The sequence below is a fragment of the Streptomyces glaucosporus genome (genome assembly GCF_039533345.1).
Taxonomy (GTDB): Bacteria; Actinomycetota; Actinomycetes; order Streptomycetales; family Streptomycetaceae; genus Streptomyces; species Streptomyces glaucosporus.
Genome location: NZ_BAAATJ010000002.1, coordinates 393,011 through 434,800, shown reverse-complemented (window position 1 = coordinate 434,800; position 41,790 = coordinate 393,011). Strand labels below are relative to the sequence as shown.

The following is a 41,790-nucleotide window of genomic DNA, read 5'->3' as shown; positions in this document are numbered from 1 at the left end:
GTAAGGCTCCCGGGAGACGACCGGGTTGATAGGCCAGAGATGGAAGCACGGCAACGTGTGGAGTTGACTGGTACTAATAGGCCGAGGGCTTGTCCATAGCTGCTTGCGTCCACTGTGCGGGTTCTGAGACCGCGACCCCGCTCCCCTTGTGAGGGGTGTCGGTGGGTTGACAGGTTGATAGTGTTTCGGTGGTCATGGCGGAGAGGGAACGCCCGGTTACATTCCGAACCCGGAAGCTAAGCTCTCCAGCGCCGATGGTACTGCACGGGGGACCGTGTGGGAGAGTAGGTCGCCGCCGAACAATTCGTGATGAAAGCCCCGTCGGGTTACCCGACGGGGCTTTCATGCGTTTGAATGCACTTGAATCACCGCCTGGGGGAACGATGGCCGGACGATGGTATTTGGCGGGCGGGGGCGGAGCTGAGGACTCCCGTCTGCTGGACGAGGCTTTCGCGACAGAGATCGATGCCGGGCCGTTGTGGTACTGGCCCGTCGCCATGGATCCGGCCGAACGCGACTACGCCGGCTGTCTGGACTGGCTGAACGGGGTGTTCGCGCCTCTGGGCGTCACCGGGATCGAGGTGTGGGACGGCACCGACGGCGACGGGAACCCGCCTTCGCGCTTCGCCGGCTTCCGCGGTGTGTACATCGGCGGCGGCAACACGTACCGCCTGCTGTCGGCCGTCCGGAGGCACGGCCTGGAGGAGCCGCTGCGGCGCTTCGTGGCGGACGGCGGGGCCGTGTACGGCGGCAGCGCGGGGGCCGCGCTTCTCGGAGCCGACATCGACACGGTCTCGCACCTGGACGAGGACCCATACGGTACGGATGACACCGGAGGGCTCGACGTGGCCTGCGGCCACGGGGTGTTCGTCCACCATGAGCAGCGCGAGACACCCCGGGTCCAGGACTGGGCCCGGAGGAACGGGCGGCCCGTGGTGGCCCTGCACGAGCGGTCCGGTGTGATCGTCGAGGAGGGACGGGCCACCGTGGTGGGTTTCGAGCCGGTATGGCTCGTCGATGAGACCGGAAGCGGCGTGCGGACCCTGGAACCCGGCCGGACCGTCCCCCTGGGACCGGAGAGCTGAAGGGAACGTCAGGCCGGCTGGAAGCGGCGGACGAAGCGGCGCTGCCAGGGCGTCTCGACGGCCCGCCGCGCATAGTGCTCCCGGACGTAGGCGACCGCCTCCGGGCCCGGCACACCGTCCAGTACGGCGAGGCAGGCCAGCGCCGTGCCCGTCCGTCCGTATCCGCCGCCGCAGGCGACCTCGACGCGTTCGGTGCCGGCACGCTCCCACGCCTCGCGCAGGGCCTCGGCGGCCGCCGTACGGTCGGACGGCAGCCTGAAGTCGGGCCATCGGACCCACCGCGACTCCCACTCGACGGCCGGAGGCTCCTCGCCCAGCAGGTACAGCGCGAAGGAGGGCCGCGGCCCGTCCGGAAGGGGGCGCTTCAGCCCGCGGCCGCGGACGAGCCGGCCCGAGGGCAGGCGCAGCACGCCCGCCGCGGTGGGAGCCCAGGTGTCGTTCGCAGCGTTCCGGTCGCTCATGTCAGGGCCTCGAAGCTGTCGGTCCGGCCTCGGTGAGCCGGGGCCACCACACGCGTGCCTGGTCCTCGGAACGGAGCAGCGCCAGGGTGGGCATGCCCATCGCCTCGCCGGTCGCCAGCAGTTCCGGAAGCAGGGGGATGGGGGCCACTGCCGCGGCGTTGTCCAGGATCAGAGTGAGTGGTGGGTCGAGCCGACCGTCGGATGACCCTGCGGCCATGCGGCGGCCGTGCTCGACCACGCTTGCGGTGAGGGCGGTGAGGAGCGGCATCGTGCCGGGGGCACGGCGCGGATCCTCGACAGTCTCGCCCACCACATAGAGCGTTCCCCCGTCCGCCGCAAAGGATTCCAGAGCGGCCGAATCCGTCCGCGACGGCATACAAGCGTTGCGGACGTGGAGCTGGGAGAGGCAGGAGAGAGCGGCACGGACGAGCCGCGTCGCGGCGTCCCTGCGCTCCGGATGGGCGATGAGGGTGGCCTCCAGCTCCCCCGCGGCGCCGGACGCGGCCCCGGGATGCGTCCGCAGGATGCGGACCGCCTCGGTCGGGGAGCCCGCCGCGGCGCTGGCCCAGCGGTGGACCTGGCGGAACGGCTCGCCGGCGACGGCGGCGGCGTGGAGCCAGCAGCCCAGGAGGACCTCCGCGGCGCCGTTGACGGCCGCGTCCGCGCGTGCGGGACTCCGTACGGGGGCGAGCAGCGCGGCGGCGCGGGCGGCGGCGGTACGGCGGTCCTCGCAGCCCTGGTGGGGCGACCAGCGCAGCCGGGCGGGTGCGTCGGTGAGCCGGGCCGGATCGTAGAGGAGGACGGGACCCAGCTTGGCGCGGGCTCCCACGGTGCCGGCCCACAGGGCCGGATCGGCGGTGACGACGAGGGCCGGGCCGGGAGCGGCGAGCAGCGCGTCGGCCGCGAGGCCGGCGTGGTCGCGGCCGTACACCGCGCCCGTGGGGGGCCCGGCGAGCACCTCGGGCACGGGGCGGGCCCGTACGGGAGGCGCGGTTGCCGGGGCCACCTCGTGGGAGCGGTGCGGGAGCGGCTCGGGCGCCGTCGGCTCGGTGCGGGGGGCGGGCGCGGTCGCCGTGCCGTGGGCCGGTTCCGTCACCGGGCCGCGCCGGGCGCCCGAGCGCCGGGCCGCGCGTACCGCCCGCCAGCGGGAGACGGTTCCGACGGCGAAGACCCCCAGGACCGCCAGAACCATCAGCTCGCCGATGAGGACGCCCCAGAACAGGCCGGGCCCCGGCAGGGCGGCGGCCGGGACGTCCGGCCAGGCCGCAGCCAGGTCGGCGGGCTCGGAGAGCAGGGACCGCATGGCCAGGGGGGTGTGGGTGAAGGAAGCGCCCGCCGGCCACGTGCCGTGGGCGAGGAGCGCCGCCAGCCCGGTGGCGCTCCAGCACACGGCGGTGATGCCCAGCAGGAAGCCCAGGAGGCCGACCAGCAGGCCGTCGGGGATGCCGCGGCCCTGCGGCCCGTCCTGCGGCGCCCGTGCTCCCTCGCGGCCGTACGGCACCGTCAGGCCACCGTTTCGTCGGCGCGCGCGAGCCGTTCCATCTCGGCGGCGCGGGACTCGGTCTCGGCGTCGAGCTCGTCGGCCAGGGTGTCCTCCAGGGGGGAGCGGGAGGAGGCGGACTCCGTCATGGCGCGGTCGGTGAACACCAGCGGGCGTTCCATCTCGGTGACCAGGTGCTTGACGACCTGGACGTTGCCGTTGACGTCCCAGACCGCGATACCGGGCGAGAGGGTGGGGATGATCTCCACGGCCCAGCGGGGCAGGCCCAGCACCTGGCCGGTGGCGCGGGCCTCGTCGGCCTTCTGCGCGTAGATCGTGCGGGTCGAGGCCATCTTGAGGATGGCCGCCGCCTCCTTGGCCGCCGCGCCGTCGACCACGTCGGACAGGTGGTGGACGACCGCCACGAACGACAGGCCCAGCCGCCGGCCGAACTTCAGCAGGCGCTGGAAGAGCTGGGCGACGAACGGGCTGTTGATGATGTGCCAGGCCTCCTCGACCAGGAAGATGCGCTTCTTCCGGTCGGGGCGGATCCAGGTGTGCTCCAGCCAGACGCCGACGATCGCCATCAGGATCGGCATGGCGATGGAGTTGCGGTCGATGTGGGAGAGGTCGAAGACGATCAGCGGCGCGTCGAGGTCGATGCCCACCGTCGTCGGACCGTCGAACATGCCGCGCAGGTCGCCGTCGACCAGCCGGTCCAGGACGAGCGCCACGTCCAGGCCCCAGGCGCGCACGTCCTCCAGGGCGACGTTCATCGCCTCGGCCGATTCCGGTTCGGGGTGGCGGAGCTGCTCGACGATGTCGGTGAGGACGGGCTGGCGGCCGGTGACGGTCTCGTTGACGTAGGAGTGGGCCACCTTCAGGGCGAAGCCCGCGCGCTCGTCGAGGCCGTGGCCCATGGCGACCTCGATGATGGTGCGCAGCAGGGCGAGCTGGCCGGTGGTGGTGATGGCCGGATCCAGCGGGTTGAGGCGGATACCGCCGTCGAGCGCGGCCATCGGGTCCAGGCGGATGGGGGTGATGCCCATCTGCTCGGCGATCAGGTTCCACTCGCCGACGCCGTCCTCGCCCTGGGCGTCCAGGACCACCACCTGGCGGTCGCGGAAGCGCAGCTGGCGCAGGACGTACGTCTTCTCCAGCGCCGACTTGCCGTTGCCGGACTCGCCGAGCACCAGCCAGTGGGGAGCCGGGAGCTGCTGGCCGTAGAGCTGGAAGGGGTCGTAGATGTAGCCCTTGCCGCTGTACACCTCGCGGCCGATGATCACGCCGGAGTCGCCCAGGCCGGGAGCGGCGGTGGGCAGGTAGACGGCCTGGGCCTGGCCGGTGGAGGTGCGCACGGGAAGCCGGGTGGTCTCGGTCTTGCCGAAGACGAGACCGGTGAAGGCGTCGGTGACGGCGGTCAGCGGATCGAACGCGGCCATGGTGGTTGCGCCTCCTCAGCGGCGGATGCCGGTCGCGAACGGCAGGGTGTTCACGAACGCACGGTGATGCTCCCGGTCGCACCATTCCAGCTTCAAGTAGCTCTTTCCGGCCGACGCCCGGATCGTCCGCTTGTCGCGGGCCAGCGCCTCGGGGGAGCGGGAGGAGACGGTGATGTAGCCGACGAGGTTGACGCCCGCGGCGCCGGAGGCCAGGTCCTCGCCGCGCTGGTCGACGCGGCTGGAGGCGGCCACGTCCCGCGGGTCCACGGTGCGGTTCATCTTCGCTGCGCGGCTGGCCTCGGCCTCGTCGTTGGTCTTCTCCGTCAGCATCCGCTCGATGGCGACCTCGGTGGGCTCCAGGTCCATGCAGACGGCGACGGTGCGGATCACGTCCGGGGTGTGCACCAGCAGCGGGGCGAGGAAGTTGACGCCCACGGGGGTCATCGGCCACTCCTTGACCCAGGCGGTGGCGTGGCACCAGGGGGCGCGGGTGGCCGACTCGCGGGTCTTGGCCTGGAGGTAGGTCGGCTCGGCCGCGTCCAGCTCGGCCGGCCAGGCGTTGCGCCGGGTCATGGCCTGGATGTGGTCGATGGGGTGGTCCGGGTCGTACATGGAGTGGATCAGCGACGCCATCCGCGCCTGGCCCAGCGGCTGCCGCACCCTGATGTCGGCCTCGGTGAGGCGGGCGCAGATGTCGGTGAGCTCGCGGGCCATGACGACGGCCAGGCCTTCGTCCCGGGTGAGGCGGCGGCCGCTGGACGCGCGGGTGGCCTTGGCGATCGCGGCGGCCTCGGCGGCCAGCTCGCGGGTGTAGTGCATACAGGCCACGAGGTAGGCGCGGTGCTGCTCGCTGGAGGTGGAGACCATCGACAGCAGCTGGTCGTAGGACTCCCGCAGCCAGGGCGCGGCCCGCTCGTCACCGCGCTGCGCGACGTCCTTGGCGTGCGCGTCGGGGTCGGCGGGGAGGGTGCGGGCGAGCATCTGGAGGCGGGTGACGAAGCCGTCGCCGTTGGCGACGTGCTTGAGCAGGGTGCCGAAGCGGTCGACGAGGGCCTCCTGGTCCTCGCTGTCGCGCAGGCCCACACCCGGCCCCTCGATCTCGATGGCGGCGGTGACGGTGCGCCGGTCGGCGTGGAGCAGCACGGCGATCTCGTCGGGCCCGAAGGGCGCGGACAGCCAGGTGATGCGGCCCACGCCCGGAGGCGGCGGGATGTCCACCTCGGTGCCGTCCAGCCGGGTGCCGGCCTCGGCGGCGGCGGAGCGGTAGGTGGTGCCGCGGCGCAGCAGGCGGCGGTAACTGCGGTTGATCTCGAACCACTTGTAGTACGTCCGGCCCCGGTACGGCACGTACACCGCGGCCAGGGCCAGCAGCGGGAAGCCGACCAGCATGGCGATGCGCAGGGACAGGACGGGGACGAGGAGGCCGCTCATCATCCCGAGGAAGGCGCCCGCGATGATCAGCGCGATCTCGCCTGTCTCCCGGTTCCTGCCGATGATGGCGTTGGGACGGGCGCGCCCGATCATGTACGTGCGGCGCGGTGCGACGGTGTGGGACGGGGACGTCACCCGCGATCACCTCCGGTGCTCTTGCTGGTCGGGCTGTCGCCCCTGCGGGGCGGGGGCGGTGCGGCGGGCGGGGAGGTCGGGTTGCCGCGCGACGCGTGGGCGGCCACGCCACCGGAGACGGGATGGGCGGGCCTGGGGGCGGCGCCGGCCTGGGAGCCGCCGCTCTCGGCGGCGCCGCCGCGGGCGCTGTGGGTGTTGATGCCCTGCCGGAGCATGGCGGCGGGGGAGGCGACGACGGCGGCGGCCGTACGGGAGGCGGGATCGGCGCTCGCGTTGCGCTGGCGGACGATCTCGTCGCCGAAGCCGGGCACGAAGCGGTAGATCATCGCACTGGCGAAGATGGCGAGCAGGATGATCGCGAGGCCGGAGACGATCGCGGAGAAGGCCCCCGGTCCCTCGTCCGAGGCCAGCGCCCCGGCGAGGCCGAGGACGATGACGATGACCGGCTTGACGAGGATCACCGCGATCATGATGCCCGCCCAGCGGCGGACGTGGCCCCACAGGTTCTTGTCGACGAGACCGGCGTAGACGACCGTCCCCAGCAGGGCGCCGACGTACAGCAGGGCGGCGCGGATGACGAGTTCGAGCCACAGGACGCCGGCGGCGAGGACGGAGACGAGGGAGACGACGATCAGCATGATCGGTCCGCCGCCGATGTCGTCGCCCTTCTTGAGGGCCTCGGAGAAGGCGCCGAAGAACTTGTCGGTGTTGGAGCCGGTGCCCGCGGCGATCGCGTCGGTGACGGCGTCGGTCGCGGTGACCAGGGTGTAGAGGACCAGCGGGGTGAACGCGGACGCGAGGACCGTCAGCCACAGGAAGCCGATGGCCTCGGTGATCGCCTCGGTGAGGGGGATGCCGCGCACGGCGCGCTTGGCGACGGCCAGCAGCCACAGGACGAGGGTGAGGATCGTGGAGGCGGCGAAGACGACGGCGTACTGGCGGAGGAAGGAGGGATTGGTGAAGTCGACGGTCGCGGTGGTGGTGACGGCGTCGGAGAGCTTGGTGACGATCCACGCGGCGGCGTCGGCGCAGCCCTGGGCGAGGGAGGAGAGCGGGTCGAGGGTGGACAGGGGGTCGGCGTCGCCGGCGTCGGTGTTGCCTCGGTCCTGCTCGCAATAGTCCCTGGCAGCGCTACTGATGTTCTCGCAGGGATCCTCGCTCGTAGATGGCGACGGCGTCGGGTCGGCGGTCGCGCGTGTGGCCAGCCAGAGGCCGGAGGCCTGTACGCCCGCGAGGATCGCGGCGAGCGACAGGACACGGCGGCGGTCAGCGGGCATAGGTGAACCCCCCGTACTCCTCGACGGCCTTGCTGATGTCCTCGGCTGTGGCGGCCCGGTCGTCCCCCGGTACGGGGGCCGGTCCGTCCTTCTGGGAGTCGTCGGCGATCTTCCAGTCCGACCCGTTCCACCGCAGTTCGAAGGTCCAGGTCTTCCAGGTGGTGGTCACGGGTGTGGTCGAGTCCTCGCCCGCCATGCCGATGAGGCTCGTGTACCAGACCTCGACGGTGGCGCTGTCGTTCCCGTACTCGGTCACCTTGGTGCCGACCGGGATGGTGCGGGAGACGAAGGTCATGCCCGCGGGGGCCTCGCCGTCCGCGGTGAGGCCCAGGCGCTTGAAGAACTCCTCCGAGTACGCCTTGTCCTGGGGGCCCTTGATGCGGGCGGCGGTCTCGGGGGTGTAGAGGGTGTCGACGAGCATGTGGCGGTGCTCGGTGTCGAACATGCCGGTTCCGCCCAGCGCCACCGCGTAGTTGGCCGCGGCGCTCTGCGCGCCCTGCTCGGTGCGGGGGAAGCCCGAGGGGACGCCGTTGGACTCGGTGGTGACGGGGCGTTCGCCGGTGGGGGCGGTGGGCCGCGCACCGTTCTTCGCGCTTTCGCCGCCGGTTCCGGAAGTCCCCTCTCCACCGCCCCTGTTGGCGAAGGCGATGGCCGCGATCAGCAGGACGACGACGCCCACCACCGTCACCATGCTGCGGCCCACGCGGACCGGCGGTCGCCGGGGCTCGCCGTAGGCGTCGACGACGTCGTCGTCGTAGCCGTCATCGCCGCCGATGCTCATCGTGCGTGTGCCCTCTCGGTCGCCCGGCTGCCGCCTGGTTGTGGTCGTGCTCCCACCATGACGGTAACCCCGTCCCGGCCGCTGCGGGGCCGGTGTGTGCGGGATCGCCTCCGCACCGTGGCAGGCGGGTCCGCGGGAGCGGTTCCGGTGCCGGTGTTCCGCTCCGCTCGGCCGGGGGAGGGGGGACGTGAGACGGTGTGAGGGACGGAACGTGGCTGGGGCATTGCCGTGGTTCTCTTCTTCGCTGGTGTGCCGGCCGTTTGGGCACGGCGGGTGCCGGCCCCCGCTGTTCGCCTGTGGACGGCGGGGGCCGGCGGATGTCATGGGACCGCCCGGCACGGGCCGGGGCGGTCGTTCCGGGCCGTGCCGGTTTCCGTGGACGGACCGTGGCGCCCGTGGTCCGCACGGAAGCCGGGAGTCGGGGTTGGGGTCGGGGGGTGGTCGCCGTGGGGAAGGGGGCGGGATGATGGTGACGTGGCGTTACACGGCCATGCCGTAGACGATGGTGAAGAGCGTGCCGAGCGATCCGATGATGAAGACGCCCGTCAGGCCCGCGACGATCAGGCCCTTGCCCTGTTCCGCGCTGAAGGTGTCGCGCAGGGCCGTGGCGCCGATGCGCTGCTTGGCGGCGCCCCAGACGGCGATGCCGAGGCACAGGAGGATGGCGACGGCCATGACGACCTCGATCATCACGCGGGCCTCGTTGCCCAGCGATCCGAACGGGCCCCAGTCAGGGGCGATTCCGCCGATGATGGTGTTGATGTCGCCCTTGTCGGCTGCCAGAAACATGGTGTATTCACCGCCCCAGTCGGGTTGTTGGAGATGCGCTTCCTTTGGATTCTGACACGTTCTCGGGCGAATCGGCAGTGAACTGTGTTCCGATGGGGGAGGGTTGAGGGGTGCGGAAGGCGTGGGTGGCGACCGGGGTCGGGTTCGGGCTCGTCATGTGCTTCATGGCGTTGCTCGTGATCGGTACGTACAGCGCCGCGTCGGGCCTCTTCGGCGGGCGCGGCGGGGCCGTCGGGCTGGCGAAGGGGGCCGTGCCGGCGGCGTACCAGCCCCTGGTGCAGAAGTGGGGCAACTACTGCCCGGCGCTCAATCCGGCGCTGCTGGCGGCCCAGCTCTACCAGGAGAGCGGCTGGAACCCGAAGGCGCAGAGCCCGGCCGCGGCGCAGGGCATCGCGCAGTTCATCCCCGGGACGTGGGCGACGCACGGCGTCGACGGGGACGGGGACGGGGACCGGGACGTGTGGGACCCGAAGGACGCGATCCCGTCGGCCGCCAAGTACGACTGCACGCTGGCGAAGCACGTGGAGGACGTACCCGGGGATCCGACGGACAACATGCTGGCCGCCTACAACGCGGGCCCGTACGCGGTGGTCAAGTACGGCGGGGTGCCCCCCTACCGTGAGACGCGGAACTACGTACAGGTCATCCGGAAGCTGGAGAAGAGCTTCGCCGCGCCGGCCGGCCGGGTGTCCCCGTCGAGGCAGGCGGCCGGGGCGATCGACTTCGCGCAGCGGAAGCTGGGGACGCCGTACCTGTGGGGCGGGGACGGGACGCCGGAGGACGGTGGGCGGTTCGACTGCTCGGGGCTGACGAAGGCGGCGTACGCGAGCGTGGGGATCGAGCTGCCGCGCGTCGCCAACGATCAGTGGAACACCGGCCCGCACCCGAAGCGGAACGAGTTGCTCCCTGGTGACCTGGTCTTCTTCGCGCACGATTTGAACGACTCGCGGTCGATCTACCACGTGGGCATCTACGTGGGGGGCGGCTATATGATCGATGCGCCGTACACGGGCGCGAAGATCCGCTTCGATCCGATCGACACCCCCGACTATTTCGGGGCGACGAGGCCGACGGCGTCGTGATCCCCGGGGCTCCCTCCGGACGTCCTGGTGGGTGGAGCGTGAGGCGTGGGCCCTGAGCCGGGGGCGGGTCACTCTCCGATAACGTCCGCGTGATCGTTCGGTGGAGGTCGGAACGTACGGCCCGGACAGGGCGTTGTCTTGTCCGGACAGGGCATTCCGCTACCACGGGGGTCGGCAGCGACGAGTGAAGGGCAGCAACACGATGGCCGAATGGGACAACCCCGACGTCGAGCTGCTCTACGACATCAACGGACTGGCCAAGGACGCCCCCGGATGGGCCGACCACCTGATGGAGTACATCGGCGAGTACGGCACCATCGCGGCTCTGGCGCTGCTGGGCGTGTGGGCCTGGTGGGTGGCACGGCGGCGGACGGACGCGGTGTCCGCGGTGGCCGGACTGGTCTGGGCACCGCTGGCGGCCGGAGTGGCGCTGCTGGTGAACGTGCCGATCCGGGGATTCGTGGAGCGGCCCAGACCTTTTCTGACCCATGAGGGGCTGGAGGTCCTGGTGGACGGGAAGAGGGACTTCTCGTTCGTCAGCGATCACGCCACGCTGGCGATGGCGCTCGCGGTGGGGATCTTCATGGTGAACCGGAAGCTGGGCCTGGTCGGCATCCTGGTGGCGGTGTTCGCGGGCTTCTGCCGGGTCTACATGGGGGTGCACTACCCCACCGACGTGATCGGCGGTCTGGCGCTGGGTACGGCCGTGGCGCTGCTGCTGGCTCCGGCCGCGCTGGCGCTGCTGACGCCGCTGCTGCGCGCGGTGGCCTCCTCGCCGGCCGGCCGGCTGGTGTCCGCGCCCCGGACGGCGGCGCGGGACGCGGAGCCGGAGCGGCGGCCGTACGACCGCGACCTGGCGGCCTGAGGCGCCGTACGGGACCGACCGGATCCCAGGGAACCCGGCCCCCTCGTGGGGCCGGGTTCCGCGTTCCGGGGGGTCTCCGCCGGGGCCGGCTCACGTCTCCCCGGGGCCGGAATGGGTCTCGGCGTCCCGGCGGGCCTGTGAGCGGGCCCGCCGGGCGGGCCCGCGCCATCCGCAGGTGCAGACCGCGCTGCAGAAGGCGCCCTTCTCCGTCGTCGAGGTGTGGTGTTCACCGGGCCGTGCCGGCCGCTCCGCGGCGTCCTCGTGCTGCACGCGACCACGGTACCGGCCGTGACGGTGGCCGGGAGCCGTCGTTAGTCGGATCGAGTTGCGAGGCTTGTTCTTGGGGGTCGGCAGACGATGGTGGTCAAGCGCGGGCGGAAGGCCGGGGTCCTCGCGGCCTGCGCCGGAGTGGTGCTGGCGACTCTGACCGCCGCCGGGTGCTCGGGGAAGGGGGCCGTCGCGGCGGACGTGAGTGCCGCCGAGGCGCGGGCGGCCGTGCGGGAGGCGGCCGGGGTGCTGGCGCGGTCGGGCACCTCCCGGGCCCGTACGGCGGTGGAGATGAACAGCGGCGGCACCCGCGTCACCATCCGGGGGTCGGGCGTCTTCGACTACGGGAGGCGGACGGGGCGGCTGGAGGTGGTGCTGCCGGGCGAGGCCACGGAGGACGGCGAGCGCCGGCCCATCGTGGAGCTGATCACGCCGGACGCGCTCTACATGAGGAACCGGGGCGCGGGTGTTCCCGACGGCAAGTGGGTGCGGGTGGACACGGCCGGTCTGCCGGACGGGAACCTGGTCACGGGCGGTGCGACGGACCCGATCAGCGCCGCCGAGCTGCTGCGCGGGGCGCGGTCGGTGTCGTTCCGGGGCGAGGAGCGGCTGCACGGGGAGAAGGTGCGGCACTACCGCGGCACCACGGACATCGTGGTGGCGGCCGGTGCGGCCGATCCGCGTTCGCGGAGGCACCTGGCCGCGGCGGCGGAGGGGCTCTCGCACCGGACCGTGCCCTTCGACGCGTATGTGGACGCACGCGGACGGCTGCGGAAGGTGCGGCACCGCTTCACCTTCCCGGCCACGGCGGGTACGTCCGGGAGGGGAAGGGGCGGGGAGGTCTCGGTGGTCTCGACGACGACGCTGTACGGGTTCGGGGTGCCGGTGGAGGTCGGGCTTCCCGAGCCGGGGGACATCTACACCGGAAGGGTCGCCGCGCCGTAGCGGCGGGGTGCTGGCGGGTCCGGCCCGTCGCCGTCGGGTGCGGGACCGGCCGGTGACGGTGGAGTGAAATGGTCCGGATGTGCCATGCGCCGCGGGTGCGCTCCTTCCTACCCTGGGATTCCGTGTGCGAGGGGGCGGCTGGAGGAGGTGGTGCGTGTGTCCGGCGAGAGCGGCGGTCCGCTGGTTCAGGACCACGTGGCCCTCGACGAGATCGAACTCTACGGCGAGCTGATGATCGCGGCCTCGACCGCGGTGGAGGACCGGCTCAGCCCCGCGCGTATCGACGAGGTGCTCCGGGTCGGGCGCGACGGGGGAGGGAAGGGCTGAGGAGCCCCGGGCCCGGTCAGGTGCGCAGCAGGCGGGCGATGGCGGCCGTGGCCTCCTCCACCTTGGCGTCGATCTCGGTGCCGCCCTCGGCCGCGGCATGGGCCACGCAGTGGCGCAGGTGCTCCTCCAGGAGCTGGAGCGCGAACGACTGCAGGGCCTTGGTGGAGGCGGAGACCTGGGTGAGTATGTCGATGCAGTAGACGTCCTCCTCGACCATGCGCTGGAGGCCGCGGATCTGCCCCTCGATGCGCCTCAGCCGCTTGAGGTGGGCGTCCTTCTCCTTGGCGTATCCGTGCGGACCGTGGACGGTCTCTGGACGGGTGTCGGCGGTCGTCATGCGGTCCTCCCGTGGTCGCCGTGAGGGTGATACCCCCACTGGGTATATCGTACCGAATGTTCCGTTCCGGCGGGCTGCTGTGCCGGGTTGTGACGCATGAGCCCCGGCACGGGGGGGCACGGTTCGATGGGTGACACTGAAGAACGCCGGTCCGCTGTGACCGGGTGATGCGCCTAGCATCATCACGACCGACAACGAGGCACCCCGAGGAATCCCAGTGCGCTTTCGTCTGACCCCCAGGGAGACGAGCTTCTATGACATGTTCGCCGCGTCCGCGGACAACATCGTCACCGGTTCGAAGCTCCTGATGGAACTGCTCGGGGCTGAAACATCGGCACGGGCCGAGATCTCGGAGCGCATGCGCGCGGCCGAGCACGCCGGTGACGATGCCACCCACGCCATCTTCCACCAGCTCAACTCCTCCTTCATCACGCCGTTCGACCGCGAGGACATCTACCGGCTCGCCTCGTCGCTCGACGACATCATGGACTTCATGGAGGAGGCCGTCGACCTGGTCGTCCTCTACCAGATCGAGGAGCTCCCCAAGGGGGTGGAGCAGCAGATCGAGGTCCTGGCCCGCGCGGCCGAGCTGACCGCCGAGGCCATGCCGAACCTGCGGACGATGGACAACCTCACCGAGTACTGGATCGAGGTCAACCGCCTCGAGAACCAGGCGGACCAGATCCACCGCAAGCTGCTCGCCCATCTGTTCAACGGCAAGTACGACGCCATCGAGGTCCTCAAGCTCAAGCAGATCGTGGACGTTCTGGAAGAGGCGGCCGACGCCTTCGAGCATGTGGCGAACACGGTGGAGACCATCGTCGTCAAGGAGTCCTGAACCACGTGGACACCTTTGCGCTCATCGTGACCGTCGGGGTCGCGCTCTTCTTCACCTACACCAACGGCTTCCACGACTCCGCGAACGCCATCGCCACGTCCGTCTCCACGCGTGCGCTCACCCCCCGGGCGGCGCTGCTGATGGCCGCGGTGATGAACCTGGCCGGCGCCTTCATGGGCAGCGGCGTCGCCAAGACCGTCAGCGAAGGGCTGATCGAGACCCCGGACGGCCAGAGCGGAATGGCGATCCTGTTCGCGGCGCTGGTCGGCGCGATCGTCTGGAACCTGATCACCTGGTACTTCGGCCTGCCGTCCTCCTCCTCGCACGCACTCTTCGGCGGCATGGTGGGCGCGGCGCTCGCGGGCGGCATCGCGGTCTACTGGTCCGGGGTGTTCGAGAAGATCGTCATCCCGATGTTCGTCTCGCCGGTGGTCGGGCTGCTGCTCGGCTACCTGGTGATGGCGGTCATCCTGTGGATCTTCCGCAGGGCCAACCCGCACAGGGCCAAGCGCGGCTTCCGTATCGCGCAGACGGTCTCGGCGGCGGGGATGGCCCTCGGGCACGGCCTGCAGGACGCGCAGAAGACCATGGGCATCGTGGTGATGGCCCTGGTGATCGCGGACGTCCAGGACCACGGCCAGATCCCGACCTGGGTTAAGGTCTCCTGCGCGCTGATGCTGTCGCTGGGCACGTACGCCGGCGGCTGGCGCATCATGCGGACGCTGGGCCGGCGGATCATCGAGCTGGACCCGCCGCAGGGCTTCGCCGCGGAGACGACGGCGGCGTCGGTGATGTACACGGCGTCGTTCATGTTCCACGCGCCGATCTCCACCACGCATGTGATCACCTCCGCGATCATGGGAGTGGGCGCCACGAAGCGGGTGAGCGCGGTGCGGTGGGGCGTCGCCAAGAACATCGTCCTCGGCTGGTTCATCACGATGCCGGCGGCCGCGCTGGTGGCGGCGGTGTCGTACTGGCTGGTCAAGTTGGTGATGGGCTGACCCGGGCATGGGGTGGCCGGGTCGGCCCAGGACGTGAGGGGCCCGCCCCCCGGGAGCCGGGGGGCGGGCTTTCGTCTTGCGGTGGCACCGCCATGCAGCACCGCAGACGGTCGTGACGGGCCGGGCGGATCAGCCGAAGCGGCCCGAGATGTAGTCCTCGGTGGCCTGCACCGAGGGGTTGGAGAAGATGCGCTCGGTGTCGTCGATCTCCACCAGCTTGCCGGGCTGGCCGACCGCGGAGAGGTTGAAGAACGCGGTGCGGTCCGAGACGCGCGCGGCCTGCTGCATGTTGTGGGTGACGATGACGATCGTGAAGCGCGACTTCAGCTCGCCGATGAGGTCCTCGATGGCGAGGGTGGAGATCGGGTCGAGTGCCGAGCACGGCTCGTCCATCAGCAGCACCTGCGGTTCGACCGCGATGGCGCGGGCGATGCACAGACGCTGCTGCTGGCCGCCGGAGAGGCCGGAGCCGGGCCGGTTCAGCCGGTCCTTCACCTCGTTCCAGAGGTTGGCGCCCTTGAGGGACTTCTCGACGATGTCGTCCAGCTCGGACTTCCTGTAGGAGCCGTTGAGCCGCAGGCCCGCCGCCACGTTGTCGTAGATCGACATGGTCGGGAACGGGTTCGGCCGCTGGAAGACCATGCCGATGGTGCGGCGCACGGAGACCGGGTCGACCCCGCTGGCGTACAGGTCCTCGTGGTCGAGCAGCACCTTGCCCTCGACGCGCCCGCCGGGGGTGACCTCGTGCATGCGGTTGAGGGTGCGCAGGAAGGTGGACTTGCCGCAGCCGGACGGGCCGATGAAGGCCGTCACGGAGCGGGGCTCGATGGACATCGAGATGTCCTCGATGGCCTTGTGGGAGCCGTAGTAGGCGGTGAGGCCGCTGACGTCGATGCGCTTGGCCATGGGAATCACTTCTCTTCCGCTTGCGTGGCCGGGTCAGCGGCCGGTCTTGGGGGCCTTCCAGCGGGCTATGCCGCGGGCCACCAGGTTCAGGATCATCACGAAGGCGATCAGGACGAGGGCCGCGGCCCAGGCGCGGTCGTAGGCCGCCTGGTTGCCGAGCTGCCACTGCTCGTAGATGTAGTACGGCAGGGACGACTGGGCCCCGTCGAAGGGGTTGGCGTTGATCTGCTGCGTACCGAACACCAGGAGCATGACCGGTGCGGTCTCGCCGGCGATGCGGGCCACGGCGAGCATCACGCCCGTGGTGATGCCGCCGATCGCGGTGGGCAGCACCACCTTGAGGATGGTGCGCCACTTGGGCACGCCCAGTGCCAGGGACGCCTCGCGCAGCTCGTTCGGAACGAGCTTGAGCATCTCCTCGGTGGAGCGCACGACGATCGGCATCATCAGGATGGCCAGCGCCATGGCTCCGGCGAAGCCCGAGTAGCCGAAGTCCAGGATGATGATCCAGAAGGAGAGGATGAACAGGCCGGCGACGATCGAGGGGATGCCCGTCATGACGTCGACGAAGAAGGTGACGGCCTTGGCGAGCCTGCCGGTCCCGTACTCGACGAGGTAGATCGCGGTCAGCAGGCCGATGGGCGCCGCTATCAGCGTGGCGAGGCCGACCTGCTCCAGGGTGCCGAGGATCGCGTGGTAGATGCCGCCGCCGGGCTCGATGGTGAGCACTCCGTTCATGGAGTGCGTGAGGAAGTACCCGTCCAGCACCTTGGTGCCGCGGGCGATCGTCTCCCAGGTCAGGGAGGCCAGCGGGACCACGGCCACGAGGAAGCTGACCCACACCAGGCTGGTGACGAGGCGGTCCACGGCCTGGCGCCGTCCCTCGACGGCCGAGGCGAGGACGTAGGTGGCCACGACGTAGACGATCGCGGCGATCAGGCCCCACTGGACGCGGCTGTCCAGCCCGGCCGCCAGGCCGATGCCGATGCCGGCGCCGGCCGAGCCCAGGGCCAGGGCGGCGGGGGCCCAGCGGGGGAGGCGGGGCTGCTTGAGCGTGCGCCCGGGCGGCGGCGTGGCGACCGAGGGCTTGTCCATGACTGTGTTGCTCATCAGGCGTTCGCCCCCGAGTACTCCTTGCGGCGGGCAATGATCATGCGGGCGGCGCCGTTCACCAGCAGGGTGATGACGAACAGGACGAGGCCGGAGGCGATCAGGGCGTCGCGGCCGAACTCGCCGGCCTCCTTGAAGGCCGCGGCGATGTTCTGCGCGAAGGTTCCGCCGCCGGGGTTGAGAAGGCTGAGGGTGATGTCGGCGCTGGGGGAGAGGACGGTGGCCACCGCCATCGTCTCGCCGAGGGCGCGGCCCAGGCCGAGCATCGAGGCGCTGATCACGCCGGACCGGCCGAACGGCAGGACGGCCATCTTGACGACCTCCCAGCGGGTGGCGCCGAGCGCGAGTGCGGCCTCCTCCTGCATCTTGGGGGCCTGCATGAAGACCTCACGGCTGACGTTGGTGACGATCGGCAGGATCATGATCGCCAGCAGGATGCCCGCGGTGAACAGCGAGCGCGGGGCGCCGTCGTCGTAGGCGAAGACGCCGGTCCAGCCGAGGTACTCGTCGAGCCAGGTGTACAGGCCGGTCAGGTGCGGCACCAGGAACAGGGCGCCCCACAGGCCGTAGATGATGCTGGGGACCGCCGCGAGCAGGTCGACGACGTACGCCAGCGGGGTGGCGAGCCTGCGCGGCGCGTAGTGGGAGATGAACAGGGCGATGCCGACGGCCACGGGGACCGCCAGCACCATCGCGATGACGGAGGTGACGAGGGTGCCGTACGCCAGGACCGCGATGCCGAAGACCGGCGGGTCGGCGTTGGCGTCCCACTCGAAGGTGGTGAGGAAGTTCCCCTCGTTCCCGGCGATGGCGAGGACGGCCCGCCAGGTGAGGAAGACCGCGATGGCGGCCATGATCACGAGCAGGGTGATGCCGGATCCCTTGGAGAGGCCGAGGAAGATCCGGTCGCCCGGCCTGTTGCTCGACTTCCCGGGTGGCGCCTCGGGCGGTGGAACGGATGCGGTGGGTGCTATGTCCATGGTGTCTCCGGTCTGATGAGGGGTGTCATCCCCTGGCGGCGGTGCACCGGATGGGTTGATCGCGTGCGGATGGGGACAGCGGGGCGGACGGCGGGGCGGCCGGCCCGCGTGGTGCGGGACCGGCCGCCCCGGGTATCAGGAGAGGGACTCGACGGTCGAGCGGACCTTGGTGATGATCTCGTCGGGGATCGGGGCGTAGCCCTGCTCGGCGAGGGCCTTCTGGCCGTCCTCGCTGGCCGTGTAGGTCAGGAAGGACTTGGTCAGGTCCAGGGACTCCTTGTTGTTGCCCTTGTCGCAGACGATCTCGTAGGTCACCAGGACGATCGGGTAGGCGCCCTCGGCCTTGGTGGCGTAGTCCAGCTCCATGGCCAGGTCGTTGCCCTCGCCGACGACCTTGCCCGCGGCGATGGCCTTGGTGGCGTTCTCGACAGTGGCCTCGACCGGCTCGCCGGCGCCGGTGTCCAGGTCCACGGTCGGGATGTCGTTGCCGGTGGCGTAGGAGAGCTCGAAGTAGCCGATGGCGCCGTCGTTGTTCTTGACGTTGGTGGCCACGCCGGCGGAGCCGTCCGCGGACTGGCCGCCCTTGCCGGCCCAGGCCTTGGCGGGCTCGTACTTCCAGACGTCGGGCGCGGCGGCGTGGAGGTACTCGGTGAAGTTGTCGGTGGTGCCGGACTCGTCGGAGCGGTGGAAGGCCTGGATCTTGGTGGAGGGCAGGTCGGTGTCCGGGTTGAGCTTCTTGATCGCCGGGTCGTCCCACTTGGTGATCTTCGAGTCGAAGATCTTGGCGAGCGTCTCGGCGTCCAGGACCAGGTTGTCCACGCCGGAGAGGTTGTAGCCGACGGCCACGGGGCCGCCGACCATCGGAAGGTTGATGCCCTGGCCGCCCTTGCAGACCTTCTTGGACTGCTCGATCTCGGTCTCGTCCAGCGCCGAGTCGGAGCCGGCGAAGCCGGTCTTGCCCTGCAGGAACTCCTGGACGCCCGCGCCGGAGCCGGTGGGCTTGTAGTTGATGCCGACGCCCTCACAGGCCGCCTGGTAGTTCCTGACCCAGATGTCCATCGCGTTCTTCTGGGCGCTGGACCCGGAGGCGAGCAGGTTGCCCTCGCCCTCGCACTTGACGTTGCTGGGGGCCTTGGAGCCGCCTTCCGCCTTGTCGCCCCCGGTGTTGTCGTCCGAGCCGCAGGCGGTCAGGACCAGGGCGCTGGAGACCGCGACAGCGCCGAAAGCGATCGCGCGAAGCCGGTGGGTGGGCTGAAGCTTCACTTCGTTCAGTTCCTTCCTGGGCCCGCCGGTGGGGTCGGCAAGCGGTGAGGTGTAACCGGGTCGTCTTCAGGATGTGGAGCGGTCCGCGTCCGCCGGCGACCGGACACGCACCCCGTACGGCCGAAATTAGGCAGCACAGGTGAAGCGCCCGACGGCCGAGAGTGAACGAGAGGTGAACCTCGGCGGACGGTGCAGTTGCGCGACCGGCCTCTGTGCAGAGGACGCGCGCCCGGTACGGGCGCTGCGCGCGGTCTGTTGCCGGGGCGCCCGGCGTGGCACTATCCCCGGCGGTGACTCGTTACGCACGAGTAGGCACAGCGGGGAAGGGAGACGCGTGGGACGTCAGGGGCAGGGCGCCCGGGGGATTCGCCGCGGGGTGCCGGCGTGGGCCGCCGCCGCGTGCGCGCTCGTGTGTGCGCAGCTGGGGCTGCTGGTGGTGCCCGTGGGGAGCGCGTACGCGGACCCGGGGCGGCCCGGGCCGGGCGGGACGCCGGAGGCCGGGGCGTCCGGCGGTCCGGAGGCCGGCGGGGAGTCCGCCGACGGGAAGGACGCCGCCCGGCTGGAGGAGATCCGCAAGGAGATCGAGAAGCTGCACGGCAGGGTGGAATCGGCCACCGAGGAGTACAACGCCGCCGACGAGCGGGCCGAGGAGCAGCGTCAGGAGATCGTGCGGCTCGCCCGGGCGATCACCCGGACCCGGGGGCACCTGGCCGATCTGACGGACCGGGCCGGGGCGATGGCCCGCGCGCAGTACCGCGGCAGCGGGCTGCCCCCCGAGGCGCGGCTGGTCCTGGAGGACGACCCGGAGGACTTCCTGCGCGACCTCGGCCTGCTCCACCGGGGCGAGCAGGCGACCAGGGGCCTGCTGGGGAAGCTGCGGAACGCCAGGAAGGACCTGGACGAGTACGCGGACGAGGCCACCGGCCGGTGGGCGAAGCTGGAGGCGGACCGCAGGAGGAAGGCGGCGGCCAAGAAGAGGATCGAGGCCGAGCTGGCCAGGGCCGAGAAGCTGGAGTCGAGGCTCGAGGCCGAGGAGCTGGAGCGTCTGAGGGAGCTGGAGGACGAGGCGGCCTGGGCGCGGCAGGCGAGGTGGCTGGACACCGGCATACTCGACGAGATCGACGGCAGGGCCTCGGCGCGGGGGAGGAAGGCCCTCGAGTACGCCATGGCCCAGATCGGCAAGGACTACGAGTGGGGCGCCGAGGGGCCCGGCACCTTCGACTGCTCGGGTCTGACGCTGCGCGCCTGGGAGGCGGCCGGGGTGCGGATCCCGCGGACCTCGCAGGAGCAGTGGAGGCGGCTGCCGAAGGTGGAGATCACCGACATGCGCCCCGGGGACCTGATCGTCTACCGGAAGGACGCCGGTCACGTCGGGATGTACGTGGGCGACGGGATGATGGTCCACGCCCCCCGGACCGGTCGGCAGATCACCCTGGCGGGGGCGGGTTCGCTGCCGATCCTGGGGGTGGTGCGGCCGGACAAGTAGGCGGGTCCGGCCGGCCGCCCAGTCGTTTGGCATATGCCACAACGCATTCCGTGCACCCCCGGGCGACCGATATGGTCGCCCGGGGCGTCTTCACCCGACGCCTGTGGGCCCCTCGGGGGGAGGGAAGAGGACTTCAGACATGCCCGTATCGATGGGCAACGAGCTGGGGGCCGCGGCGCTGCCGCGGCAGCCGGCCGAGCCGGGGACGGCCTCCGGCGGCGGCCTGACCCTGCTGGTCATCGAGGACGACCCGGCGGGTTCCCTGGCGATCCCCGAGATGCTCGACGCCTCCGGAGGGCGGATGCGGGTCCGTACCGCCCGCAACCTCACCGAGGCCGAGCGGCTCCTCACCGACGACGTCCACTGCATCCTGCTCGACCTCGCCCTGCCCGACGGCGCAGCGGCGAGGCGCGCCGAGGGGGACGGTGACGAGCTGGCCATCCTGCGCAGGGTGCTGCGGATGGCGCCCCGGCACGCTGTGCTGGCGCTCACCGCCGAGGACGACGCCGAGCGCGCGGCCGAGGCCGTACGGGTCGGGGCCCAGGACTTCCTCTTCCGCGGCGAGCTGGACGGGCGGCTGCTGAGCCGGGCCGTCCGGTACGCGGTCGAGCGCAAGCGGGCGGACCTGGCGCAGCGGCAGCTCACCGAGTCGCGGCTGCGGGCCCAGGAGAACGCCAGGCTGGAGCGCGGGCTGCTGCCGACGCCGCTGCTGGACGGCTCGGAGCTGCGGTTCGCCGCCCGGTACCGGCCGGGACGGTCCCGGGCCCTGCTGGGCGGTGACTTCTACGACACCGTGCGCACCGCCGACGGCACCGTCCACGCCATGATCGGCGACGTGTGCGGGCACGGCCCGGACGAGGCGGCGCTGGGTGTGGAGCTGCGGATCGCCTGGCGGGCGCTGACCTTCGCCGGGCTCTGCGGCGACCAGCTGCTGGGCACCCTCCAGCGGGTCCTGGAGCACGAGCGCTCCAGCGACGAGATCTTCGCCACCCTGTGCACGGTGGACATCGCCCCGGACGGGCGGCGGGCCGGGGTGTGCCTGGCCGGACATCCCGCGCCGCTGGTCGCCGGCGGCGGGCGCGGCCCGCGGCTGCTGCCGGACGAGGACTGCGGCGGGCCCGCGCTGGGGTTGCTGCCCAACGCCCGCTGGCCCCGGATGCAGGTGCAGCTGGGCGGGGCGTGGAGCCTGATGATGTACACGGACGGGCTGATCGAGGGCCGGACCGGCCGGGGCGATCAGCGGCTCGGCCAGGACGGGATGCTCGGGATCGTCGGGCAGCGGATGGCCGCGGGCCTGCGCGGCGAGGAGCTGCTGGACGCCGTGCTGGCGGAGGTGCGGGACCTCAACGGCGACGAGCTGACGGACGACGTGGCGGTGCTGCTGCTCGACCGGGGCTGAACGGGGCCCGGTCCCGCCGCCCACCGGGCGGGCGGGAGGCCGGACGGGCGTCCGCCGTCAGCGTCCGCCGTTGTAGGGGCCGTAGGGGCCGTCGCTGCTGCTGCCGCGGCGGAAGCCGCCCCGGCCGCCCCCGCCGACCCGGATGAGCGCGGGCCGCACGTCCACCATGTACACGATGTCCGCGACCAGGCCGGCGACGACCAGGAAGAACAGACCGAGCGGGAGGACGTTCACGACGGCCGTCAGACCGAGGATGATCAGCCAGAACTGCTTGGTGTTCTTGTCCGCGGCCCGGTAGGCGTCCTCGCGGCGCAGGGCCGCGTCGACGAAGCAGAAGATGCTGAGGACAAGCAGTCCCAGGTACACCAGGGACATCAGACTGCCGAAGCCTTCCAACAGCACGTTGGCCACCATCCCGTCCGCGAGCCGGTCGTCGGATCTCCACGCTACCGGCCGGGGGGCCGGACACGAAGGGTGTGCCCGGCCCCGGCCCGGTTCACGACTCCGACTTCTCCTGCTTCGGGGTCTCCTGCCCGGCGGCCTCCTGCTTCGGCGTCTGCCTGGCGGCCTTCTTCGCGGCCGTCTCCTTCTTGGCGACCGCCTTGGGCGTCGGGGCCGCGGCGGTCTTCTTCGCGGTGCCCGGGGCGCCGGCGGTGCTCTTGCGGGCGGTGGTGGTCTTCCTGGCCGTCGCCTTCTTCGCGGTGCCGGCCTGGGTGGTCCTGCTGCGGGCGGTGGTCTTCCGGGCCGCCGTGCCCTGCCGGGTGCCGCCCATCTTGGGACGCGGCTTCTCCTCCGTGTCGCCCGCCTCGACGACGACGGCCTCGCCGCGGTGACGCGAGGTCAGGGGGGCCCTGCCGGCGGCCTTCCAGCCGGTCTTCCCGCCCTCGTCCCCGCCGTTCTTCTCCCCGCGCCAGGTCTGTACCGCGCCGCGTCCGCGCTCGGCCAGCTCGCCGTACCCCTCGCGTGCCTTGACGGCGTACTCGGCGGCGAGGCCGACGCCCTGGAGGGCCAGGTGCTGGGCCTGTTCGCGCAGTTTCCTGAGGTCGGTGTCGAACCCGGACAACGCCGAGGTCAGTTTGGTCTGGGTCTGCTTCGCCTGCTGGGCGAGGCGCTCCTGTACGGCCTTGGGGTCCGCCGCCTTCTCCCGTACGGCCGCGAGGCGCTCGGGCGCCGTCTCGCGGAGCTTGTCGATCACGCCGGCGGCGAAGTACAGCGGGGTGGGGGTCAGGACCTTGCGGATGTCGTTGGTCTTGGTGGGCATTGAGGGTCCCTCCTGATCAGGGGTTCGTGGGCTTCGCTTCGGTGGAGGGGGCGTCCTCGGCCTCCGCGCTGGAAGCGTCGTCGGTGTGTCCGTTCTCCTTGCGGAACGACCCGTAGATCTGCAGCAGCACCTGTTTCTGCTGCTCGTTGATCGACGTGTCGGCCAGGATGGCGCTGCGCACCTCCAGTCCGGCCTGCTCCCTCTCGTCGAGGATTCCGGCCCGGACGTAGAGCGTCTCGGCGGATATCCGCAGCGCCTTGGCGAGCTGCTGGAGGATCTCCGCGCTGGGTTTGCGCAGTCCCCGTTCGATCTGGCTGAGGTACGGATTCGACACCCCGGCGGCGTCGGCGAGCTGCCGCAGGGAGAGCTGGGCGGTGCGCCGCTGCTCCCGCAGGAACTCACCGAGATTGCCGACATGCAGTGAAGCCATGCCTCCACGGTGCCCTGTTCCGCTAACTTTTGCAAGCAAATGCTTGCAGGAGTGGTGTGTCGCTCCGGTCCCACGGCGCGACGCGCGCCGTCGGGGGACGCGGAAGGCCGCGGTGGCGCCGGTCGTGCGCCCGTCCGGCCGGGGCCGCCGCGGCATCCGAACGGACCAGGGGAAGTTTGTCCCCCTCCGGTCGCGGAACCCATGCCTCCTGTTCCGTCGCGCCCGGGCGCGGGCCCGTGCCCGCCGCGGCACGTGGAGAGGTGCCGGCGGGACGGAACGCCACACAGGGCGACGACCGCAGGGCGGCGGACCGCGACGTGCCGGTCCCCACCGCCGGTGCGAGCAAGGAGTCGGGAAACACCATGGGCAACGGCAACGTCAAGCTGGCCGTCATCTACTACTCGGCGACCGGCACCATCCAGAAGATGGCCGACCACCTGGTCGAGTCCGGGAGGAAGGCGGGCGCCGAGGTGCGGCTGCGGCACGTCGAGGAGCTCGCCCCCCAGGCGGCCGTCTCCTCCAATCCCGCGTGGGCCGAGCACTACGAGCAGATCAAGGACCAGCCGAAGGCCACCGCCGACGACGTGCTCTGGGCCGACGCCGTGCTGTTCGGCACGCCCACCCGGTACGGCAACGTCTCCAGCCAGCTCAAGCAGTTCATCGACACCCTGGGCCCGCAGTGGCAGCAGGGCCTGCTCGCGGACAAGGTGTACGCGGGCTTCACCGCCTCCCAGACCGCGCACGGCGGCCAGGAGTCGACCCTGCTGACGCTCTACAACGTGATCATCCACTTCGGCGGCATCCTCGTCCCGCCCGGCTACACCGAGCCGCTGAAGTTCGTCGACGGCAACCCCTACGGCGTCTCCCACGTGACCGGACCGGACAACACCGACCCTCTCACCGACGCGGAGTACGCCGCCCTCGACCACATGGCCCGGCGTGTCGTGGAGGTCGCGGGCAGGCTGCGCGGCGGCGCCTGACCCCGTCCCGGCCGCCGGGACGGGAGGGGAGGACGGGCCCGGTCCCGCCCCTCCCCGGCGGCTGGCGGCCGGCCCTACGTCAGGTGCACCTCCAGCGCCGCCCGGACGGCCGACTCCAGGGCGCCCTCGAGCCAGGCGGTCCTGATCGAGGTGTGGTCCCCCGCGAAGAACAGCGGCCCCTCCCGGGTGCCGGCGTGCGGGAAGAGCCCGGTGTGCTGGCCGGGCAGCGGGACGGCCGCCTCGCCGCCCGCGTAGGGGTCCCGCTGCCAGCTCTGGGTGCGCCCGGCCCCGGTGTAGAACACCTCGACGCGCTGCCCGTACACCTGCTGCACACCGCGCAGGGCGTACGGGTAGCGGACCTCGTCGTCCAGGGCGTCCCAGCGCCGCGCGTCGTCGGCCCAGCTGTAGGAGGCCAGCAGGACGCCGCCCTCGCTGCCCTCGACGCGGTGCGAGGGGTGGAGCACGAACCGGTTGGGGTTGTCGCACACCGAGCCGCCGCCGGTGACGCCCGCCGCCTCCGGCTGGTCCCGGGAGACCCACCGGAGCGCGGTGTGGTGCACGCGCTGGGCTTCGGAGATGCGGCCGCGCGGCACGGACGGGTGCGCGCCCAGCAGGCTGCCGTCGTCGGGCGCGCGGCCGGTGCGGTAGTCGTCGTACAGCCCCGGCCGCACCTTCTCCAGTTCGCGCCGCCAGTCGGCCTCGTCGAACTCCCACCAGCGGCGGCTGAACTCCAGCAGCACCTTGGTGGCGCTGTCGTAGTGGAGCTCGGCGACGGCCCGCCGCTTGCCGTACGACAGCGGCGGCGCGATCTGGACGTGCCGCAGCGCGGGGAAGGGCACGGTGACGATCGCGCAGTCGCCGGTGAACTGCTCGCGCACCACCATGCCGTCGCGGCCCTCGGAGACGGTGTCGATCCACACCCGCGGCCCGTCGGGGCCGATGTGCGGGGTGTCGTCGCGGTCGCCCTCCCCCTCGCCGCGGTACTCGATGCGGGTCGCGCGGCGGTCGAGCCGGACACGGTGGTGGACGCGTTCCAGCAGCGCGTCGGTCAGCGCGGCGGTGCCGCCCTCCAGCTCCCAGTAGGTGGGGCCGGGGCTGACCAGGGACCAGCCGACGAAGCTGTGGAGGAAGGACAGCGGAAGGCGGGCGGTGAGGTTCTCCAGGGTGCCGATCAGGTCGATCGTGCGCTCGTCGAGCCCCGCGTGCTCGACCAGGAAGCGGTGCATGGACCAGTGGCCGAACCGCTGGACGATCCGCGCCCAGCCCTCCAGGCGCTCCGGCACCGGCTTGTCCAGGCGGCGGCCGTCGGAGCCGGGGAAGCTGTACTCGTCGCGGACCGGGTCCAGGGCGCGGAGCAGGATGGTCGGGGCGGGGACGTCCCAGTACTCCGCGGGCACCCCGAAGGAGCGGTTCACGGTCCGCGGCGACCGCAGGTAGTCGGCGCGGCGGACCCGGATGCCGTTGACGTCGATCCACGAGCGGTGGACGGGCCGGTCCCGGCCGTCCACGTCCACGTGGTGGAAGCGGCGGCGCTTCAGCCCGAGCCGCTCGATCAGGCCCATGGTCAGCTTGTGGTGGCCGGGGATGCGCATGGCCCCGGCGTCCGCGTACTGCCGGGGGTCGGCGAAGGGCTGCCCGGCGCGTTCGTGGCCGCCGGAGCGGAAGGTCTTGACCCGGCCGCCGACCCGGTTGCCGTTGGCCTCGATGACGGTGACGCGGTGCCCGGCCTGGTCGAGCAGCACCGCGGCGGCCAGCCCGGCCGGGCCCGCCCCGACGATCAGCACGTCCTTGGGGTCCCGGGCGGTGCCGGTGCGGGCGCGGGGGAGGCCCTCGTGGTGGAGGATCTTGGCGTACCGGGGGACCAGTTCGTTGTTGTCCTCGTCCAGGAGGAGGATGGCGCGGGCCACCGCCAGGGAGGTCTCCCGGTCGGCGGCGCCCGGGGTGGCGGACGCGTCGGGGACGGAACGGGCCGGGGGCGAGGGAGCGGCGACTGCGAGTCCGGCGACGGCGGCGACCGTCCCGGCACCCGCGGTGAACCGCCGCCGCGACAGGGACGTGTCGGGGGTGTGGTGGTCCTGGTGCATGAGCCCTGCCTACGACCGTGCCGCCCCGCGGGGCCGTCGGCACACGGGACGGACCGCCGGATTCCCCCGTATGGGACGCCCGTTCGGGGTGGGCGGCCGTTGGTTCGGGGGCGGGCGCGCGGGGCATGGTGCCCCCATGGAGACCGTGATTCCCGACCTCGTCGCCCTGCGCCCCCTGGACGGGGAGCTGCTGCCCGCGCTGCTGGCCGCGGCCGTCGCCGGGGCCGACCCCCACGAGGTGATGCCGCAGGCTGGCGACGACGGGCCCGCCGGGTGGACGGATGCGCGCCGGGAGGCGTTCCTGCGGTTCCACCGGTCGCGTTCGCTGGGCCCGGGCGCCGCGGAGGACGTGTACGCCGTCGTCGTGGCGGAGACGGACGGGACGGGGCAGGCGGTGGAGACGGTGGTGGGGGCGGCCCGGCTGGCGCCGGGACCGGAGCCGGACACGGTCGAGGCGGGGCTGTGGCTCGGGCGTTCCCACCGCGGCCGGGGGGTGGGCACGTCGGTGTTCGCCCGGCTCGTCGACGCGGCCCGCGAGGGCGGCGCGGACCGCCTGTTCGCCCGGACGAGTTCGGCCAACGCCGCCACCCGGCGCATGCTCACGGCGGCGGGCGCCGACCTGGAGAGGCACGGGGACGGGACGGTCACGGCGTGGCTTCCCCTGCGCCGGCCGGCCTGACGCCGTGGGCCCGCACCGCCGGCGCACCGGCCGCCGTTCCGCGGCTCCCGCGCCCGGCCCATCCGGAACCTAGAATCGCCGGCTGTGGAACTCCGGCAGTTGCGGTACCTGGTCGCCGTGGTGGAGGAGGGCGGCTTCACCCGTGCCGCCGCGCGGCTCCACGTCGCCCAGCCGGGGGTGAGCGCGCAGATCCGCCAGTTGGAGAAGGAGCTGGGGCAGCCGCTGCTGGACCGCTCCGGCCGGTCGGTGCGCCTGACGGAGGCGGGCGAGGCGGTGCTGCCGTACGCGCGGGCCGCGCTCGCCGCCGCCGACGGGATGCGGCACGTGGTGGAGGAGTACACCGGGCTGCTGCGCGGGCGCGTCACGGTCGGGCTGTTCTCCGCGGCGGCCACGCACGACCTGGACGTGGTCTCGGTGCTGGCCGACTTCCACGACGACCATCCGCACGTCGAGATCACCCTCACCGAGGACGTCTCGGGCCGGATGCTCACCGCCCTCCACCGCGGCGAACTGGACGTCGCGGTGGTCGGGCTGACGGGCGGTGAGCCGCCGCCGGGCATCTCGCTCCAGGTGGTGATCGACGAGCCGCTGGTCGCCGCCGTCCCCCCGGACGACCCGCTCGCCTTCCGCGCGGACCGTACGAGCGTCGCGCTGGCCGCCCTCCGCGACCGGACGCTGATCAGCCTCCCGCGCGGCACCGGGCTGCGGGGCGTCCTCGACCGGGCCTTCGCCGAGGCCGGGGCCCGTCCCCGCGTCGGCTTCGAGGCCGCCGCGCCCCACGTCCTGGCCCAACTCGCCGTGCGCGGCCTGGGCGTGGCCGTACTGCCGGCGTCGTCGGCGGCCGAGCACGCGGACCGGCTGCGGGTGCTGGAGATCGTCCGGCCCCGGCTGCGCGGCCGGATCGCCCTGGCCTGGCGCACGGACGGCCCGTCGGCGCCGGCCGCGCGGGCGTTCCTGGGACGGCTGCGCAAGGCGCTGCCCGAGGCCGTCCGGCAGCCGCCCGCGGATCCCGGGGAGACGCCGGGGCCGGCCGCCCCGGCGCACTAGGTCCGGCACGGCGGGACGGGAACCGCCGCGCCGGCCCGGACTGTCCGGTCCTTCCGAGGAAGGTTCCCGCGGCCGGGCCCGGCCGCGGGGAGAGACACGGGAGGAGCCCCATGCCGTACGGCCCCACGTCCGGGATCGCCGATCCCCTCTTCGGCGAGATCCACGTCCGGGTCGATCCCGGGGCGGGGAGGGTGGAGGTCGGCGGCCCGGCGGTCCCCCCTGTCGTCGTCCGGCGGACCCGGGGGGCGGGGCGGAGGAGCCGCACCGCCGTCGGGACCCGCCGCGCCGGGCGTCTGGCCATGACCGTCGACGGCGAGGACGTCCGGGTCGTACCGGGCCGGGGGTGGGGCCTGCGGCGCTGCCACGGGGTGCGCGTCGTGCACCGGGGGAGCCGGTACCGGCTGACGCCGGGTTACCTCCCCCGCGGGAGGTCGCGGCTGACGAGGGACGGGCGGCGCCTCGGCCGCTTCCGCTCCGACGGCCGGGCGGCGCCGGCGGAGTGGAGCGGCGGCGCGCCGGTGACGGCCCGGGACGCCGCCGTCGGGTACGCGCTGGCCGCCGCCTTCGGCCGGCGGAGGAAGTCCTGGCTGTGGGACGCGGCCGAGGTGGTCCTCGACGGGCTGTCCTCCGGCTGAGTCCCGCCCGGGCCCCGAGTCCCGGACGCCGGCCCTTCGGGCGGGAGGGCCGTCTCCGGCAACGCGGCGGCCGTCCTGTGCGTCGAAGTGGGCGACAGGGCGATCGAGTACGCCGACTCCCGCACCCGAAAGGTTCGTCGATGACGCACGGCGCCGCACCCGCCCCCTCCGGGGACACCCGGCCCGACGGCCCCCGCTCCGGGGAGACGCACGCCGAGGACACCCGCTTCGGCGGGATCACCGTGCGGCTGGACACCGGGGCCGGAACGCTGGAGGTCGAGGGGCGGGCCGTCCCCCGGGTCGCCCTCCGCCGGAAGCCCGGTGGGGAGGTGGCCGGCCACGTGCCCATCGGCACCCGGGACGGGACCCGTCTCACCCTGACCGTGGACGGCGAGACCGTTCCCGTCGTCCCCGGGAAGGGCCGTCTCCTGCGCCGCTCCTACGCGGTGGACGTGACCTGCCGGGGAGCCCGCTACCGCCTGGTGCCGGACTCCCTGGACGGCAGCCGGCTGCTGAAGGACGGCCGCCGGCTGGGGAGACTCTCGTCGGACGGCGACGGGATCGTGCTGGCAGAGTGGCGCGAGGGGGCCGAGGTGGAGGCCGTGGACGCCGCGCTCGGATATGCCCTGGCCGCCGCCTTCGGCACGGGCGGGCAGCCCTGGTGGATGATGGCGGCGGACCTCGTCGGCATCCTGATCCCCGGCTGACCGGTCCCGTCCGGCGCCGTTCACGGCAGGTCGCGGCGGCTGCGGGCGTTGGCGGCGGCGAGACGGGCGCTGAGCTGCTCGCGCGGGGTGAGAGGCCGGACCTCGTCCGGCCTGGCGTCCCACTCCCGCCCGCCGCCCAGCGGACGCAGCCAGACCCGCCCGGGGTGGACGTCCATCACCTCCCCCACCCGGCCGTCCCGCAGGTCCCGGGCCACCGAACCGATCTCGACGGGGAGGAGCGCCTCACGCCGCTCCCCGGTCCCTTCCGCGGTCACCGCGCCGCCCATGCCCGCAGCGCGGCCACGGCGCTCTCCGGCAGTTCGGCGAGCGGCACGGTCGGCACGAAGGCCGGGGCGGCCGGGGCGCGTCCGGGCGCCGCCGTCCACCAGAACCCCCTGTCACCGAGGCCGACCAGGATCTGCGCCGCCGAGCGGACGCCCGCGTCCCTGGTGGCGCGGGCGAAGTCCTCGCTGTCGGCGAAGACCGCCGACGGTTGCTGCGTTCGGGATTCCATCGTGCTCCGTACTCCGGGACGCCCCTCCAACGGACGTCTATCACTGTGTGTATCCAGATCGTCGCTGTCCGACGCCATGTCGGGCGGGGTTTTCGCGGCGACTCCGGGCGGGCTCACGCGGAAGGACGGCGCGCGGGGCGCGGACGGGGACGGAGGGAGGGCCTTTCCGGCGTGCCCGTCCCCGCACTTGACCTCAAGTCGGCTTGAACCTCTAGCTTCTCGGTCGTACCTCCGGAACCGAGTGGACGGGAGACCGTGATGACTTCAGCGACGACCTCTGTGCAGCAGGACCAGTACCGCCTCGCCGTGATCTTCGGAAGCGTGCGCGAGGGGCGCTTCGTCACCACCGTCGGCGAGTGGTTCGTCCGGCGGGCCGAGCGGCGCGACGACGTGAAGCTCGACGTGATCGACCTCGCGCGGCCGGACGGGGACGGACGCGGGCTCGGGGAGCGGATCGAGGCCGCCGACGCCGTCGTGGTCGTGGTCCCCGAGTACAACCACAGCTTCCCCGGGGAGCTGAAGGTGGCGATCGACTCCCTCAGGGCGCAGTGGCGCGCCAAACCGGTGGGCTTCGTGTCGTACGGCGGGAGGGGCGGCGGACTGCGGGCCGTGGAGCAGTTGCGCCTGGTCTTCGCGGAACTGCACGCGCCCACCGTCCGGGAGGTGGTCAGCTTCCACGACGCGTGGGCGGCGTTCGGACCCGACGGGGAACCCCTGGACGCGGACGCCGCCGCCGACGCCGCGACCGCGCTCCTGGACCGGCTCGCGTGGTGGGCGCCGGCCCTGCGGCGGGCCCGGGAGAACGCGCCGTACCCGGAGTGAGCAGGCGCCCTGGCGGGAAGCGGCCGGGCGGCGCGGGGGGCGCGCCGCCCGGCCGGCCGTCACCCGGCGCCGAGCAGCTTCAGCAGCGAGTCCCTGCCGAACATCCGGGCCGTGTCGACGGCGGAGGGGTTTCCGGCGTTCGGGTCGGCGCCCGCCTCCAGCAGCAGCCGCACCATCTCCTCCTCGTCCTTGAAGACCGCTCCCGCCAGGGGGCTCTGGCCGCGGTCGTTGATCCGGTCGGGGTCGGCGCCGCGGTCGAGGAGGGCCCGCACGGTGGGGGTGCGGCCGTAGTAGGCGGCGAGCATCAGCAGCGAATCGCCCTTGTCGTTGGTCAGGTTGACCGGAACGCCCGCGTCCACGTACGCGGCGAGGGTGTCCGTGTCACCGTCCCGGGCGAGGTCGAAGACCTTGGCCGCGAGCTGGAGCACTTCCGGGTCGTGTGCGGGCTCCTCGCTCGCGGGGGTGGGGGCGTCGGACATCGGGTGCCTCCTCGTTTCGTCTCGCCACTGGCCGCCTTCAGCCTACGTATGCCCGGTGCCGCGCCGATGCTGCCGCGCTCTCGGCCGGCCGGCGGCGTCCCGTCCGGCGGCGTCCGGTCCGGCGGGGGACGCGGTCGGACGCGGCCCTCCGTACGCTTCCTCCCATGCGACTGCCCGACGTCCGCCGTCCCGCCCCGCTGCCGGCCGTCGCGGTCGTGCTGGTCCTGGCCGGGTTCAACGCGTACCGGATGACCCGGATCGACCGGCCGTGGACGAGCGAGGTCCTCGACTGGGCGCTGATCGCCGTCTGCTGCGGGGCGCTGTACTGGCGGCGCAGGCAGCCGGTGGCGGTGGCGGTGGCCGTTCTGCTGGCGGCGGGGCTCTACTACCCGGCCGGCCCGTACGACAGCCCGCTGCCGATGATCGCCTACGCCGTCGCCCTCTACACCGTGGCCGCCGAGGGGCGGTTCGCGGCGGCCGTCACGCTCGCCGTCCTGACCATGCTGGCCGTCGGGTACGGGGAGCTGGCGCCCCGGCCGGGCGAGGAGCGGCATGTGGACGACGCCGCGATGGTGCTGCTCACCGGCTGGCTGTTCGGTGTGGTCGCCTTCGGGCACGCCCAGCGCAACCGGCAGGCGTACCTGCGGGAGGTCGAGCAGCGGGCGGTCGCCGCGGAGCGGGAGAAGGAGGTGCGGGCGCGGCAGTCCGCGACGGAGGAGCGGCTGCGGATCGCCCGCGAGCTGCACGACGCGGTCGGCCACAGCCTGTCGATGATCAACGTGCAGTCCGGCGCCGCGCTGCACCGGCACGCCCGGCACCCGGAGGACACCGAGGGGCTGGTGGCCGCGCTGGAGGCCGTCCGCGCCGGGAGCAAGGACGCCCTGCGTGAACTCCGCGCCACGCTGGGGGTGCTGCGGCAGGCGGACGAGGGGGCGGCGCCCACCGTGCCCGCGCCCGGCCTGGAGGAGGTGCGGGAACTGGTGGAGAGGGCGCGCGCCACCGGGCTCGACGTGCGGCTGGCGGTGGAGGGGCCGCGTGGCCGGCCGGTGCCGCGGCGGGTCGGCCAGGCCGCGTACCGGATCGTGCAGGAGTCCCTGACGAACGTGGCCCGCCACGCGGACGCGCGGCGGGCGGTCGTCACGGTCCGGTGCGAGGGCGACGGCGTCCGGGTGCGGATCGAGGACGACGGGCGCGGCGCTCCGGAGGAGGGCGGGGGACCGGACGCGGGCAGCGGCATCACCGGAATGGCGGAACGGGCCCGGGCGCTGGGCGGCGAGCTGACGGCGGGGAACGTCCGGGGGGACGGGGAGGGCGGCGGGTCCGGCCGGGGGCCGGTGAGGGGGTTCCGTGTGGAGGCCCGGCTGCCGCTCGACGGCGGGGCATGACGGGCGCGGCGCCCCGGGGAGCGGGGAGACGGGAGGCCGGTGACGGGCCTCAGAGCCGGATGACCACCAGGGCGACGTCGTCGGGGTTGCCGTCGTTCATCCCCTGGTCCTCCAGGAGGTTGTCGGCGATCTCCTCGGGGTCGAGGTCGCTGTGCCGGGCCAGGCTCTCGGCGAGCCGCTCCAGCCCGGCGTCGATCGCCTCCCTGCGGCGCTCGACGAGCCCGTCGGTGTAGAGGATGAGGACCGAGCCGGGGGTGTAGGTGGTGATCGCCTGCGGCCGGTGCGAGGGCCTGCTCCGGGCGGCCAGGGGGACGTCGGTGGCCTGGTCCAGGTACTCGACGCGCTTGTCGGGGTGGCACAGCATCGGCGGCAGGTGTCCCGCGCTGCTGTAGGTGAGGGTGCGCGTGTGGGTGTCGATGTCGATCTTGACGGTGGTGGTGGCCAGCGCGCCGTCCAGCGAGCGGGCGTACAGGTCGAGGCCGTACAGGGCCTGGGCCGGCCCGTCGGCCACCCGCATGGAGGCGCTGAGGGCGCTGCGGAGCTGGCCCATCACGCTGGCGGCCTCCAGGCCCCGGCCGACGACGTCGCCCACGGCGACGGCGAAGCGGTCCTCGCTGAGGTTGATCAGGTCGTACCAGTCCCCGCACACGTTCAGCGACCCCGCGGCCGGCCGGTAGCGGACGGCCGCGTGGCGGTGCTTGAGCGGCATGTGGGTGGGGAGCATGGCCTTCTGGAGGGTGAGGGCCACCTGGTGCTCGCGGGCGTGGGCCCGCCGCAGCCGCTCGTTGTGCTCGTACAGCTCCCGCGCGCGGGCGTAGAGCTCGGCCTCGGCGATCTCCCGGCCGCTCATCGGGTCCAGGGGAGGACCGGCGACGGCGCCGGTCCGGGCGAGGCTGTCGCGGACGTAGGCCGTGGCGTCCTCGACGCGGTTGATGATCAGGACCACCGAGCCGTCCGGGCCGAGGACGGGGGTGTTGAGGGGGCTCCAGTACCGCTCCTGGTACTCCCCGTCCGTGCCGGGCACGGGGATGTCGTACCGCTGGAGGAGCATGGTGTCCGGCTTGCCGGTGTCGAGGACGCGCTGGAAGGAGGCGCGGAGGTTCCTGGCCCCGTCGGCCTCGGGGTCGTTCGGGTTCTCGGGGAAGACCTCGAACAGGGGGCGGCCGACCACTTCCTCCCGGGTGCGCCCGGCGATCTCCAGGTACGCCCGGTTGGCCGCGGTGATGACCAGGTCGGGGGTGAGCACCGACAGAGGGGTGGGGATGGCGTCGAACAGAGCCGCGTAGTCGATGCCGCGGTTCTCCTCGGACATGCTCCCTCCCCTCGTGCGCTGTCGTTCCGGGCCGGTCTCCTCTGCGGTGGGATGTGCCCGGTGGTATGTCTCGAACACTACCCTCTGCCCGGCCCGGGCAACGGATCGCGTGTGATCCACCGGCCGCAGAGACGGCATCCTCGCACAGGTGCGCATTCCTTGTGCGGCGGAACGGGGAAGATCACACACGCCGTCGACGGTTTGGTCCGTTTTACGCGTCCGACGTGCGCTTCGTTCACCCGCGCACTGTCCGGAAGCTTGCATTCCGAGGCGGCGCCGGTGTAACCGCCCCCGCTCCGGGGCGCACGGGGAGAATCCTCCGGCGGGGCCTCCGCCGGACCCTCCGGCGGGGCCGGGCGGCATAGGCTCGTGCCATGGCCGATCACCCATCCGGAGACAGCGGCGGGCGGGGAGTGCGCGTCCTCCTCGCCGACGACCAGACCCTCGTCCGGGCCGGGTTCCGGACGATCCTCGACGGCGAGGACGACATCGAGGTCGTGGGGGAGGCCGGGGACGGCCTGCGCGCCGTCGAGCTGGCGCGCTGCCTGCGGCCCGACGTGGTGCTGATGGACATCCGCATGCCGGAGCTGGACGGTCTGGAGGCCACCCGGCGGATCGTCTCCGACGAGCGGCTCGACCGGGTCCGGGTGGTCATCCTGACCACCTTCGACGTGGACGACTACGTCTACGGCGCGCTGCGCTCGGGCGCCTCCGGCTTCCTGCTCAAGGACACCGAGCCGATGGAGCTGCTGCACGCCGTCCGCGTGGTGGCGCGCGGCGACGCGCTGATCGCCCCGGCGGTGACCCGCCGGCTGATCGCGGAGTTCGCCGGGCGGGCGAGGAAGCCCGACCCCTCGCCCCGGCTCAACGCACTCACCGAGCGGGAGCGGGAGGTCATGGCGCTGGTGGGCGAGGGGCTGACCAACGACGAGATCGCGCGGCGGCTGGTGCTCAGTCCGGCCACCGCCAAGACGCACGTCAGTCGCGTGATGACCAAACTCGGCGCGCGGGACCGGGCGCAGCTGGTGATCCTCGCCTACGAGTCGGGGATGGTCAGGCCCGGCTGGCTGGACTGACGCGCCTGGAACCGGGGGAGGGACCCCCGGTCCCCCAAGGGGCGCGCGGCTCCGGCCCGCAACCCGCGTCGTACGTCTCCGCGTTCGGCCGCAACCCGGGTGGTACCGCGGTTGTCCACCACGGGCCGACGTGCGGGGCCGGGCCGTGGCCCGATGGTGGGGGCGTGGACGGTTCCGAAGCACTCGACCTCGCCCGGTGGCAGTTCGCCCTCACAGCCGCCGCGCACTTCCTGTTCGTCTCCCTGACGCTGGGCCTGGCGACGTTCGTCACCGCCGTCCAGACGTGGGCGGTGCTGCGCCGCGGGAGCGGGCAGAGCGCTCCGTACGCGCGCATGGTGCGCTTCTGGGGGCAGCTCTACGTCGTCAACTACGCCGTGGGGATCGTCACCGGCATCGTGATGGAGTTCCAGTTCGGGCTGGCGTGGAGCGGGCTCGGGCACTACGCGGGGAACGTCTTCGGCGCCTCGCTGGCGATGGAGACGGTCGTCGCGTTCTTCGTGGAGTCCACCTTCCTGGGACTGTGGATCTTCGGCTGGAACCGCTTCGGCCCCCGCGTCCACTGCGCCCTGCTGTGGGTGGTCACCGGCACCGCGTACCTGTCGGCGTACTGGATCCTGGTCGCCAACGGCTTCCTCAACCATCCCGTCGGCCACACCGGGACCGGCCACGGCATCGAACTGACCGACGCCGGAGCCGTCCTGACCAACCCCAGCGCGCTGCTCGCCTTCGGGCACATCGCGGGCGGGGCGGCGGTGACGGCGGCGTTCTTCGTGGCCGGCGTCAGCGCCTACCACCTCTTCCGGTACCGCGGCACCGGCGGTGACGGCGGTGACGGCGGTGACGGCGCGGCCCTGTTCCGGCGGTCGCTGCGGATCGCGGCCTTCGCCTCGCCGCCCGCGCTGCTGGTCACGGCGGCCTTCGGCGGCATCCAGTTCTCCGCCCTCGCGTCCTTCCAGCCGATGAAGGACGCCGTCTGGAAGGCGGAGGCGGCCGAGATCGCCCGGCTCCAGGCCGACCTGGCGGAGCGGTTCGGCCCCGGCGACTACGTGCCCTCCGAGGCGCTGACGCGCGGCGCCGCGATGCTGATGCTCCTGGCGTTCGCGCTGATGTTCCACGTCTCCCTCGGCTCGGCCCTGCTGGCCCTCTTCCGCCCGGCCGTGGAACGCTTCCGCGCCTGGCACCTGCTGCTGATGGCGGTGGTGCCGCTGCCCTACGTCGCGATGACCGCCGGCTGGGTGTTCCGGGAGGCGGGACGGCAGCCCTGGGTGGTCTACGGGCTGCTGCGGACCGAGGACGCCCTCTCGGACGTGTCGGCCGGCGCGATGCGGGTCTCGCTCGCCGTCTTCGGCACCCTCTTCGCGCTGCTCCTGGCCGTCAACTGGTGGCTGCTGCTGCGCACCGCCCGCCGCGGGCCGGAGGACGTCGCGCTCGGGCGGGACGAGCGGGCGCCGGACGGCGAACCGTCCCCCGGACCGGACCCCGTCCCCTCCTACTGACCCGCGCCGACGCCCACCGAACCGAACCGACCCCTGCCGACCCGCATCCGACCGGAGCGCGCCCGTGGAAACCCTCGCCGCGGCCCTGCTGGGCCTCTTCACCGCCGGATACCTCGTGCTCGGCGGCGCCGACCTCGGCGTCGGCATGCTCCTGCCCCGCCTGGGGCGCGACGGGAGCGAACGGCGGCTCGTGCTGGCCGCCATCGCGCCGTTCTTCCTCGGCAACGAGGTGTGGCTGGTCGCCGCCGCCGGGGTGTTCATCGGCTGCTTCCCGGCGCTGGAGGGGGACCTGTTCAGCGGGCAGTTCGCCGTCCTGGTCGCACTGCTGACCGGCTGGATCGTGCGCGACGCGGGCCTGTGGTGGCGCGGACGCGCGGCCCACCGCGCCTGGCACGCCCTCTGCGACGGCATGGTCACCGCGGGGAGCTGGGCCGCCGCCCTCTCCTGGGGATGGCTGCTGGCCGGAGTGCTGACCGGCGACCCCGCCGAACCGGCCGGCGGCCCCGCCGCCGCGCTCACCGCCCTGGGCGTGACCGCCCTCTTCGCCGCCCACGGAGTGGCCTTCGCCGCGCTGCGGCTGACGGGCCCCCCGTACGAGCGCGCCCGGCGGCACACGGGACGCACCGGCGGCCCGGGGACCTTCACGCTCACCTCCGCGGCCATGGCCGCCCTGCCGCTCGCCGCCGGCGCCCGGCTGCCCCTGGCCGACACCGCCGCGCAGGGCCCGGTGCTGGGCCTGCTGGTCCCGGCACTGCTGGCCGTCACACCGCTGCTGCTGGCCGCCCAGGTGTGGCTGTGGTGGACCTTCCGGGGCCGGGTCACCGGCCCCTCCTACCTGTGAACCCGCCCAAAGGCCCGGCGGCCTCTCCCGTCCGGGCCCCCTCGCGACCTCTGGAGGTGGGATTCCCGTGGAACACCTGCTCGCCGCGCTCGGCGGCATCGCCTGCGGCATCGTCTGCTGCTTCGTCCCCGGCGAGCTGCTCGCCGCGGCCATCGGCGTCACGGCCGAGGTCGTCCCCGACACGCCGATGCCCTTCGCGCTCGGACTGACGCCCTTCCACCTGGCGGCGGCCGGAGCGGTCGCCGGCCCGTACCTGCTCCACCGGAGGCGGGGCGGCACCCGGTGGGACACCGACACCGGGGGGCGTCAGAACTCGTCCGGGCACCAGGGGCGGCGGGCCGTGCGCAGCAGGACGTCCGCCAGGGCCGCCGCGCCCGGCCGCTCCTCGGCCAGCCGCCCCAGCGCCCGCAGCCGCGAGGCCGACTCGTCGCCCAGGTACAGCGAGCCCAGCGCGTCCACCCCCATCGCCAGGTCGGCGGAGCGCGTGGTGGGCGAGCAGCTCGCGCCCTCGGGGGAGGCGTCCAGCAGGAAGCGTCCGCCCGCCAGGCCCATCGGATCGCGCAGGTCCAGCACCAGGGAGGCGGAGACCGGGTAGGAGCGGGCCTCCAGCAGCGCCGGGACGTCCAGGGGACGCAGCCACAGGAAGTCCGTGTGGGTGCGGATCCGGGCGGCGCGCGCGTCCGGCAGGAGCTGCGGGAGCAGGTCGTCGGGGGCGCGGCCGCCGGTGTGGACGGTGGCGACCCAGTCGACGGACAGCAGGTGGTGCCACAGGTCCCGCTCGGCCTCGGGCGTGGCGGCGATCAGGTCGCGGACGCGGAGGTTCGCGTGCGGCGCGTTGTGCTCCCAGTGCTCGTCCGCCGTGTACGTCGCCAGGCCCTGCACCTGCCCGGAGGCGTCCCGGTGGAGGACGTGGAAGGGCCGCGTCCAGCCGCTGCCGGGCCAGTCGAGCTCACCGGTGTACAGCCTCCACCAGCGCTCGCCGCGGTCGACCATCCCCTGGCGGTCGGGCAGGGCGCGCACCCGCTCGTGGAGGGCGGCCCCCTCGGCGCGCACCTCGGCGCCGTCGGCCAGGTCGATCCGGGCGCCCTCGTCCTCCGGCGCCGGCCGGCGCCGGTCCAGGCCGGCGCGGTGGACGTCCACCTCCCACTCGGTCGTCCAGGCGGCCGGGCCGTAGCCGAAGCGGCCGTAGATCGGGTACTCGGCGGAGTCCAGCGTGGAGCAGACCTCCCCGCGCTCCTTCCCCTCGGCCAGCGCCCGCGTCATCATCCGCGTCAGCAGCCCGCGGCGGCGGTGGGTGGCGGTGACGGTGACGTTGGTGACGGCGCAGGAGGCCACCGAGGCCCCGCCGGGGACGGTGAGGCGCTGCGGCAGGGTGCGGAACGTGGCGACGCAGCGGTCGCCGTCGAACGCCCCCAGGGTGCGGTCCGGGTCGATGCCGCCGCGCCGGACTTCGAACTCCTCCTCACCGACCTCCGAGGAGCGCAGGAACCCCGCTCCCAGGGCCCGCACCCACCGCGGGTAGTCGTCGTCCTCGGTCAGCGGCCGGATGTCGGGGTCGTCATGGCGCATGGGAGCACGCTAGGCCGGGCGGGGTCAGAACGTCGCCCGGATTTCCCCCACCCTCTCGCCGCCGCCCAGCAGCGGGGCGTCGGCGATCCGCGCCAGGACGGGGGAGTCCACGCCCATCCGCTCCAGCGCGCGGGCCAGGACCGGGCCGAGCGCCCGCTGCCCGCCGTCCTCGATCTTGAACGCCAGGGCGCGGCCGTCGGGCAGCGCCACCGCCTGGACGGCCTCGGCGCCCATCTTCGCCAGGGCGCCGGGCACCTCGCGCATCAGCCACGTGTCGGCGCGGCGGGTGCCCGCGACGTACTCGGGATGGGCGCGCATGGCGTCCGCGACCCGGCGCTCGGGGGTGCCCGGCTCCGCCAGCACGCAGGAGCGGAAGGCGCGGGCCAGGCCGGTGAGGGAGAGGGCGAACAGCGGCGCGCCGCAGCCGTCGGTGCCGGTGTGGGCGACGGGCTCGCCCGCGGCGGCCTCGACGCTCTCGCGGGCCAGCACCTGGAGGGGGTGGCCGGGGTCGAGGTAGCCGTCGCGCGGCCAGCCGTTCGCGGCGCAGGCGGCGAGCATCGCGGTGTGCTTGCCCGAGCAGTTCATCGCCACCCGGGACGGCCGCGCGCCGGCCGCCAGGCACCGGTCGTGCTCCTCGCGGTCCAGCGGCATGTCGGGCGGGCAGCCCAGCTCGTCCTCGGTCAGGCCGTACTCGGCGAGCATCGTCCTCACCAGCTCCTGGTGGAACGTTTCGCCGGAGTGGCTGGCCGCCGCCAGCGCCAGACGCTCGCCCGACAGCTCCAGCCCGGCGCGGAGCACGGCCGCGGCCTGCATCGGCTTGTTGCAGGAACGGGGGAAGACCGGCCCGGACACGTCGCCCAGCGACCACTCCACACCGCCGTCCCGGCCGAGCACCACCAGCGAGCCGCGGTGCCGGCCCTCGGTGAAACCGGAGCGGACGACCTCGGCGAGGACCGGGGGCGCGGCGTCGGCGGACGTGCCGGACGAGGCGGCGGACATGAGGGTGGTCATGGAGGCGGCCTTCCCTGGGTGTAGGGGGGACGACCGCCGCCCGGGGTCAGGGGAGCAGGTCGTCCACGCGTGCTTCGCCTTCACGGTACCTGCGGGCGATCTCCGTGCTGCATCCGTTCGCCGTCTCCTGGAGGGCCCTGCGGCGCCGGGAGATCTGGTGCTCGTACTGGCCCAACCGCGCCATGGCGGCGTGCAGTTCGGCGTCGGTGCGGGCGGTGAGGTCGGAGAGCTCGACCTCGGCGAGCATCCCCTCGGCGAGCCTCCGGTACTCCTCGCTGCGCGGTGTGCGAAGCGTCACATGGCGGGCGGACCGGGAGGGTCCTCCTCCGGGGGCGGGGCCGTCGGCGAGGATCTCCGCGAGCCGGTCGACGATGGGGACGTCCGCGGCGCTGCGGCGGGCCAGTTCGGCGCGGAGGATGTCGATCCGGCCCTGGAGCAGCCGCCGCACATAGCTGAGGTCCGCCTCCTCCTGCTGCGCCTGGCGGCGCAGTTCGCGCAGCTGGGGCAGCCGCAGGCCGGTCAGCTCCGGCGGCTCGGTGTCGCGCAGGACCGCCGGGAGCGCGCCGTACGGGGACGGCTGCCCGGCCTGCCCGGCCTGCCCGGACCGTGCGGGCGGTACGGGCTGTGCGGGAGGCGCGGGGGGTGCGTCCCGCGTCTCGGGTGTGTCCGTCCCGGAGGGCTGTGCCGTACGGGCGGTGGGAACGGTTCCGGGCGTCCGCCCGGTTCCGGCAGCGCTCATGTTCGTGTGCCCCTCATCCCCTCTGTGCCGTGGCTTGCGGTGGAACGCCACGGTCCGTCACGGATGCGCCGCATCGGCCACCGTGCGCACCGCGCTGTACGCATCGTGCCACTGCGGGCACCCTCCGTGCAGCGGGGGCCACCCGTCCGGCGGGGCAGGGCATGATGGTCCGCATGCGTGCTGTGGTGCAGAGGGCGAACGGGGCGAAGGTCACCGTGGACGGGGAGACCGTCGGCGAGATCGTGGGCGAGGGCCTGTGCGTCCTGGTCGGCGTCACCCACGACGACACCCCGGAGAAGGCCGACAGGCTCGCGCGCAAACTGTGGAGCCTGCGGGTCCTGGAGGGCGAGAAGTCCTGCTCGGACACCGGTGCGCCGCTGCTGGTCGTCAGCCAGTTCACCCTCTACGGGGACGCCCGCAAGGGCCGCCGTCCCACCTGGAACGCCGCCGCGCCCGGCCCGGTCGCCGAGCCCCTGGTGGACGAGGTGTGCGCCCGGCTGCGGGCGCTGGGCGCACATGTGGAGACGGGCCGGTTCGGGGCGAAGATGGAGGTCTCGCTCACCAACGACGGCCCGTTCACGGTGCTGCTGGAGGTGTGAGGCCGCCCGGCCCGCCGCGGAACCCGCCGCCCGTGAACTCCCGGGCGGGGACGGCGCGTTCGCGGCGGCGGCCCCGCGGCCCGGCGCCTACGGCTCGACGACGACCTCCTGGGCCGCCGCCGTGTCGCCCGCCAGCAGGGGCGCGTCCACCGGGACGTTCCGCTTCACCAGGGCCAGGGCGATCGGGCCCAGTTCGTGGTGGCGGGCGGAGGTGGTGACGAAGCCGAGCTGCCGTCCCTCGGGGCCGTCCGCGGCCAGCCGGACGGGCGTGCCGTGGCCGGGCAGGTGCACCTCGCTGCCGTCCAGGTGGAGGAAGACCAGCCGGCGCGGCGGCTTCCCCAGGTTGTGGACGCGCGCCACCGTCTCCTGACCGCGGTAGCAGCCCTTGTTCAGGTGGACGGCCGTGCCGATCCAGCCCACCTCGTGGGGGATCGTCC

The 41,790-nt window shown here is 73.1% G+C and carries 45 protein-coding genes, 2 rRNA genes and 1 pseudogene (1 of these 48 running past the window's edge); 23 read left to right on the top strand and 25 right to left on the bottom strand.

The window, feature by feature from the left end:
* The 3 genes from ABD358_RS04200 to ABD358_RS04190 form a co-directional block, all read left to right on the top strand.
* Nucleotides 1-97: ribosomal RNA gene (locus tag ABD358_RS04200) — 23S ribosomal RNA — on the top strand; the annotation flags it as partial.
* Between the two features lie 87 nt (nucleotides 98-184).
* Nucleotides 185-301: ribosomal RNA gene (gene rrf / locus ABD358_RS04195) — 5S ribosomal RNA — on the top strand.
* Nucleotides 302-383: 82 nt separating this feature from the next.
* Nucleotides 384-1,085 carry a Type 1 glutamine amidotransferase-like domain-containing protein gene (locus tag ABD358_RS04190; protein ID WP_344629430.1) on the top strand — a complete coding sequence of 234 codons (702 nt, stop codon included), beginning with the start codon at nucleotides 384-386 and terminating at the stop codon, nucleotides 1,083-1,085.
* 8 nt (nucleotides 1,086-1,093) lie between these two features.
* On the opposite strand, the gene ABD358_RS04185 is transcribed toward ABD358_RS04190, so the two are convergent.
* The 7 genes from ABD358_RS04185 to ABD358_RS04155 all read right to left on the bottom strand — a co-directional run bounded on the left by ABD358_RS04185 (nucleotide 1,094) and on the right by ABD358_RS04155 (nucleotide 8,881).
* Entirely contained in the window at nucleotides 1,094-1,546 is a 453-nt protein-coding gene (locus tag ABD358_RS04185; RefSeq protein ID WP_344629429.1) for a protein-tyrosine phosphatase family protein, read from the bottom strand.
* Nucleotide 1,547: 1 nt separating this feature from the next.
* The gene (locus ABD358_RS04180) at nucleotides 1,548-3,047 is read right to left on the bottom strand and encodes a type IV secretory system conjugative DNA transfer family protein (RefSeq protein WP_344629428.1); all 1,500 of its coding nucleotides are present in this window, start codon (nucleotides 3,045-3,047) and stop codon (nucleotides 1,548-1,550) included.
* 2 nt (nucleotides 3,048-3,049) lie between these two features.
* Nucleotides 3,050-4,468 carry an ATP-binding protein gene (locus ABD358_RS04175; RefSeq protein WP_344629427.1) on the bottom strand — a complete coding sequence of 473 codons (1,419 nt, stop codon included), beginning with the start codon at nucleotides 4,466-4,468 and terminating at the stop codon, nucleotides 3,050-3,052.
* A 15-nt stretch (nucleotides 4,469-4,483) separates the two neighbouring features.
* Nucleotides 4,484-6,034: an SCO6880 family protein gene (locus tag ABD358_RS04170; RefSeq protein ID WP_344629426.1), complete on the bottom strand. Its 1,551-nt coding sequence runs from the start codon at nucleotides 6,032-6,034 to the stop codon at nucleotides 4,484-4,486.
* Entirely contained in the window at nucleotides 6,031-7,311 is a 1,281-nt protein-coding gene (locus ABD358_RS04165; RefSeq protein WP_344629425.1) for a hypothetical protein, read from the bottom strand. The genes ABD358_RS04170 and ABD358_RS04165 overlap by 4 nt, the downstream gene beginning before the upstream one ends.
* Nucleotides 7,301-8,092: a DUF8175 domain-containg protein gene (locus tag ABD358_RS04160; RefSeq protein WP_344629424.1), complete on the bottom strand. Its 792-nt coding sequence runs from the start codon at nucleotides 8,090-8,092 to the stop codon at nucleotides 7,301-7,303. The genes ABD358_RS04165 and ABD358_RS04160 overlap by 11 nt, the downstream gene beginning before the upstream one ends.
* A gap of 480 nt (nucleotides 8,093-8,572) precedes the next feature.
* Entirely contained in the window at nucleotides 8,573-8,881 is a 309-nt protein-coding gene (locus tag ABD358_RS04155; protein WP_031508029.1) for a hypothetical protein, read from the bottom strand.
* Nucleotides 8,882-9,036: 155 nt separating this feature from the next.
* On the opposite strand from ABD358_RS04155, the gene ABD358_RS04150 reads away from it, so the two are divergent.
* Entirely contained in the window at nucleotides 9,037-9,963 is a 927-nt protein-coding gene (locus tag ABD358_RS04150; RefSeq protein WP_425576239.1) for a C40 family peptidase, read from the top strand.
* Nucleotides 9,964-10,165: 202 nt separating this feature from the next.
* On the top strand, nucleotides 10,166-10,828 hold the full coding sequence (locus ABD358_RS04145) for a phosphatase PAP2 family protein (protein ID WP_344629457.1): 663 nt from the start codon (nucleotides 10,166-10,168) through the stop codon (nucleotides 10,826-10,828).
* Between the two features lie 90 nt (nucleotides 10,829-10,918).
* Here ABD358_RS04145 and ABD358_RS04140 read toward each other — a convergent pair whose 3' ends face one another.
* Nucleotides 10,919-11,098 carry a hypothetical protein gene (locus tag ABD358_RS04140; protein WP_344629422.1) on the bottom strand — a complete coding sequence of 60 codons (180 nt, stop codon included), beginning with the start codon at nucleotides 11,096-11,098 and terminating at the stop codon, nucleotides 10,919-10,921.
* A gap of 87 nt (nucleotides 11,099-11,185) precedes the next feature.
* Between ABD358_RS04140 and ABD358_RS04135 the strand changes: the two genes are divergently transcribed.
* Both ABD358_RS04135 and ABD358_RS04130 read left to right on the top strand, forming a co-directional pair.
* The gene (locus ABD358_RS04135; RefSeq protein WP_344629421.1) at nucleotides 11,186-12,040 is read left to right on the top strand and encodes an SCO4651 family lipoprotein; all 855 of its coding nucleotides are present in this window, start codon (nucleotides 11,186-11,188) and stop codon (nucleotides 12,038-12,040) included.
* A gap of 156 nt (nucleotides 12,041-12,196) precedes the next feature.
* Complete coding sequence (locus ABD358_RS04130; protein WP_344629458.1) at nucleotides 12,197-12,367, top strand: hypothetical protein; 171 nt, start codon at nucleotides 12,197-12,199, stop codon at nucleotides 12,365-12,367.
* Nucleotides 12,368-12,383: 16 nt separating this feature from the next.
* Here the strand turns inward: ABD358_RS04130 and ABD358_RS04125 are convergent, their stop codons facing one another.
* Nucleotides 12,384-12,704: a metal-sensitive transcriptional regulator gene (locus ABD358_RS04125; RefSeq protein ID WP_344629420.1), complete on the bottom strand. Its 321-nt coding sequence runs from the start codon at nucleotides 12,702-12,704 to the stop codon at nucleotides 12,384-12,386.
* Nucleotides 12,705-12,921: 217 nt separating this feature from the next.
* Between ABD358_RS04125 and ABD358_RS04120 the strand changes: the two genes are divergently transcribed.
* A complete protein-coding gene (locus ABD358_RS04120; protein ID WP_344629419.1) occupies nucleotides 12,922-13,542 on the top strand; it encodes a DUF47 domain-containing protein in 621 nt (206 codons plus the stop codon).
* A gap of 5 nt (nucleotides 13,543-13,547) precedes the next feature.
* On the top strand, nucleotides 13,548-14,543 hold the full coding sequence (locus ABD358_RS04115) for an inorganic phosphate transporter (protein WP_344629418.1): 996 nt from the start codon (nucleotides 13,548-13,550) through the stop codon (nucleotides 14,541-14,543).
* Between the two features lie 129 nt (nucleotides 14,544-14,672).
* Here the strand turns inward: ABD358_RS04115 and pstB are convergent, their stop codons facing one another.
* The 4 genes from pstB to pstS form a co-directional block, all read right to left on the bottom strand.
* Nucleotides 14,673-15,449: a phosphate ABC transporter ATP-binding protein PstB gene (gene pstB / locus ABD358_RS04110; protein WP_344629417.1), complete on the bottom strand. Its 777-nt coding sequence runs from the start codon at nucleotides 15,447-15,449 to the stop codon at nucleotides 14,673-14,675.
* 33 nt (nucleotides 15,450-15,482) lie between these two features.
* Nucleotides 15,483-16,559, bottom strand: a complete 1,077-nt coding sequence (gene pstA / locus ABD358_RS04105; RefSeq protein WP_344629416.1) for a phosphate ABC transporter permease PstA — start codon at nucleotides 16,557-16,559, stop codon at nucleotides 15,483-15,485.
* Nucleotides 16,559-17,539: a phosphate ABC transporter permease subunit PstC gene (pstC, locus tag ABD358_RS04100; RefSeq protein WP_344629415.1), complete on the bottom strand. Its 981-nt coding sequence runs from the start codon at nucleotides 17,537-17,539 to the stop codon at nucleotides 16,559-16,561. The genes pstA and pstC overlap by 1 nt, the downstream gene beginning before the upstream one ends.
* A gap of 135 nt (nucleotides 17,540-17,674) precedes the next feature.
* Complete coding sequence (pstS, locus tag ABD358_RS04095; protein WP_344629414.1) at nucleotides 17,675-18,802, bottom strand: phosphate ABC transporter substrate-binding protein PstS; 1,128 nt, start codon at nucleotides 18,800-18,802, stop codon at nucleotides 17,675-17,677.
* Nucleotides 18,803-19,136: 334 nt separating this feature from the next.
* On the opposite strand from pstS, the gene ABD358_RS04090 reads away from it, so the two are divergent.
* Together ABD358_RS04090 and ABD358_RS04085 are read left to right on the top strand one after the other, a co-directional pair.
* A complete protein-coding gene (locus ABD358_RS04090) occupies nucleotides 19,137-20,288 on the top strand; it encodes a C40 family peptidase (protein WP_344629413.1) in 1,152 nt (383 codons plus the stop codon).
* Nucleotides 20,289-20,439: 151 nt separating this feature from the next.
* Nucleotides 20,440-21,687: a PP2C family protein-serine/threonine phosphatase gene (locus tag ABD358_RS04085; protein ID WP_344629456.1), complete on the top strand. Its 1,248-nt coding sequence runs from the start codon at nucleotides 20,440-20,442 to the stop codon at nucleotides 21,685-21,687.
* A gap of 57 nt (nucleotides 21,688-21,744) precedes the next feature.
* Here ABD358_RS04085 and ABD358_RS04080 read toward each other — a convergent pair whose 3' ends face one another.
* From ABD358_RS04080 to ABD358_RS04070, 3 genes are all read right to left on the bottom strand, one after another.
* Entirely contained in the window at nucleotides 21,745-22,089 is a 345-nt protein-coding gene (locus tag ABD358_RS04080; protein ID WP_344629412.1) for a DUF2516 family protein, read from the bottom strand.
* A gap of 94 nt (nucleotides 22,090-22,183) precedes the next feature.
* Nucleotides 22,184-22,948 (bottom strand): hypothetical protein, encoded by a 765-nt coding sequence (locus ABD358_RS04075; protein WP_344629411.1) that lies wholly within the window; start codon nucleotides 22,946-22,948, stop codon nucleotides 22,184-22,186.
* A gap of 16 nt (nucleotides 22,949-22,964) precedes the next feature.
* Nucleotides 22,965-23,378 carry a helix-turn-helix domain-containing protein gene (locus ABD358_RS04070; protein WP_344629410.1) on the bottom strand — a complete coding sequence of 138 codons (414 nt, stop codon included), beginning with the start codon at nucleotides 23,376-23,378 and terminating at the stop codon, nucleotides 22,965-22,967.
* Nucleotides 23,379-23,740: 362 nt separating this feature from the next.
* On the opposite strand from ABD358_RS04070, the gene wrbA reads away from it, so the two are divergent.
* Complete coding sequence (gene wrbA, locus ABD358_RS04065) at nucleotides 23,741-24,358, top strand: NAD(P)H:quinone oxidoreductase (RefSeq protein ID WP_344629455.1); 618 nt, start codon at nucleotides 23,741-23,743, stop codon at nucleotides 24,356-24,358.
* Between the two features lie 74 nt (nucleotides 24,359-24,432).
* Here wrbA and ABD358_RS04060 read toward each other — a convergent pair whose 3' ends face one another.
* Nucleotides 24,433-26,442 carry a flavin monoamine oxidase family protein gene (locus tag ABD358_RS04060; protein ID WP_344629409.1) on the bottom strand — a complete coding sequence of 670 codons (2,010 nt, stop codon included), beginning with the start codon at nucleotides 26,440-26,442 and terminating at the stop codon, nucleotides 24,433-24,435.
* A 136-nt stretch (nucleotides 26,443-26,578) separates the two neighbouring features.
* Between ABD358_RS04060 and ABD358_RS04055 the strand changes: the two genes are divergently transcribed.
* The 4 genes from ABD358_RS04055 to ABD358_RS04040 all read left to right on the top strand — a co-directional run bounded on the left by ABD358_RS04055 (nucleotide 26,579) and on the right by ABD358_RS04040 (nucleotide 29,510).
* Nucleotides 26,579-27,121, top strand: a complete 543-nt coding sequence (locus ABD358_RS04055) for a GNAT family N-acetyltransferase (RefSeq protein WP_344629408.1) — start codon at nucleotides 26,579-26,581, stop codon at nucleotides 27,119-27,121.
* Nucleotides 27,122-27,205: 84 nt separating this feature from the next.
* Nucleotides 27,206-28,168 carry a LysR family transcriptional regulator gene (locus tag ABD358_RS04050; RefSeq protein ID WP_344629407.1) on the top strand — a complete coding sequence of 321 codons (963 nt, stop codon included), beginning with the start codon at nucleotides 27,206-27,208 and terminating at the stop codon, nucleotides 28,166-28,168.
* A gap of 110 nt (nucleotides 28,169-28,278) precedes the next feature.
* Nucleotides 28,279-28,803: a hypothetical protein gene (locus ABD358_RS04045; RefSeq protein WP_344629406.1), complete on the top strand. Its 525-nt coding sequence runs from the start codon at nucleotides 28,279-28,281 to the stop codon at nucleotides 28,801-28,803.
* Between the two features lie 140 nt (nucleotides 28,804-28,943).
* The gene (locus ABD358_RS04040; RefSeq protein WP_344629405.1) at nucleotides 28,944-29,510 is read left to right on the top strand and encodes a hypothetical protein; all 567 of its coding nucleotides are present in this window, start codon (nucleotides 28,944-28,946) and stop codon (nucleotides 29,508-29,510) included.
* 20 nt (nucleotides 29,511-29,530) lie between these two features.
* On the opposite strand, the gene ABD358_RS04035 is transcribed toward ABD358_RS04040, so the two are convergent.
* The gene (locus ABD358_RS04035; protein ID WP_344629404.1) at nucleotides 29,531-29,797 is read right to left on the bottom strand and encodes a hypothetical protein; all 267 of its coding nucleotides are present in this window, start codon (nucleotides 29,795-29,797) and stop codon (nucleotides 29,531-29,533) included.
* Nucleotides 29,782-30,024, bottom strand: coding sequence for a hypothetical protein (locus ABD358_RS04030; RefSeq protein WP_344629403.1), 243 nt, complete (start codon nucleotides 30,022-30,024; stop codon nucleotides 29,782-29,784). The genes ABD358_RS04035 and ABD358_RS04030 overlap by 16 nt, the downstream gene beginning before the upstream one ends.
* A gap of 258 nt (nucleotides 30,025-30,282) precedes the next feature.
* On the opposite strand from ABD358_RS04030, the gene ABD358_RS04025 reads away from it, so the two are divergent.
* Nucleotides 30,283-30,846 (top strand): NADPH-dependent FMN reductase, encoded by a 564-nt coding sequence (locus ABD358_RS04025; protein ID WP_344629402.1) that lies wholly within the window; start codon nucleotides 30,283-30,285, stop codon nucleotides 30,844-30,846.
* Nucleotides 30,847-30,905: 59 nt separating this feature from the next.
* Here the strand turns inward: ABD358_RS04025 and ABD358_RS04020 are convergent, their stop codons facing one another.
* Nucleotides 30,906-31,325, bottom strand: a complete 420-nt coding sequence (locus tag ABD358_RS04020; protein WP_344629401.1) for an ankyrin repeat domain-containing protein — start codon at nucleotides 31,323-31,325, stop codon at nucleotides 30,906-30,908.
* Nucleotides 31,326-31,489: 164 nt separating this feature from the next.
* Here ABD358_RS04020 and ABD358_RS04015 point away from each other — a divergent pair, with 164 nt between their 5' ends.
* Nucleotides 31,490-32,710, top strand: coding sequence for a sensor histidine kinase (locus ABD358_RS04015; protein WP_344629400.1), 1,221 nt, complete (start codon nucleotides 31,490-31,492; stop codon nucleotides 32,708-32,710).
* A 49-nt stretch (nucleotides 32,711-32,759) separates the two neighbouring features.
* On the opposite strand, the gene ABD358_RS04010 is transcribed toward ABD358_RS04015, so the two are convergent.
* Entirely contained in the window at nucleotides 32,760-34,022 is a 1,263-nt protein-coding gene (locus ABD358_RS04010) for a PP2C family protein-serine/threonine phosphatase (protein WP_344629399.1), read from the bottom strand.
* Nucleotides 34,023-34,396: 374 nt separating this feature from the next.
* On the opposite strand from ABD358_RS04010, the gene ABD358_RS04005 reads away from it, so the two are divergent.
* The 4 genes and pseudogenes from ABD358_RS04005 to ABD358_RS28380 form a co-directional block, all read left to right on the top strand.
* Nucleotides 34,397-35,098 (top strand): response regulator, encoded by a 702-nt coding sequence (locus ABD358_RS04005; RefSeq protein ID WP_344629398.1) that lies wholly within the window; start codon nucleotides 34,397-34,399, stop codon nucleotides 35,096-35,098.
* A gap of 164 nt (nucleotides 35,099-35,262) precedes the next feature.
* The gene (locus ABD358_RS04000) at nucleotides 35,263-36,594 is read left to right on the top strand and encodes a cytochrome ubiquinol oxidase subunit I (protein ID WP_344629397.1); all 1,332 of its coding nucleotides are present in this window, start codon (nucleotides 35,263-35,265) and stop codon (nucleotides 36,592-36,594) included.
* Nucleotides 36,595-36,658: 64 nt separating this feature from the next.
* Nucleotides 36,659-37,435 carry a cytochrome d ubiquinol oxidase subunit II gene (locus tag ABD358_RS03995; protein WP_344629396.1) on the top strand — a complete coding sequence of 259 codons (777 nt, stop codon included), beginning with the start codon at nucleotides 36,659-36,661 and terminating at the stop codon, nucleotides 37,433-37,435.
* A gap of 67 nt (nucleotides 37,436-37,502) precedes the next feature.
* Nucleotides 37,503-37,691: pseudogene (locus tag ABD358_RS28380) on the top strand (DUF5957 family protein); the annotation flags it as partial.
* Between the two features lie 50 nt (nucleotides 37,692-37,741).
* Here the strand turns inward: ABD358_RS28380 and ABD358_RS03990 are convergent.
* Genes ABD358_RS03990 through ABD358_RS03980 form a run of 3 tightly spaced genes read right to left on the bottom strand, consistent with a single transcriptional unit; the run spans nucleotide 37,742 to nucleotide 40,754 of the window.
* Nucleotides 37,742-39,004: a GNAT family N-acetyltransferase gene (locus ABD358_RS03990; protein ID WP_344629395.1), complete on the bottom strand. Its 1,263-nt coding sequence runs from the start codon at nucleotides 39,002-39,004 to the stop codon at nucleotides 37,742-37,744.
* 24 nt (nucleotides 39,005-39,028) lie between these two features.
* On the bottom strand, nucleotides 39,029-40,015 hold the full coding sequence (locus ABD358_RS03985; protein WP_344629394.1) for an asparaginase: 987 nt from the start codon (nucleotides 40,013-40,015) through the stop codon (nucleotides 39,029-39,031).
* A gap of 46 nt (nucleotides 40,016-40,061) precedes the next feature.
* Nucleotides 40,062-40,754, bottom strand: a complete 693-nt coding sequence (locus ABD358_RS03980) for an RsiG family protein (RefSeq protein ID WP_344629393.1) — start codon at nucleotides 40,752-40,754, stop codon at nucleotides 40,062-40,064.
* A 173-nt stretch (nucleotides 40,755-40,927) separates the two neighbouring features.
* Here ABD358_RS03980 and dtd point away from each other — a divergent pair, with 173 nt between their 5' ends.
* Nucleotides 40,928-41,353: a D-aminoacyl-tRNA deacylase gene (gene dtd / locus ABD358_RS03975; RefSeq protein WP_344629392.1), complete on the top strand. Its 426-nt coding sequence runs from the start codon at nucleotides 40,928-40,930 to the stop codon at nucleotides 41,351-41,353.
* Between the two features lie 87 nt (nucleotides 41,354-41,440).
* Here the strand turns inward: dtd and ygfZ are convergent, their stop codons facing one another.
* Nucleotides 41,441-41,790, bottom strand: the 3' end of a protein-coding gene (gene ygfZ, locus ABD358_RS03970) for a CAF17-like 4Fe-4S cluster assembly/insertion protein YgfZ (RefSeq protein WP_344629391.1). 622 nt of this gene lie beyond the right edge of the window; only the last 350 of its 972 coding nucleotides appear in the window; its start codon lies off the right edge, out of view — the gene reads right to left on this strand; it ends in the stop codon at nucleotides 41,441-41,443.

Excerpts from the sequence above, each read along its gene's own strand:
- dtd (WP_344629392.1), top strand. The coding sequence starts at position 40,928 with ATGCGTGCTGTGGTGCAGAGGGCGAACGGGGCGAAGGTCACCGTGGAC.
- pstC (WP_344629415.1), bottom strand. The coding sequence starts at position 17,539 with ATGGACATAGCACCCACCGCATCCGTTCCACCGCCCGAGGCGCCACCC.
- ABD358_RS04085 (WP_344629456.1), top strand. The coding sequence starts at position 20,440 with ATGGGCAACGAGCTGGGGGCCGCGGCGCTGCCGCGGCAGCCGGCCGAG.
- ABD358_RS04005 (WP_344629398.1), top strand. The coding sequence starts at position 34,397 with ATGGCCGATCACCCATCCGGAGACAGCGGCGGGCGGGGAGTGCGCGTC.
- ABD358_RS04135 (WP_344629421.1), top strand. The coding sequence starts at position 11,186 with ATGGTGGTCAAGCGCGGGCGGAAGGCCGGGGTCCTCGCGGCCTGCGCC.
- pstA (WP_344629416.1), bottom strand. The coding sequence starts at position 16,559 with ATGAGCAACACAGTCATGGACAAGCCCTCGGTCGCCACGCCGCCGCCC.
- ABD358_RS03985 (WP_344629394.1), bottom strand. The coding sequence starts at position 40,015 with ATGACCACCCTCATGTCCGCCGCCTCGTCCGGCACGTCCGCCGACGCC.
- ABD358_RS04145 (WP_344629457.1), top strand. The coding sequence starts at position 10,166 with ATGGCCGAATGGGACAACCCCGACGTCGAGCTGCTCTACGACATCAAC.
- ABD358_RS04020 (WP_344629401.1), bottom strand. The coding sequence starts at position 31,325 with ATGTCCGACGCCCCCACCCCCGCGAGCGAGGAGCCCGCACACGACCCG.
- ABD358_RS03980 (WP_344629393.1), bottom strand. The coding sequence starts at position 40,754 with ATGAGCGCTGCCGGAACCGGGCGGACGCCCGGAACCGTTCCCACCGCC.
- ABD358_RS04070 (WP_344629410.1), bottom strand. The coding sequence starts at position 23,378 with ATGGCTTCACTGCATGTCGGCAATCTCGGTGAGTTCCTGCGGGAGCAG.
- ABD358_RS04160 (WP_344629424.1), bottom strand. The coding sequence starts at position 8,092 with ATGAGCATCGGCGGCGATGACGGCTACGACGACGACGTCGTCGACGCC.
- ABD358_RS04055 (WP_344629408.1), top strand. The coding sequence starts at position 26,579 with ATGGAGACCGTGATTCCCGACCTCGTCGCCCTGCGCCCCCTGGACGGG.
- ABD358_RS04030 (WP_344629403.1), bottom strand. The coding sequence starts at position 30,024 with ATGGAATCCCGAACGCAGCAACCGTCGGCGGTCTTCGCCGACAGCGAG.
- ABD358_RS04035 (WP_344629404.1), bottom strand. The coding sequence starts at position 29,797 with ATGGGCGGCGCGGTGACCGCGGAAGGGACCGGGGAGCGGCGTGAGGCG.
- ABD358_RS04075 (WP_344629411.1), bottom strand. The coding sequence starts at position 22,948 with ATGCCCACCAAGACCAACGACATCCGCAAGGTCCTGACCCCCACCCCG.
- pstB (WP_344629417.1), bottom strand. The coding sequence starts at position 15,449 with ATGGCCAAGCGCATCGACGTCAGCGGCCTCACCGCCTACTACGGCTCC.
- ABD358_RS04060 (WP_344629409.1), bottom strand. The coding sequence starts at position 26,442 with ATGCACCAGGACCACCACACCCCCGACACGTCCCTGTCGCGGCGGCGG.
- ABD358_RS04015 (WP_344629400.1), top strand. The coding sequence starts at position 31,490 with ATGCGACTGCCCGACGTCCGCCGTCCCGCCCCGCTGCCGGCCGTCGCG.
- ABD358_RS04150 (WP_425576239.1), top strand. The coding sequence starts at position 9,037 with ATGTGCTTCATGGCGTTGCTCGTGATCGGTACGTACAGCGCCGCGTCG.
- ABD358_RS04125 (WP_344629420.1), bottom strand. The coding sequence starts at position 12,704 with ATGACGACCGCCGACACCCGTCCAGAGACCGTCCACGGTCCGCACGGA.
- ABD358_RS03990 (WP_344629395.1), bottom strand. The coding sequence starts at position 39,004 with ATGCGCCATGACGACCCCGACATCCGGCCGCTGACCGAGGACGACGAC.
- ABD358_RS04010 (WP_344629399.1), bottom strand. The coding sequence starts at position 34,022 with ATGTCCGAGGAGAACCGCGGCATCGACTACGCGGCTCTGTTCGACGCC.
- ABD358_RS04025 (WP_344629402.1), top strand. The coding sequence starts at position 30,283 with ATGACTTCAGCGACGACCTCTGTGCAGCAGGACCAGTACCGCCTCGCC.
- ABD358_RS04190 (WP_344629430.1), top strand. The coding sequence starts at position 384 with ATGGCCGGACGATGGTATTTGGCGGGCGGGGGCGGAGCTGAGGACTCC.
- ABD358_RS04165 (WP_344629425.1), bottom strand. The coding sequence starts at position 7,311 with ATGCCCGCTGACCGCCGCCGTGTCCTGTCGCTCGCCGCGATCCTCGCG.
- ABD358_RS04155 (WP_031508029.1), bottom strand. The coding sequence starts at position 8,881 with ATGTTTCTGGCAGCCGACAAGGGCGACATCAACACCATCATCGGCGGA.
- wrbA (WP_344629455.1), top strand. The coding sequence starts at position 23,741 with ATGGGCAACGGCAACGTCAAGCTGGCCGTCATCTACTACTCGGCGACC.
- ABD358_RS04185 (WP_344629429.1), bottom strand. The coding sequence starts at position 1,546 with ATGAGCGACCGGAACGCTGCGAACGACACCTGGGCTCCCACCGCGGCG.
- ABD358_RS04045 (WP_344629406.1), top strand. The coding sequence starts at position 28,279 with ATGCCGTACGGCCCCACGTCCGGGATCGCCGATCCCCTCTTCGGCGAG.
- ABD358_RS04175 (WP_344629427.1), bottom strand. The coding sequence starts at position 4,468 with ATGGCCGCGTTCGATCCGCTGACCGCCGTCACCGACGCCTTCACCGGT.
- ABD358_RS04040 (WP_344629405.1), top strand. The coding sequence starts at position 28,944 with ATGACGCACGGCGCCGCACCCGCCCCCTCCGGGGACACCCGGCCCGAC.